The sequence below is a fragment of the Paraglaciecola sp. IT1134 genome, from assembly GCF_058068185.1.
Genome location: NZ_CM176486.1, coordinates 4,555,559 through 4,613,229 on the forward strand (window position 1 = coordinate 4,555,559; position 57,671 = coordinate 4,613,229).

The 57,671-nt window shown below is 45.8% G+C and carries 50 protein-coding genes and 1 pseudogene (2 of these 51 running past the window's edge); 27 read left to right on the plus strand and 24 right to left on the minus strand.

Annotation, left to right across the window (positions count from 1 at the left end; all coding sequences use genetic code 11):
* The 11 genes in view from nuoC to AC3RV5_RS19870 are tightly spaced (at most 3 nt apart) and all read left to right on the plus strand, a layout consistent with a single transcriptional unit that may run on beyond the window.
* Nucleotides 1-1,220, plus strand: partial view of an NADH-quinone oxidoreductase subunit C/D gene (nuoC, locus tag AC3RV5_RS19820; RefSeq protein WP_489729296.1) — the 3' portion only. It extends 535 nt beyond the left edge of the window; 1,220 of the gene's 1,755 nt are visible here — the last part of the coding sequence; its start codon lies beyond the left edge, outside the window; its stop codon occupies nucleotides 1,218-1,220.
* Entirely contained in the window at nucleotides 1,217-1,762 is a 546-nt protein-coding gene (gene nuoE / locus AC3RV5_RS19825; RefSeq protein ID WP_489729297.1) for an NADH-quinone oxidoreductase subunit NuoE, read from the plus strand. Before nuoC ends, nuoE begins: the two co-directional genes overlap by 4 nt.
* The gene (gene nuoF, locus AC3RV5_RS19830) at nucleotides 1,755-3,047 is read left to right on the plus strand and encodes an NADH-quinone oxidoreductase subunit NuoF (RefSeq protein WP_489729298.1); all 1,293 of its coding nucleotides are present in this window, start codon (nucleotides 1,755-1,757) and stop codon (nucleotides 3,045-3,047) included. Before nuoE ends, nuoF begins: the two co-directional genes overlap by 8 nt.
* A 3-nt stretch (nucleotides 3,048-3,050) precedes the next feature.
* The gene (gene nuoG, locus AC3RV5_RS19835; protein ID WP_489729299.1) at nucleotides 3,051-5,840 is read left to right on the plus strand and encodes an NADH-quinone oxidoreductase subunit NuoG; all 2,790 of its coding nucleotides are present in this window, start codon (nucleotides 3,051-3,053) and stop codon (nucleotides 5,838-5,840) included.
* The gene (nuoH, locus tag AC3RV5_RS19840) at nucleotides 5,840-6,793 is read left to right on the plus strand and encodes an NADH-quinone oxidoreductase subunit NuoH (protein ID WP_489729300.1); all 954 of its coding nucleotides are present in this window, start codon (nucleotides 5,840-5,842) and stop codon (nucleotides 6,791-6,793) included. Before nuoG ends, nuoH begins: the two co-directional genes overlap by 1 nt.
* 2 nt (nucleotides 6,794-6,795) lie before the next feature.
* The gene (gene nuoI / locus AC3RV5_RS19845) at nucleotides 6,796-7,311 is read left to right on the plus strand and encodes an NADH-quinone oxidoreductase subunit NuoI (RefSeq protein WP_489729301.1); all 516 of its coding nucleotides are present in this window, start codon (nucleotides 6,796-6,798) and stop codon (nucleotides 7,309-7,311) included.
* Nucleotides 7,308-7,850 (plus strand): NADH-quinone oxidoreductase subunit J, encoded by a 543-nt coding sequence (gene nuoJ / locus AC3RV5_RS19850; protein WP_489729302.1) that lies wholly within the window; start codon nucleotides 7,308-7,310, stop codon nucleotides 7,848-7,850. Before nuoI ends, nuoJ begins: the two co-directional genes overlap by 4 nt.
* The gene (gene nuoK, locus AC3RV5_RS19855; protein ID WP_489729303.1) at nucleotides 7,847-8,152 is read left to right on the plus strand and encodes an NADH-quinone oxidoreductase subunit NuoK; all 306 of its coding nucleotides are present in this window, start codon (nucleotides 7,847-7,849) and stop codon (nucleotides 8,150-8,152) included. The genes nuoJ and nuoK overlap by 4 nt, the downstream gene beginning before the upstream one ends.
* A gap of 2 nt (nucleotides 8,153-8,154) precedes the next feature.
* Nucleotides 8,155-10,035, plus strand: a complete 1,881-nt coding sequence (gene nuoL / locus AC3RV5_RS19860; protein WP_489729304.1) for an NADH-quinone oxidoreductase subunit L — start codon at nucleotides 8,155-8,157, stop codon at nucleotides 10,033-10,035.
* Nucleotides 10,023-11,474 carry a complex I subunit 4 family protein gene (locus tag AC3RV5_RS19865; protein ID WP_489729305.1) on the plus strand — a complete coding sequence of 484 codons (1,452 nt, stop codon included), beginning with the start codon at nucleotides 10,023-10,025 and terminating at the stop codon, nucleotides 11,472-11,474. Before nuoL ends, AC3RV5_RS19865 begins: the two co-directional genes overlap by 13 nt.
* Entirely contained in the window at nucleotides 11,471-12,904 is a 1,434-nt protein-coding gene (locus AC3RV5_RS19870) for an NADH-quinone oxidoreductase subunit N (protein WP_489729306.1), read from the plus strand. Before AC3RV5_RS19865 ends, AC3RV5_RS19870 begins: the two co-directional genes overlap by 4 nt.
* A gap of 116 nt (nucleotides 12,905-13,020) precedes the next feature.
* Here AC3RV5_RS19870 and AC3RV5_RS19875 read toward each other — a convergent pair whose 3' ends face one another.
* The 4 genes from AC3RV5_RS19875 to AC3RV5_RS19890 all read right to left on the minus strand — a co-directional run bounded on the left by AC3RV5_RS19875 (nucleotide 13,021) and on the right by AC3RV5_RS19890 (nucleotide 15,333).
* The gene (locus tag AC3RV5_RS19875; protein ID WP_489729307.1) at nucleotides 13,021-13,608 is read right to left on the minus strand and encodes a CBS domain-containing protein; all 588 of its coding nucleotides are present in this window, start codon (nucleotides 13,606-13,608) and stop codon (nucleotides 13,021-13,023) included.
* A 139-nt stretch (nucleotides 13,609-13,747) separates the two neighbouring features.
* Entirely contained in the window at nucleotides 13,748-14,056 is a 309-nt protein-coding gene (locus AC3RV5_RS19880) for a hypothetical protein (RefSeq protein ID WP_489729308.1), read from the minus strand.
* Nucleotides 14,057-14,610: 554 nt separating this feature from the next.
* A complete protein-coding gene (locus AC3RV5_RS19885) occupies nucleotides 14,611-14,820 on the minus strand; it encodes a helix-turn-helix domain-containing protein (protein WP_489729309.1) in 210 nt (69 codons plus the stop codon).
* Nucleotides 14,821-15,333: a hypothetical protein gene (locus tag AC3RV5_RS19890; protein ID WP_489729310.1), complete on the minus strand. Its 513-nt coding sequence runs from the start codon at nucleotides 15,331-15,333 to the stop codon at nucleotides 14,821-14,823.
* Nucleotides 15,334-15,479: 146 nt separating this feature from the next.
* On the opposite strand from AC3RV5_RS19890, the gene AC3RV5_RS19895 reads away from it, so the two are divergent.
* Nucleotides 15,480-16,751, plus strand: a complete 1,272-nt coding sequence (locus AC3RV5_RS19895; protein WP_489729311.1) for a retroviral-like aspartic protease family protein — start codon at nucleotides 15,480-15,482, stop codon at nucleotides 16,749-16,751.
* 130 nt (nucleotides 16,752-16,881) lie between these two features.
* On the opposite strand, the gene AC3RV5_RS19900 is transcribed toward AC3RV5_RS19895, so the two are convergent.
* Nucleotides 16,882-17,640 (minus strand): nitrate- and nitrite sensing domain-containing protein, encoded by a 759-nt coding sequence (locus AC3RV5_RS19900; protein WP_489729312.1) that lies wholly within the window; start codon nucleotides 17,638-17,640, stop codon nucleotides 16,882-16,884.
* A gap of 47 nt (nucleotides 17,641-17,687) precedes the next feature.
* Nucleotides 17,688-18,833 carry a methyl-accepting chemotaxis protein gene (locus tag AC3RV5_RS19905; protein WP_489729313.1) on the minus strand — a complete coding sequence of 382 codons (1,146 nt, stop codon included), beginning with the start codon at nucleotides 18,831-18,833 and terminating at the stop codon, nucleotides 17,688-17,690.
* A gap of 766 nt (nucleotides 18,834-19,599) precedes the next feature.
* Here AC3RV5_RS19905 and AC3RV5_RS19910 point away from each other — a divergent pair.
* Complete coding sequence (locus tag AC3RV5_RS19910) at nucleotides 19,600-19,962, plus strand: MerR family transcriptional regulator (protein WP_489729314.1); 363 nt, start codon at nucleotides 19,600-19,602, stop codon at nucleotides 19,960-19,962.
* 78 nt (nucleotides 19,963-20,040) lie between these two features.
* Nucleotides 20,041-21,021, plus strand: coding sequence for an NAD-dependent epimerase/dehydratase family protein (locus AC3RV5_RS19915; RefSeq protein ID WP_489729315.1), 981 nt, complete (start codon nucleotides 20,041-20,043; stop codon nucleotides 21,019-21,021).
* 190 nt (nucleotides 21,022-21,211) lie between these two features.
* Here the strand turns inward: AC3RV5_RS19915 and mazG are convergent, their stop codons facing one another.
* The 12 genes from mazG to AC3RV5_RS19975 form a co-directional block, all read right to left on the minus strand.
* A complete protein-coding gene (gene mazG, locus AC3RV5_RS19920; RefSeq protein WP_489729316.1) occupies nucleotides 21,212-21,973 on the minus strand; it encodes a nucleoside triphosphate pyrophosphohydrolase in 762 nt (253 codons plus the stop codon).
* Nucleotides 21,974-22,104: 131 nt separating this feature from the next.
* Entirely contained in the window at nucleotides 22,105-24,267 is a 2,163-nt protein-coding gene (relA, locus tag AC3RV5_RS19925) for a GTP diphosphokinase (protein ID WP_489729317.1), read from the minus strand.
* 222 nt (nucleotides 24,268-24,489) lie between these two features.
* Nucleotides 24,490-24,873 carry a holo-ACP synthase gene (gene acpS, locus AC3RV5_RS19930; protein WP_489729318.1) on the minus strand — a complete coding sequence of 128 codons (384 nt, stop codon included), beginning with the start codon at nucleotides 24,871-24,873 and terminating at the stop codon, nucleotides 24,490-24,492.
* Between the two features lie 39 nt (nucleotides 24,874-24,912).
* Nucleotides 24,913-25,653 (minus strand): pyridoxine 5'-phosphate synthase, encoded by a 741-nt coding sequence (pdxJ, locus tag AC3RV5_RS19935; RefSeq protein ID WP_489729319.1) that lies wholly within the window; start codon nucleotides 25,651-25,653, stop codon nucleotides 24,913-24,915.
* A gap of 2 nt (nucleotides 25,654-25,655) precedes the next feature.
* Nucleotides 25,656-26,375 (minus strand): DNA repair protein RecO, encoded by a 720-nt coding sequence (gene recO, locus AC3RV5_RS19940; RefSeq protein WP_489729320.1) that lies wholly within the window; start codon nucleotides 26,373-26,375, stop codon nucleotides 25,656-25,658.
* A 24-nt stretch (nucleotides 26,376-26,399) separates the two neighbouring features.
* A complete protein-coding gene (locus tag AC3RV5_RS19945) occupies nucleotides 26,400-26,681 on the minus strand; it encodes a hypothetical protein (RefSeq protein ID WP_489729321.1) in 282 nt (93 codons plus the stop codon).
* 147 nt (nucleotides 26,682-26,828) lie between these two features.
* Nucleotides 26,829-28,547, minus strand: a complete 1,719-nt coding sequence (gene recJ, locus AC3RV5_RS19950; protein ID WP_489729322.1) for a single-stranded-DNA-specific exonuclease RecJ — start codon at nucleotides 28,545-28,547, stop codon at nucleotides 26,829-26,831.
* A 99-nt stretch (nucleotides 28,548-28,646) separates the two neighbouring features.
* Nucleotides 28,647-29,372 (minus strand): bifunctional protein-disulfide isomerase/oxidoreductase DsbC, encoded by a 726-nt coding sequence (gene dsbC, locus AC3RV5_RS19955; protein WP_489729323.1) that lies wholly within the window; start codon nucleotides 29,370-29,372, stop codon nucleotides 28,647-28,649.
* A gap of 124 nt (nucleotides 29,373-29,496) precedes the next feature.
* Nucleotides 29,497-30,393: a site-specific tyrosine recombinase XerD gene (gene xerD / locus AC3RV5_RS19960; RefSeq protein WP_489729324.1), complete on the minus strand. Its 897-nt coding sequence runs from the start codon at nucleotides 30,391-30,393 to the stop codon at nucleotides 29,497-29,499.
* 39 nt (nucleotides 30,394-30,432) lie between these two features.
* The gene (locus AC3RV5_RS19965) at nucleotides 30,433-30,753 is read right to left on the minus strand and encodes a putative signal transducing protein (RefSeq protein WP_489729325.1); all 321 of its coding nucleotides are present in this window, start codon (nucleotides 30,751-30,753) and stop codon (nucleotides 30,433-30,435) included.
* Nucleotides 30,754-30,762: 9 nt separating this feature from the next.
* On the minus strand, nucleotides 30,763-31,875 hold the full coding sequence (locus tag AC3RV5_RS19970) for a PilT/PilU family type 4a pilus ATPase (RefSeq protein ID WP_489729326.1): 1,113 nt from the start codon (nucleotides 31,873-31,875) through the stop codon (nucleotides 30,763-30,765).
* 48 nt (nucleotides 31,876-31,923) lie between these two features.
* Nucleotides 31,924-32,967, minus strand: a complete 1,044-nt coding sequence (locus tag AC3RV5_RS19975) for a type IV pilus twitching motility protein PilT (RefSeq protein ID WP_489729327.1) — start codon at nucleotides 32,965-32,967, stop codon at nucleotides 31,924-31,926.
* A gap of 28 nt (nucleotides 32,968-32,995) precedes the next feature.
* Here AC3RV5_RS19975 and AC3RV5_RS19980 point away from each other — a divergent pair, with 28 nt between their 5' ends.
* The 6 genes from AC3RV5_RS19980 to AC3RV5_RS20005 all read left to right on the plus strand — a co-directional run bounded on the left by AC3RV5_RS19980 (nucleotide 32,996) and on the right by AC3RV5_RS20005 (nucleotide 39,690).
* Complete coding sequence (locus tag AC3RV5_RS19980) at nucleotides 32,996-33,691, plus strand: YggS family pyridoxal phosphate-dependent enzyme (RefSeq protein WP_489729328.1); 696 nt, start codon at nucleotides 32,996-32,998, stop codon at nucleotides 33,689-33,691.
* A gap of 28 nt (nucleotides 33,692-33,719) precedes the next feature.
* Nucleotides 33,720-34,541 (plus strand): pyrroline-5-carboxylate reductase, encoded by an 822-nt coding sequence (gene proC, locus AC3RV5_RS19985; protein WP_489729329.1) that lies wholly within the window; start codon nucleotides 33,720-33,722, stop codon nucleotides 34,539-34,541.
* Nucleotides 34,542-34,566: 25 nt separating this feature from the next.
* Nucleotides 34,567-35,109 (plus strand): YggT family protein, encoded by a 543-nt coding sequence (locus tag AC3RV5_RS19990; RefSeq protein WP_489729330.1) that lies wholly within the window; start codon nucleotides 34,567-34,569, stop codon nucleotides 35,107-35,109.
* Entirely contained in the window at nucleotides 35,090-35,539 is a 450-nt protein-coding gene (locus tag AC3RV5_RS19995) for a DUF4426 domain-containing protein (RefSeq protein ID WP_489732218.1), read from the plus strand. Before AC3RV5_RS19990 ends, AC3RV5_RS19995 begins: the two co-directional genes overlap by 20 nt.
* Nucleotides 35,540-35,623: 84 nt before the next feature.
* Nucleotides 35,624-36,931 (plus strand): ABC transporter substrate-binding protein, encoded by a 1,308-nt coding sequence (locus tag AC3RV5_RS20000; RefSeq protein WP_489729331.1) that lies wholly within the window; start codon nucleotides 35,624-35,626, stop codon nucleotides 36,929-36,931.
* Between the two features lie 23 nt (nucleotides 36,932-36,954).
* The gene (locus AC3RV5_RS20005) at nucleotides 36,955-39,690 is read left to right on the plus strand and encodes an ATP-binding protein (RefSeq protein WP_489729332.1); all 2,736 of its coding nucleotides are present in this window, start codon (nucleotides 36,955-36,957) and stop codon (nucleotides 39,688-39,690) included.
* A 156-nt stretch (nucleotides 39,691-39,846) separates the two neighbouring features.
* On the opposite strand, the gene AC3RV5_RS20010 is transcribed toward AC3RV5_RS20005, so the two are convergent.
* On the minus strand, nucleotides 39,847-41,019 hold the full coding sequence (locus tag AC3RV5_RS20010) for a XylR family transcriptional regulator (RefSeq protein WP_489729333.1): 1,173 nt from the start codon (nucleotides 41,017-41,019) through the stop codon (nucleotides 39,847-39,849).
* Nucleotides 41,020-41,214: 195 nt separating this feature from the next.
* Between AC3RV5_RS20010 and xylB the strand changes: the two genes are divergently transcribed.
* The 7 genes from xylB (at nucleotide 41,215) to AC3RV5_RS20045 (ending at nucleotide 51,429) form a co-directional block, all read left to right on the plus strand.
* Nucleotides 41,215-42,669, plus strand: coding sequence for a xylulokinase (gene xylB, locus AC3RV5_RS20015; protein ID WP_489729334.1), 1,455 nt, complete (start codon nucleotides 41,215-41,217; stop codon nucleotides 42,667-42,669).
* Between the two features lie 158 nt (nucleotides 42,670-42,827).
* Nucleotides 42,828-44,147 (plus strand): xylose isomerase, encoded by a 1,320-nt coding sequence (xylA, locus tag AC3RV5_RS20020; protein WP_489729335.1) that lies wholly within the window; start codon nucleotides 42,828-42,830, stop codon nucleotides 44,145-44,147.
* 342 nt (nucleotides 44,148-44,489) lie between these two features.
* Nucleotides 44,490-44,822: a DUF4158 domain-containing protein gene (locus tag AC3RV5_RS20025; RefSeq protein ID WP_489732219.1), complete on the plus strand. Its 333-nt coding sequence runs from the start codon at nucleotides 44,490-44,492 to the stop codon at nucleotides 44,820-44,822.
* 942 nt (nucleotides 44,823-45,764) lie between these two features.
* Complete coding sequence (locus tag AC3RV5_RS20030) at nucleotides 45,765-47,039, plus strand: sugar phosphate isomerase/epimerase family protein (RefSeq protein WP_489729336.1); 1,275 nt, start codon at nucleotides 45,765-45,767, stop codon at nucleotides 47,037-47,039.
* Nucleotides 47,040-47,557: 518 nt separating this feature from the next.
* On the plus strand, nucleotides 47,558-48,691 hold the full coding sequence (locus AC3RV5_RS20035) for a Gfo/Idh/MocA family protein (protein WP_489729337.1): 1,134 nt from the start codon (nucleotides 47,558-47,560) through the stop codon (nucleotides 48,689-48,691).
* A 214-nt stretch (nucleotides 48,692-48,905) separates the two neighbouring features.
* Nucleotides 48,906-49,916, plus strand: a complete 1,011-nt coding sequence (locus tag AC3RV5_RS20040) for an SMP-30/gluconolactonase/LRE family protein (RefSeq protein ID WP_489729338.1) — start codon at nucleotides 48,906-48,908, stop codon at nucleotides 49,914-49,916.
* A gap of 130 nt (nucleotides 49,917-50,046) precedes the next feature.
* The gene (locus AC3RV5_RS20045; RefSeq protein ID WP_489729339.1) at nucleotides 50,047-51,429 is read left to right on the plus strand and encodes an alkaline phosphatase; all 1,383 of its coding nucleotides are present in this window, start codon (nucleotides 50,047-50,049) and stop codon (nucleotides 51,427-51,429) included.
* Nucleotides 51,430-51,661: 232 nt separating this feature from the next.
* Here AC3RV5_RS20045 and AC3RV5_RS20050 read toward each other — a convergent pair whose 3' ends face one another.
* The 5 genes and pseudogenes from AC3RV5_RS20050 to AC3RV5_RS20070 form a co-directional block, all read right to left on the minus strand.
* Nucleotides 51,662-51,793, minus strand: a complete 132-nt coding sequence (locus tag AC3RV5_RS20050; RefSeq protein ID WP_489729340.1) for a phytanoyl-CoA dioxygenase family protein — start codon at nucleotides 51,791-51,793, stop codon at nucleotides 51,662-51,664.
* Between the two features lie 627 nt (nucleotides 51,794-52,420).
* Nucleotides 52,421-53,184: pseudogene (locus tag AC3RV5_RS20055) on the minus strand (Tn3 family transposase); the annotation flags it as partial.
* Nucleotides 53,185-53,213: 29 nt separating this feature from the next.
* Complete coding sequence (locus AC3RV5_RS20060) at nucleotides 53,214-54,239, minus strand: LacI family DNA-binding transcriptional regulator (protein ID WP_489729341.1); 1,026 nt, start codon at nucleotides 54,237-54,239, stop codon at nucleotides 53,214-53,216.
* 461 nt (nucleotides 54,240-54,700) lie between these two features.
* The gene (locus AC3RV5_RS20065; protein WP_489729342.1) at nucleotides 54,701-56,200 is read right to left on the minus strand and encodes a tryptophan halogenase family protein; all 1,500 of its coding nucleotides are present in this window, start codon (nucleotides 56,198-56,200) and stop codon (nucleotides 54,701-54,703) included.
* A gap of 37 nt (nucleotides 56,201-56,237) precedes the next feature.
* Nucleotides 56,238-57,671, minus strand: partial view of a tryptophan halogenase family protein gene (locus AC3RV5_RS20070; protein WP_489729343.1) — the 3' portion only. The gene runs 84 nt beyond the window's last position; the window shows 1,434 of its 1,518 coding nt (coding positions 85-1,518); the start codon falls outside the window, past its right edge; it ends in the stop codon at nucleotides 56,238-56,240.

Genomic DNA, 57,671 nt, shown 5'->3' on the forward strand with positions numbered 1-57,671 from the left:
AAGAAGCTCTGAAATTTAATCCTGCCGACTGGGGGCTCAAGGAAACGGGTGACCCTGAAGAATTTATGTGGCTCAACCTGGGGCCCAATCATCCCAGCGTGCATGGGGTGTTTAGGATCATGTTGCAACTGGACGGCGAAGAAATAGTTCAGGCCATCCCTGACATAGGTTATCACCACAGAGGTGCGGAGAAGATGGGGGAGCGTCAGAGCTGGCATTCCTATATCCCCTACACGGATCGCATTGATTACCTGGGCGGGGTGATGAACAACCTGCCCTATGTGATGGCCATAGAGAAACTGGCGGGCATAGAGGTTCCCGAGCGAGTCAAAGTGATACGGGTTATGTTGGCAGAAATATTCCGTATCCTGAGTCATCTGTTATTTTACGGCACCTTCGCCCAGGATATTGGCTCCCTGTCTCCCATATTTTATATGTTTGTCGACCGGGAGAAGCTGTTTGCCATAGTCGAGGCAATAACCGGGGCCCGAATGCATCCCGCCTGGTTCAGGATAGGCGGCGTGGCAGCTGACCTACCCCGGGGCTGGGATAAAATGATCACCGATTGGCTCGATTATATGCCAGCACGCATGGCCGATTACGACCAGATGGTGATGCAAAACAGCTTGATTAAAAAACGCGCAGTAGGCATAGGTGCCTATGACACTGCCACGGCTATAGATTGGGGCGTCACTGGCCCAGGGCTCAGAGCCACGGGTTTTGACTGGGATCTGCGTAAAAAACGCCCCTACAGCGGTTATGAAAATTTTGACTTCGACGTGCCTCTTGGCACCCGTGGGGACAGTTATGATCGCTGCGCGGTACGAGTAGAGGAAATTCGCCAGAGCATGAAAATCATTCGTCAATGTGTGCAAAACATGCCTTCTGGGCCTTATAAAGCTGAACATGTGCTGACCACGCCGCCGCCTAAAGATCGCACTATGCGTGATATAGACACCTTGATCCCACACTTTTTGGGTGTCAGTTGGGGCCCTGTCATCCCAGCAGGTGAGGCCATGGTGGAAGTCGAAGCGACCAAAGGCAGCAATGCCTATTACCTGACCAGCGATGGCGGCACCATGAGTTATCGCACCCGTATCCGTACCCCATCTTTCCCCCATTTGCAGATGATACCTGTGATGGCTAAGGGCCAGATGATTGCGGATTTGATTGCCACTATTGGCAGCATAGATTTTGTTATGGCGGATGTGGACCGATGAACAAGGTGATCCCAATCAAACAACTGGATGCCCAAGATACAGCGGGTGTCGACTATCGCCTAATACTCAGCAAAGTCGAAATAGACGCCATTGAACATGAATGTGCGCTGTATGAAAGTCGCCCGGCTGCCGCCATAGACGCCTTACAAATCGTGCAGCGCCACCGACGCTGGATAAACGATGACAGCCTGTACGCCATAGCCGACTTGCTCAATATGTCAGCGACCGAGCTGGAAGCCGTGGCCACGTTTTATAACCTGATTTATCGCCAGCCTGTAGGCGAGCACGTGATCCACCTGTGTAATAGCATCAGCTGCTGGTTGCTTGATTACGAGCGCCTGGCTGAGCATCTGCGCCACAGCCTTGGCATTGAATTTGGCCAAACCACCCGTGACGGCAACATCACCCTGCTACCCAATGTATGCCTGGGTTGCTGTGATAAAGCCCCGGCCATGATGTTAGATGGCGAGCTGGTTGAAAATCTGGATATTGCCAAGGTGGATAAACTCTTGTTGGGACTCAAAGGGGACAAAGATGAATAAATCTGTGGATATGGCCATGCAAAGTCCCTTGACTGCCTATCTGGATGTTGCCACCCCCCAAAACCTGGCCGCGTATCGCAGCACCGGTGGTTATGAAGGTTTTAACAACGCCCTAAATATGGAGCCCCAGGACGTGCAAAAGCAAGTGTCTGAGGCTAAATTGAAAGGCCGAGGCGGCGCCGGTTTCATGACGGGTATGAAATGGAGTTTTGTGCCCATGGGGGATGACGCGCCCAAACAAAAATATCTGGTATGCAATGCGGATGAAATGGAGCCCGGCACGTTTAAAGATCGCAGGCTGATGGAAGGTGCTCCTCACTTGCTGCTCGAAGGCATGTTGATTGCAGCCTACGCCATAGCGGCAAACGTAGCCTATATTTTCTTGCGGGGTGAATACCGTTTATGCGCCGACCGTCTGCAACTGGCAATAGAGGAAGCAAAAACTGCTGGCCTGCTGGGGGAAAACATTAACGGTAGTAACTACTCTCTTGACCTGCACCTTCATACTAGCGCGGGGCGCTACATTTGCGGAGAAGAAACCGCTTTAATCAATGCCCTGGAAGGTAAACGTGCCAATCCCCGGGCCAAGCCCCCATTTCCCCAGGTGGTCGGCCTGTTTGGACGCCCGACTATCGTCAATAACTGTGAAACCTTGTGCAACCTGCCGGGTATCTTAAAAAATGGCCACCAGTGGTATTGCCAACTGGCTAACGGGGCAGATACAGGCAGCAAGATATATGGCATCAGTGGCCGGGTGCAACAGCCCGGCCTATGGGAGCGCCCAATGGGTATAACAGCCCGGGAAATTCTGGAATTAGGCGGCGGTATGCAAAAAGGTTTGACCTTGCGCGGCTGGTTACCGGGAGGGGCGTCCACAGATTTCCTGCTACCGGAACATCTGGATACCCCCATGGAATATGACGCTATCGCCAAAGCCGGAAGCCGTTTAGGTACGGGCATGATGATCATGCTCGATGACCAACATTGCCCTGTGGGCATGATCCTTAATTTATTGCAGTTTTTTGCCCAGGAATCCTGCGGCTGGTGCACACCTTGCCGGGACGGATTGCCCTGGGCAGTGGAAATTCTGTGCCGCATCGAAAACGGTCAAGGTTGCCAGGATGACCTAGACACCTTACAAAAATTGTGCGGCTTTATGTGGATAGGCAAGACGTTCTGCGCCTTGGCTCCCGGTGCGGTGGAGCCACTGCGCAGTGGCATGACTTATTTCGCCGATGATTTTCAGCAACATATAGATCACAAGGGGTGTCGTCACAGACAGTAACTTATGGCTAAAATAATTGTCGATAACCAGCAATACAACGTTAACGAAGGGCAGAATCTGTTGCAGGCCTGTTTGTCACTAAAGATGGACCTGCCCTATTTCTGCTGGCACCCGGCAATGGGTGCTGTGGGGGCCTGCCGCCAATGTGCCATGACCCAATATCAAGATGAAAAAGACCAGCGGGGGCGTATGATCGTGGCCTGCATGACGCCGGTAACCGACGGCATGCGGGTCAGCATGCAACAACCGCCAGAAAAAGAATTTCGCGATCAGGTGATTGCCGCGCTCATGACCCATCACCCCCATGACTGTCCGGTGTGTGCCGAGGGGGGCGAATGTCACTTACAAGATATGACAGTGATGACAGGCCATTATGCCCGTAATTACAAAGGTAAAAAAACCACCTTTGAAAATCAGCATCTTGGCCCGTTGATTAAACATGAAATGAATCGCTGTATTACCTGTTACCGCTGTGAACGTTTCTACAAAGATTATGCAGGGGGCACAGATCTGGCCGCTCAGGCTTCCAAGAATCAGGTCTATTTTGGTCGCCAATGTGATGGCACCCTGGAAAGCGAATTTGCCGGAAATCTGGTAGAAGTCTGCCCCACCGGGGTATTTACCGACAAACCTTTTGGGGATCATTACAGTCGCAAGTGGGATATGCAATCGGCGCCGTCTGTTTGCCAGCACTGCGCTGTGGGGTGCAATACCAGTGTCTCCGCCCGCTACGATTCGGTGCGGCGCATCACCAACCGCTTTAACGACCATATAAATGGCTATTTTTTATGTGACAGAGGGCGGTTTGGTTTTGACTATGTCAACTGTGAACAGCGAAGTCGAGACATCTATTTACACGCTGAAAAAGCCTATTGGCAGGATCCCGGCCTCAGCAAAGCATTGCACGCCAAAGGCCCCTGGTTGGGCATCGGTAGCAGCCAGGCTAGCCTGGAAGATAACTTTGCCTTGCAACAACTGGTCGGCCCCGAAAATTTTTGCGTGGCCTTAGACCCAGTGGAAGAAAAATTAATGGCCACCCATATGGCGATTTTAGCCCAATGGTCTCAGGCCAGTTTGGCCGAAATGGAACAAGCCGATACCATAGTGATACTGGGGGAGGATGTGAACAACAACGCCCCTCGCATTGCCCTGGCACTGCGCCAAGCCTTGTTAAATAAAGCCAAAGAACAGGCTGAAAAACTCCGGGTACCAAGTTGGCAAGACGCTGCAGTTCGGGCCATCGCGCCTCACCATCCTGTGCCTCTGGTCTATTTGGGTTACGGCAACAGCGATTTGCAAAAACAAGCCACTATTTCTGTGTTATGCACACCTAAACAGGCCGCCGAACAAGGGTTCCTGCTGGCCAATTTACTCAGCGACCGCGCACCCATGCCCAATGCGCGCAAGATAGAAGCACAAACTCAGCAGTTGGTGGACATTTTAAAAGCGGCGAAGCGGCCGCTCATTGTCTGCGGTTGGTCAGCCAAACACCCGGCCCTGTTAGCTGCCGCTAGCAATATTCGCCAGGCACTGAGTCAAACAAACACCGACCCGGTAAACGATCAGGCCATGTTATGTATCATTGCGCCACAGGCCAATAGCATAGGTTTGGGTTTATTAATGCAAAGAGGTTATTTAGCCACCGAACAGTTAACCGCCAGGCTTAACCAGCAATCGGCTGACAAAGCTAATCTGCTTGTGCTGGATCACGCAGGCGCAGATGCACGGGCTCAATGGCCACGCTTGGCAAGTAAGGCCAACCTGGTGCGTTTAAGTCAGCTGGGTGATCCTGGCAAAGATGAATTGATGTTCCCGGTATCCAGCTTTAGTGAGTGCAGTGGCACACTGTTGAACTATCAGTCAGTGTTGCAATCCTACATGCCCCCGACTAAGCCCCCTGGCCAGTGTTTACCTGCCTGGCAATGGCTGGTGCATATCGCCAAATCACAGGGGCACGCCCTGGGCAAACTAACGGATTTAGGCCAATTAAGAGCGGCTATATCTCAGGCCTATCCTCACTTGGCGCCTCATTTTAGCACCCAACATACAGGCCAATTGGCCCTACAACCGCCCCGAGCCAGCGGCCGCACTGCCATGTTAGCCAACCAGACGGTACAAGAGCCCAAACCCTTTAGTGAAACAAATGCCCCCTACATTCAGAGTATGGAAGGCAGGGTTCCCGGACAAGATCCCCAGCAGCCTGCTGCTTATAGCTGGGCACCAGGCTGGAATTCCAATCAATCTATGCATAAATTTTGTGACGAATACACCTCCCAAGAACTGGGTCGTCAGCCTGGCGTGCGTGGGGTACCACCGGGTCAGCCTAACCAATGGTTTAAATGGCAAGGGGACTGGTCACGTGCACCTAAAGTCAAGTGGCAACTTTTGCCTGTGGAAAAAGTGTTTGGTAGTGACAGCCTGAGTCTGCATGCCCTACCCATAGCCCAACTTAAGGTACAGGCCCAATTGGTCATGCATGCCAGCCAGGCGCAAAAATTGGGGCTGCAACAGGGTGAATTGCTGAGCTGTGATAAGGATCCGACTTTGTTTCAGTTACACATTCATGCTCAGGTGCCCGCCAATAGTCTCTTAGTCTATGTACCCGCAGATCAGCACTTCACATTACACCAGTGTGATGAGTTACGCAGTGCTACCCCCGAGCAAAGCCGGGAATATGAAAAGCAATTGGCAGCGTTGGTCACCGAACAGTTGGCGCAAAAACAAATCCAGCACAGTCATTTGTTCGCCCAAGACCAAAGGATCCCCATTCATTTCATTGAAGGGGCAAGCTAATGCCAGAGTTACAACTATTGCTGCTAATTGCTGCCATGGTGGCCATTTTGGTGCCCACAGCTGCCATGCTGGTGTGGTTTGAACGGCGCTTGCTGGGCTTTTTTCAACAACGTTATGGCCCAAACCGAGTGGGTTACTTCGGCATTTTGCAATCGTTAGCCGACTTGATAAAAATTCTGTTTAAACACGACTGGATCCCGCCTTTTGCGGATCGCCCGGTATTTGTGCTGGCCCCCTTAATTGGGGCGTTGGCGATATTAATGAGTTTTGCGGTGATCCCCATGGCTCCGGATTTAATGGTATCAGACAGTAATATAGGTTTACTGTTTTTCCTGGGCATGACTTCAATGGCGGTTTATTCGGTGGTGCTGGCCGGCTGGTCGTCCAACAATAAATATGCAGCTTTGGGTGGCATGCGAGCCGCCGCCCAAACCATCAGTTATGAAGTCTTTATGGGGGTGTCTTTGCTTGGGGTGGTTATCCTGAGCGGCAGCTTTAGGCTCAGCGATATAGTGCTGGCACAGCAAGAGTTGTGGTACATCATTCCTCAGTTTATTGGTTTCGTGGTTTTTATGATCGCAGGGGTGGCCGAGAGTCATCGACTCCCCTTTGATTTGCCGGAAGCAGAAACCGAGCTAACGGCGGGGTTTCACACCGAATATTCCGGCATCAAATTCGCGTTGTTTTTCCTCGGTGAATATCTGGGCATGATGTTGATCTCCATGATGATAACCACCTTGTTTCTCGGGGGGTGGCTGGGCCCCTGGCTGCCCCCTTTTCTGTGGTTTTGCCTAAAAACCCTGTTATTAATTTGTTTTTTCATCTTGCTGCGGGCGGCGCTGCCCCGCCCCCGGTTTGACCAGTTATTGGCCTTTGGCTGGAAATGGATGCTGCCCCTGGCGCTACTTAATCTTATCGGCACCGCTACTGTCAAATTATGGGGAGACTTTTAATTATGCATACCCAAATCAGAACCATGTGGACTGTGTTCAAACACCTGTTTGACCGAACCGATACCGTTGAGTATCCGGAACAAAAGCCTTATTTGGCCCCGCGCTACCGGGGACGCATCATTCTCAGCCGGGATCCCGATGGCGAAGAAAGGTGTGTGGCCTGTAATTTGTGTGCTGTAGCTTGTCCGGTAGACTGTATTTCCCTGCAAAAGACCGAAGATGAATATGGTCGCTGGCGCGCCGACTTTTTCCGCATTAACTTCTCCCGCTGCATCCTGTGTGGTCTATGTGAAGAAGCTTGTCCCACTTATGCCATTCAACTGACCCCTGATGTCGAAATGGCTGAATACGATCGGCAAAACATGGTGTATGAAAAAGAGCACTTGTTGATCGACGGCGTAGGCAAATATCCCGGATACAACTTTTATCACCAGGCGGGGATCAGTATTAAAGACAAGGGCAAAGGACAGGCAGAGGGCGAAAAACCGCCCGTGGATATCCGGAGCCTACTGCCATGAACGCCCTGGGTTTGTTTTATACCAGCGCTGGAGTAGCCCTGCTCGCCAGCTTGCTGGTCATAACGAATAAAAATGCGGTGCATGCCCTGTTGTACCTGATCGTCAGTTTATTAGCCCTGGCCATGTGTTTTTATTTGCTCGGAGCCCCTTTTGCCGCCGCGTTGCAAATCATTGTCTACGCCGGCGCAATCATGGTGTTATTTGTATTTGCGGTAATGATATTTAATATCAACCAGAAGGACATCGAGCGGGAAAGCCGCTGGTTAGGCTGGCAAATTTGGTTAGGGCCTGCCTTGCTGGCAACGGTGCTCTTAGCGGAAATATTGCTGATGTTACAAGCTCAAACTAGCTGGTCAAACACCCCGTCAACACAGGTAACCTTGGTGGACGCCAGGGCGGTGGGCAGCCTATTATTTGGCCCCTATTTATTGGCGGTGGAAATTGCTTCTTTTTTGTTATTGGCCGGTTTAGTAGGCGGCTACCATTTGGCTAAGGCACTGCCACAAAAATCGGTAAACAAAGGGACAAGTCAATTATGATAATACCCATAGAGCACGGTTTTGTGCTGGTGGCCCTGCTGTGGATCATAGGCTTGATTGGTTTGCTCAGTCGTAAAAACACCTTGTTTATGCTGATGTCCCTGGAAATCATGCTCAATGCCGCCGCCCTGGCTTTTATTCTGGCGGGCAGTTTATGGCACCAGGCAGACGGACAGCTCATCTACATACTGATTTTAAGCGTCGCAGCTGCCGAGGTGGGCCTCGGCCTGGCTTTACTGATCCGCTTGCGTAGCCATATCAGTGATCTGGATATCGACAAACTCAATGAATTAAGGGGCTAAACATGCAAAATTTGCTGTTTCTCGTGCCATTGCTGCCCTTAGCATCATCCCTTATATTACTGTTAAGCGCCGGGCGTTTGTCGCCTCGGATGATAGCGATATTGGGGGTCGGTTCCATTGGTTTCGCGGCTCTGCTGACCCTGGGTATAGGCCTGGAATTTTTTGCCACAGGGCAAGCCGTCTTTGCACAAGTGTTATTTAACTGGCTGCCTTTGGCCGGGGCACCGGTTAACTTTGCTGTGCATCTGGATCAGCTCTCCCTGGTGATGATGGGCGTGGTAACCGGGGTGGGCTGGATGATCCACTGGTACGCCGCAGCTTATATGTATGATGATAAGGATGTGCAGCGCTTTTTTGTGTACATGAATTTATTTGTATCCGCCATGTTGTTCCTCGTCTTGGCGGATAATTTAGTATTGCTTTATCTGGGCTGGGAAGGGGTGGGTCTGTGCAGTTTTTTGCTGATTGGTTTTTGGCAACAGGAGCCTGGCAATGTAAAAGCGGCAAAAAAAGCCTTTATTGTCACCCGAGTGGGCGATACGGCAATGATGATAGGACTCGTGATCCTCTTTAGTGAGTTTGGCACCTTACAGATAGACGCCATTAATGACGCCAGTGCATCTGGCTCACCAAACACTTTATGGTTAGCCTGTTTGTTATTGGTAGGCGGCGCAGTGGGTAAATCTGCCCAGCTACCTCTGCAAACCTGGTTGCCAGACGCCATGGCCGGCCCAACGCCAGTTAGCGCCCTGATCCACGCCGCCACTATGGTCACCGCCGGGGTGTACCTGATCGCCAGAATGCATCCGCTGTTTTTACAGGTAACAGAAATATTGACCCTGGTTGCCTGGATTGGTGCATTAACCTTAGTCTTGGCCGGGCTGGCTGCTCTGGCACAACGGGACATAAAGCGTATTTTGGCCTATTCCACCATGAGCCAAATTGGTTATATGTTTCTTGGCCTCGGTGCGTTGGCATTCGACGGGGCCATTTTTCACCTTATGACCCATGCCTTTTTTAAAGCCCTGTTGTTTTTAACCGCTGGCAGCATTATTGTCAAAATGCATCACCAGCAGGATATATTCAAGATGGGCGGGTTGTTTCGCCGCCTGCCTCTGACCTCAACATTTCTATTGATTGGTCTGTTAGCCCTAGTAGCCTTTCCCGGCACCTCGGGTTTTTTCAGTAAGGAAGCCATTTTGGCGGCGACTTGGCAAAGCCATACCGCAGGACCGAACTTGTGGTGGCTGGGTGTACTGGGTGCGTTTCTGACCAGCTTATACAGCTTCCGCCTACTGTTTATTGTATGCTTTGGTCCGGCCTGGAGAGGTCCGGCCTGGAGAGGCCCGGCCCGGCAAGGTGCCCTTGAACTTGGATCTGCTGGGCATGAGCATCCAATATCAGATTTTCGCCCCTCAAGCCAATACGTATTACCCTTGCTGCCCCTGGCAATTCTGGCGGTACTAGGTGGCTTGATCAGCTTAGACTTCAACCTGGTATTTGGCGTAAACACCCACCCACATCTACCTCTGTGGATAGAATGGATGCCGGTGCTGGCTTCGACCTTAGGTTTCGCCCTGGCCTGGGGATTGTTCTTTCCCCGGGAGGTTAACCAGCCCAGTCACAGCAAATTAGCGCTTTTCTGTCGTAATGGCCTGGGATTTGACTGGCTGTATGCCTGGCTCTTTACAGCGCCTCTACAGTGGTTTGCCAGGGTCAACAAAACCGATGTCATCGATCACTTTTACCACTTTGTGGGCTGGTTTAATTTCAGCCTCAATGAAGTGCTGCTCATCAGCCAAAACGGCAAGGTGCGTTGGTATCTATATGGCACACTTGCGGGCTGCGCTTTAATGTTAGGAGGCCTGGTATGGTGGCGTTAAGTTTACTCATTTGGCTGCCACTGCTATGTGGCGCCCTCGCCTGGTTGGCCGAAAAACATTTTCGCGGTGCGGGCAATTGGATCACCCTTATCAGCTTAACTGGCTTGTTGTTATTGAGTTTATTCATTGGCAGTGACGCTGACGCCAGTCTGAGCTGGAGCTGGTTCGCCCGTTTTAACATTCATTTTGCCTTGTTATACGACGATCTTGCTCTGCTGATGGTGGTGTTGACCCTCGCCCTGGGCATACTTGCCGTGGCCGTGTCCTGGCAAGAAATTGAGCAACAGCAAGGCTTCTTTCATTTTAATCTGATGTTCAGCATCGCAGGCATAATAGGGGTGTTTTTGGCCGCCGATCTCTTTCTGTTTTTCTTGTTCTGGGAAGTCATGTTGTTACCCATGACTGCCTTGATCCTGATCTGGGGCCATGAGAACCGGCGTTATGCGGCTATTAAATTTTTTATCTTCACCCAGGCGAGCAGTTTACTGATGTTGGTGGCCATCATTGCCCTGGCACTGGAACATCAAAACCAAACTGGACAGTTAAGTTTCAACCTTACTGAGTTACAAGGCTTAATCTTGGACAGCCAAACTGCATGGTGGATGATGCTCGGTTTTTTCATTGCTTTCGCCGTCAAATTACCTATGGTGCCTTTGCATAGCTGGTTGCCCGATGCCCATACCCAGGCCCCTACCGCTGGCAGTGTCTTGCTGGCAGGGATTTTACTCAAAACCGGGGCTTACGGCTTGATACGTATAGTTTTGCCGCTTTTTCCTGCAGCCAGCATGGAGTTTGCGCCTGTAGCGGTGACACTTGGGGTAGTAAGTATTATTTACGGTGCGTTGATGGCCTACAGCCAGACGGATTTTAAACGTTTAGTGGCTTATTCCAGTATCAGCCATATGGGTTTTGTGTTATTGGCACTCTTTAGCTGGCGTGAAGTAGCGCTCCAGGGGGCCATACTGACTATTGTTGCCCATGGCTTAAGCAGTGCCGCCTTATTCAGTATGGCAGGGATGATCCAACACAGGTTACACAGCCGTGAACTAGGCAGTATGGGGGGGCTGTGGGCCAGTGCGCCCAAAATGGCCACTGTCACTTTGATCTTTGTGATGGCAGGCATAGGTCTGCCGGGCATGGCTAATTTTAACGGTGAACTCTATACCTTGCTGGGCAGCTATCAGGCCTTCCCCACTCATACCGTAGTCGCCGCCTTGGTCATTGTCGGCTCAGCAATCTACGGTTTGCACCTTTTTCAGCGCACATTCCAGGGCCCGGCAGACGTGCAAATCAGCGACTTGCACACACGGGAGCTGGTTTACACCAGCCTATTGGTATCAGCCTTAATTTATTTTGGTTTACAGCCTCAGATCATCCTGGAACTCAGCGCCGATACCCTTAGCAGTTTACTCGACGTCGCCAAGGAGACCCGGCCATGAGCCTTACTGAATTAGCCTTATTATGGCCAGTATTGATCGTCAGCGCCGGGATCTTGGTCTTGATGATCCAAGCCGCCTGGCAACGTAATGAAGTGTTGGCCCAAAGCCTGGCTGTGATCACCTTAATTTTGGCCCTGGGCGCATTAATTAAGCAATACCCCACAGATATGTCTCCCATCACTTTACTGTTTGAATACGAACCCATAGGGGCGTTTTTTAGCTTACTGCTGTTGATGGTAGGTATTTCGGTAGCTTTGTTACAGGGCCCCTATATGGGCAAAAACAGTCAAGAAGTGGCGGAAGAATTTTATATGCTGCTGTTATTATCCTGCTTGGGTGCCCTGTTACTGGTCATGTCCAGGCATGTCGCCAGCGTGATCTTAAGTATCGAGTTGATGAGTTTATCGATGCTCGCCATGTTGGCCTATAACCGTCAGCGCAAACTAGCCCTGGAAGGGGCGATGAAATATTTACTGCTCTCTGGAGCCGCCACCAGTGTGTTGTTGTTAGGTTTTGCCTTGTTATATGCCACCAGTGGTCAATTAATGTTAGTGGATATGCTGCCATCACCCATGGGACTGCTGGCCAAAAGTGGATTTGTATTAGTGTTGGCCGGGCTGGCATTTAAATTGTCACTGGTCCCCTTGCACTTCTGGACACCAGATGTCTACCAAGGCGCCCCAGTAAACTCTACCCTGCTACTGACCAGTTTATCCAAGGCGGCGGTGTTTGCCCTTTTTATTAAACTGGTATTGTTGGTCCCCCCTGAATTTGAAGCCGATATGATACGCATGCTTAGTTGGATGGCCATTGCCAGTATGCTGCTGGGTAACTGGTTAGCACTGCAGCAACGTAGCCTGAAACGATTAATGGCCTATTCTGCCATCGCCCATATGGGTTATGTGCTGGTAGCTGGTATTATCGCCATGGGTATAGATCATAGCCTGGTGCTAGAGGGGGCCAGTTACTATTTGCTGGCTTATATAGTGGCATCTATTCTGATATTTGCGGTATTAACCCTGGTATCCAAACTGGATGATCAGCAAGATTTGGACGACCTTCCCCAGTTACAAGGTTTGTTCTGGCAACACCCCTGGCTTGCCAGCATTATGACTCTGGCGTTTTTATCACTAGCCGGTATGCCCATCACCATAGGTTTTATCGGTAAATTCTACTTGCTGACGCTGGCGGTCAAGCTATCGGCCTGGTGGTTAGTGGCGGCCATGTTAATCGGCAGTGCTGTGGGTTTGTATTATTACCTGCGGGTGATTTTCACCCTTTTTGCCCCTACACAACAGAAAATCCACAAGGCTTCCGGGGCTTATTTAAGCAAAATTTGGATCGGAGTTATTGCTGCTGGGCTAATAATCCTAGGCATATTACCTGGTTTGTTGGGAGATGAATTACGCAGCATATTGGCCATAGGTTAATGCAGGTAAAAATAATTCAAGCTAATGTTTTCTTTCAGTACTTAGCAAATGTTAATAACCGGGCAGCTATTCACTGCTGACCGGTTATTATGAGCAAGACGGCCTAAACTAAAGGTCTAGCCTTGCGCTTTAAACAACGGCGCTTCGCTGTACATCTCGTTGAAAATATCAAAGAAAGTCGGACTTACGCTAAGGTTCATCGCTATACCGAGGCCTCTGGCCAGATCACTGGCAGACACTATGCCTCGGATCTGATGGGCGCTGTCGTCGACCACCAGACAATGTTGCAGGCCATTGGTTTTAAGCATTTCCACCACATCTCCCACAGTGGCATTTTCAAGCTCGCTAAGCAAAATGACCTTAAGCTGCTCTTTGCTGCGCATAAAATGGGAAACCGACAACTCCGAACGTTCAAAGCCCGAAGCAATTCGTTTAATCACTTCCTGACCGTTCAAATCATCCAGGCTTATCACCCCGACAAATTTATTGGTTTTATCGATCACTATTTTCAAACGCACTCGTTCTTCGAGCATACGTTTTTCTACGTCCGAGGCGGGTGCATCGGCTTTTATCACTAGGGGTTTAGATTTCTTAAAATCCGTAAATACCGCCATTGCAGGAGAAGCAAGGGTAATACCCTGATAGGTTTCAGGCCAGGCTAACTGATCAAGCTGGTCGACATCGTGAAGTGCTAAGTTTTTCATAACAATATCCCAAAGAGGATGTAACGGCCTCGCCATATGGCTAAGCGTTAAAATCGTCTGTACTAATTAATTTGGTTCACCATCTGCATCGCTACTCACTTTGTGGGGCGGCAACGCAATAACTGTTTAAAGGTTCAAATTAACTTAGCTGGGGGGGAGCGCGAATGCTCGAATGACTGAAGGTTTGTTTGCTAACAAAAAAAGATCTGCTTAAAGGGGCGATGTATGAAAAAGCTGGGATTAAGAGTCGACGCTCATAATCCACAAAGTCGAGTTGCTGATCCTCTTTTAACTCAGAAGACGGTTCGCTCAATTCCAGATCAAATGCGTCTAGTAGAGCAGTATGGCGCTCCAGATAAACGCTCGCCACGTCTTGCGTGCGCCCTTCATAACTGAAAAGCGAAAATAACAGCGGAACAAGAACTAAAAACATTTTATGCATATTCAACTATCACACCTAAACTACTCGTTACTGATAATGCAGCCTAGACCTTGCCTCAAGCGCATAACGTTGTCAGTATATTTTTACTACGTTAAGTATAAAAATGTGTAACAAACAACGTTGGCCTTCATACATTAGGTTAGTCCTTAACTAATAAGTTCGCTTTATATTTATTTACGAAAATAAAGAACCTAACGCTGATTGTAAAAACACGATCCAAATCAACAGGTTCTCCGTGACAAGCTAATGTCTGAACACGGGATCCCTATCATTTCTATTGCCCAGCAATATTACCTTTATCTCCATTTAGTTCGACAACTGTGCTGTATCTCACCCAACGTATCGCAATCATTTCCATTACTCATAACGAGTTCGCAAACAAAATCAGGTCGACTATGGGCCGCACCACTTTAAGCAACCCTGTTTGCACATTCGGTAATCCGATAATTTACCAGGATAATTTTATACTCACCATAGAGATGGCTGGGCGCCAAGGATAAGATAAAAGCAACGGCTCGGTCTCTAAATTTATGACCTCGCTGCTCCATCTCAATTGGCATTTACTCGTCTTCTTCATAAGCCAGAAGATCTCCGGGCTGACACTGAAGATAACGGCAGATTGCTGCCATGGTAGCAAAGCGTACGCCTTTTACTTTTCCTCGTTTGAGTAGAGACAAGTTTGCTTCGGTAATGCCTATGGTCTGAGCCAGGTCTTTTGAACTGACTTTGCGTTTGGCCATCATTACATCAAGGTTCACAATTACGGGCATTCAAACAATCTCTTTATTTTCTTGATCCAGTTCCCGTGCGGCACTGAACAGGTGCACCAATACAGGAAGGCAAAGAATTGCTAATAGGGACAGCGGACGAATATTCAGTTCGATATTATATTGTGTTTCAATCAGCGACGATGCAAGTAACGGCCAGAACATATTGTATAGCGCACCGAATAAAGAAAGCCACGCCAACCACTTCAGACACAGCATACATTTACGCGAAAAAAACAAACCGCGACTAAGTTCCAGTAAAAGACGTTGCAACCAGTAAATACCCGTCAAGGGTATTAAAACAAAAGGGACGATGATCAATGCCAAGCCATATCGTGCTTGTGGAAATGTTTCCCATAGCCCATCGAAATGGCCGTCCCCCAGTGTCACCCACCATATACCTTCGGTAAAATAACCATACATGGCTATGGCCAATACTATGGCCAAAATGGCAAATACCATCATTCGTACCCGATAACTGGTCTGTTTGAGTTTTTCTAAAGAGGTCATATGCATTCTCTGAATTTCCTTGAGTTGATTGTAATTCAGTGCAAGCTTCGATTCAAACAATAATTAATTATTACAATTCAACTCAATATTATCGTTTAATAATAATTATTTGTTGTTACATTAGAGATTAAAGATAAAAAGGAAAGCAACTTATGCGTAAATTACAGATTCAATATTTTTGGCAAAATAGTTTAAAAGTTAAAGTGGTGGGCTTGTTACTTTTAAGTTTGTCTGGCTGTCAGTTATGGGAAATGGCCAGTTATCAATGGCACAATGCCAATGCTGAAACAGGCTGGCAACATGGTAAATCTTATGCAACTTTGCCTTTTAAAAAGGTGAATGACCATGTTCTGGTAAAGGTCAGGGTAAACGGTGGTGCGCCCATGACCTTTGTACTTGACTCAGGGGCGGCAGCCACAGTGATCACGGAAACGGTCGCAACAAATGGGCTTAAGCTGCCAAAAAATAATCCTCTGACGATTTCGGGTTCAGGTGACGACGGCGATCCAACCGCCTATGTAGTACATGACGTACGTATTGATATAGGTGATTTTTTTATCAAACATATGTCGGTGATCTATGCTCCCACTAAAGCTATGCCCTTTGAGTCTTACGACGAAACTTACTTTGATGGCGTGTTGGGGGCAGACTTTTTCAACTGTTGTCTGGTAGAGATCAATCATGATCAGCAAACCCTTTACTTGTCAAAGCCGGGGACTGAAAAAGAACGTCAGTATAACAAGCATAAATGGCAAAAATTGGCGATAGATGTAGAGGGGGATACACCATACCTGACAACCCAGATTGATAATGGTGGCAGTATCAAACAAGTTAAAGTGATATTAGATACCGGCTCAACCGGTTCATTGAGTTTATTCGCGGGTCAGGATGATTTTACGGTACCCGGAAAAACTTTTGTGACACGATCGACAGGCATAAGTGGAGACAGCACAAATCATCTGGGAATATTAACAGAAATGGCCTTTGGCAAACATAGGTTTACGGATTTTCCAACCTCCTTTAGAATACAAGGAAGCAATCCCCAAAGTGGCAGTCACGGGGTGTTGGGTAATCAAATAATGCAACGATTTAATCTGGTATTTGATTTCTCCAATCAGGTCATCTGGGTGCAACCTAATATGAATTACTCTAGCCCTATTGGGGTTGATAGATCAGGATTGCGTGTTTTACCTCACACTCAAGGTGGCATAGCCAAAGACATCGCCCGCGGCACAGGAGCCGAGGCTCTTAACATGCCCAAAAACAGCATCATCACCCACATTAATAATCAGCGGCTAACGACGGACAATTTTGATCATTTAACGGCATTATTCAGAACACCTGAGCTTTCGCAAGTTCCTCTATGCTGGCGAGAAGAAAAATCTGAGCGTTGTGAGATGCTCTCATTAAAAGCTCGGCTGTAATCGTAAAATAATGGGCCTGGATTTGCCGTTTTCCTCCCTAGCAACTTAGCTTTACGTGACTATACCCCTTTTATTAGTTTTCAAGGGGGTTGATGAATTCATCTCTGTCGTTCTGTGTGTAATTCAGAAGTCAGCGTAATCGTTCTACAATGGCGTCGTACTGAAGATACAAACTATCAAGAGCTTGAGTCGCCACTGCAAAATACTCTGACACACTAATACTCGGCTTGTCTTGCATAATATCCTTGCTAATGCAGGTCAATAATTTTTGCACGGTACTGGTTTGCAAGTCACCGGGAGGCATATGTCGCCATGAACTTGCGGTGGTGTCGCAAATTTTCTGACAAAGGTACTGAAAGCGTATTTTTGTCACGCTGTCACATTGGGCCTTAGCTAGGGTGGCGATACCCAAGGCCCGAGCCTGGCCAATACATTCGCCAGCGACCAGCAATTCGCGCCAACTTAAGTGTAACGATTCATTTTGCTGTTGCATCAGCAATAGTTCATGGGCCTGCGCCATGTCGTCAAAGAGATAGAGGATACTCTGAATCAACTGATTGTGTTGCATCAGATTGTTGGCAGGCGTGGTGGTGGTGAGATACTGTGGTAATCGCTCCCAATGTTGTTGAATGTTCACCCAGCGTTCGTTGCCAAGCATCCAGGAGTCTACGGCTACAATGGTGCTGATGTCGTGTTTAATGGTTTGTTGCAGGCTGCGGATTTGGCTGAGCAGCTCAGTATGGCCATTCACATAGCCCATGCTTAAACCGCGATGTTGCTGGACGTGAGCCAACAATGCTCGCAGCTGGGTTAGCCATAAAACGCCTATTTTCTGTCGTGCGCGGCGCTGCTTATTGCGTTGGCGAAACGCCCACAACAGTGTTGTCACTATTGCTAGCGCCGCGGCAGCTAATAGGCAGCCGAGTGCGAGCGAGCTCAACACAATTGCCCTCGCGATTGTTCACATAAATCACGCAAGTGATTTGAAATGGAGGCCGATTGCGCCGAGATGCTGCTATTTTCATCGGCAACCACGGCGACATGTTCTATGTTCGAGGATATTTCACGCACTGCGTCCATCTGCTGTTCCGTAGCGGATGATATACCGTAGAGCAGATCAGAGACAGCGCTGGCATTGAGTACGATCTGAGCAAGCATCTCTTGTGCCTGTTGGGCCTTTAATACAGAGTTTTCGGTACAGGTTACTACATTGTCCATACTGTCTCTGACAGCGCTCATTTGATCTTTCACTTGCAAAATATTGCTCGATATTTCATCGGCTGATTCTTGGCTGCGGATCGCTAACGCGCGCACTTCTTCTGCGACCACCGCAAAGCCGCGCCCATGCTCGCCAGCTCTAGCCGCTTCAATCGCCGCGTTTAGCGCCAGCAAATTTGTCTGTTTGGCTATGTCGCCGATAATTGTCGAAATAGAGGCGACGTTTTTGGTATGGTCATCAAGACTCTCCAGCAGTTGGTAGGTAGTACCGACATAGTTGGCCGTCACTTCTGTATTGGTGCGCACTTCGCAAATATTGCTGCTACTGGATTGGCTTAGCTGATTGGCACTGTTGGCTGATTGATAAGCTTCCTTCATACGCGCGGCAATATCATCCACGCTGTGGCTAATCTGTGTAACGGCGGTGGCGATGGTAGTGGTTGCCAACGATTGGTGCTTGATGTTGTCGGCCAATTGCTCAGCAGAACTATGCAGTTCTTGCGCCGAATGGCCAATTTCTGAATTTACATCGGTGGTGATTTGCAGTGAGCGATATTCGTTACTTTCCCAGCGCAGCAGTTGTGGGCCAATATTTAACAGCAGCCCTGTAAACCCCTGCTCTATTTGACTGTGTAGCACGGGTTTCGCTTTGCACAAATAGGCGCTTAACAGTCGAATGTCGCTGGCGCTTGTAAATACCAAGCCGAGTAAGAAATAGGAACTCAACAGAAAAACAAGCAGCGACCCATACACAGCACCAAGCCAGCTACCGGCACCCAATGCCAACGCATTGACGGCAACACAAAGCCAAATCCCCTTGAACAGGCCGAGTGATTTGAGGACGAGCGTTATCGGATAAAACATTGCATCGAGCTCCACGGGCAGTAACCGCAAATAAATCACGGCTTACTTTTGTTAATATATCTGTAACAGCAAATCCTGTGCCCAATTCGAATTTCTTCTCGAATTTAGCTAATTAACGACCTAAGTGCCGGTTGTACCGCCTCAAGGCCGCAAATTTGTGGCGGGTGAGCGAGCAGCAACTTTGAGCAAAAAGCACCTTTGCATACACAGGCATTACTTGCAGGCGCTAGGGCAGCGCAAATTAGGGCACGCGCACCATTGTGGAGCATATAATCTGAGGATCGCGGCACTGGGATCGGTATATAGGGTGCCGGAATTAAAATTGGTTATCGTGAATGTCTTAAATTTGCTGTTAATTTATCAAAAGAAGCTGGTCGAATGTTTCAAATTATCGAGGGAATTTTTAATCGCAATTTTGCTGCTGGATTGCCGACTACGATTAACAAATATTACCCCATGTTGGCCTTCAACCTAGGCTACGTGAACAAACTCTTTGGATGTATCAAGGCCAATGAAAAGTATGTTATGTTTGCTCATGCTGCTCTACTTTTTTGTTTTTTAACAAAACTATTATGCTTATGAATGGTGCACCCAGCCTTAATATCCCCCAAGAATATTTGGCGTTCAGCATCTTTGGGTGTAGTTCGTGGAAGCCACCCAGTGGACGCCACCCAGTGGATGCCACCCAGTGGAGGCCACCCCATGAGGACTCATTATGTCTAGGCGCCCAGGGCGAAATAGAAACGTGGAAATAGGTCGGTATTATATGTACATAGGACAGGTATCTGAGCGAACTGGCGCATCCAGAAAGGCTATTCGTCTTTACGAGGAGCTTGGTCTTTTACAAGATATTGTTCGTTCTGGAAATTACAGAATCTATAATGAGCACCACATTGTGATTATCTCTTTGATAAAAAAAGCGCAAACTTTAGGGTTTAAATTGGCTGATATTGCACCTTTAGTTTTGGCCAAACATGCCGAAAACCGTTTTCCTCTCGAACTTGCCAATACCGCAATTGAGGAAAAGAGAGCCCAAGTAAAACTGGAAATTCAAAAAGCGAAAGAAGTAGACTTAGGGCTTGTCGCTTTGAAAAAAGAGCTGCAAGTGCTGTTTTCAGATACACAGTAGCCGACTAAAAAGAGCTTGACTCTTCCCCTAGGGGCAAGGTTTATCTTACTACTTTAAATCTTATATAAGTCGAGCAATATGAGTAATGTATGTTTGGTAACGGGTGCAAATGGGCACTTGGGAAACAATCTTGTTAGAGAACTTATTAAGGCCGGCGAAAAAGTACGCGCGGGGGTTAAGGATATAAGTAACACTGAAATGTTTGATGGTTTGGATTGTGAAATTTTCTATACGCAGATGCAGGACAAGGATGCAATGTTCAAAGCGATGAAAGGTGTAGATGTTTTATATCACGTTGCAGCGATTTTTAAACATTGGGCTAAAGATCCAGAGACAGAGATAGTTAAGCCAAATGTAGGTGGCACAGAAATTGTTCTTCAAGCCGCCGCTAAAGCAAAGGTGAAAAAGATAGTCTATGTCAGTTCTGTTGCAGCAGTGGGGCATAATGGTGAGTCATTAAATGAACGTTTTTGGAACGATGATATGTCGAATGCTTATTATCGTTCCAAAATACAATCTGAAAAAAAAGCCTGGGAACTGGCAAAAAAATATAACCTTTGCATGGTGACCGTACTTCCGTCCGCCATAATTGGTCCTAATACAAATCGCCTAACAGATACGATGCAATTTCTGGATAAAATTAGAAAAAATGAGCTTTTAGTGAACCCCAATTTCTTCTTTAATTTCGTAGATGTTCGAGATGTAGCTAAAGGAATATATGCCTCGGCCATTAAAGGAAAGTCAGGTAATCGTTACATATTGGCCAACAATACGTCTTCATCTCTGCCTGAAATATTCGATGTCGTAAAAACAAAAAAATCTAACGTTAACATACCCCCAACTGTGCCAAAGTGGTTACTGTATTGTGTAGCTTGGTGTTTAGAGTGGGGGGCTACCGTTACCGGCAAACCTGCAGAACTAATTCGTAGCCAGGTGAGATTATTTTACGGCGTAAGACAGGAGTACGATATCTCAAAAGCGCAAACAGAGTTGGGCTACGAGCCACGTAGTCCTTTGATAGCAATTGCTGATGCATTTGATTATCTAGAAAAGCGTTAAATTACTACCTAGGCAAAATCTGCAGGTCAAAGACGTTGATAATTAATTGGCTTATTTTAGCCAGCTCAATTTTCGTGTTTTTTTGTTCCAACTGCTGGAAAAAAATTCACTGAGGTGGCACGGACGCCATATCGTATCCGTCAGGATGAGGGTAAGCGTAGCGCATGCCTTACCTGCGATCCTGACAAACTCAAGTATGCTTAATCTCCTGCCATACCTGTTCCATCTCATCTAAGGTTGCATCTGCCAATTTAACTGTTCTTTGGGCAAACACTGCTTCAACTTTGGCAAAGCGCTTTTCAAACTTGCTGTTGGCTTTTCTAAGGGCCGTTTCTGCATCGACATGCAAATGACGAGACAAATTTACCACGGCAAATAACAGATCGCCGATTTCTTCTTCTATGGCTTGTTGATCAGGTTCAGACGTTTGTACCTCATCCATCACCTCTTGTATTTCTTCGTGAATTTTGTCCACCACAGGAGCCACATCTGGCCAATCAAAACCTGCACTGGCACATTTTTTTTGCAGTTTAAGGGCACGGGTTAAAGGTGGCATGCCAACGGCAATGTTGGCCAGAATACTTGGATTTGGTGTTTGGCCGTTGGCCAAACGTTCTTCGGCCTTGATTTGCTCCCACTGGGCGCTTAATTGTGCTGCTGAAAGTCCTTTAGCGCCCTGGGCGAAAACATGGGGATGTCGGCGAATGAGTTTTTCGCACATAGTCTGGGCAATGGCTTCAAAGTCAAACTCCCCCTGCTCTTTACCTAACTGAGCGTAAAATACCACCTGAAACAACAAGTCCCCCAATTCATCCTTGATCTTTGCCATATCACCCTGTTCTATAGCATCGGCCACTTCATAGGCTTCCTCTATGGTATGGGGCACTATGCTAGCAAAACTTTGCTGTTGATCCCAAGGGCAGCCGTGCTCAGGGTCTCGTAACTGTTCCATTACCCACAGCAGTTTTGTCAGCTTGGGCAAAGTAGCCGGGGATACCCCATCCGTTACTCCAGACTGTTTATCGGCCTGTTGCTTAATGGGCGTTTTATTGCTGTTTTGAAAAAAAATCAGGCGACTCCTTTTTAATGATCCAGGCGCAGTACATCAGATACGCCTTTTAACAATTGCAGGCGCTCTATGGTGCGCGACAGGCTACGCAAGTCTTTGACCTCTAAAGTCAACTTGATCCGTGCCGTACCCTTATTAACGTCACTGGAGCTGATGACCGCCAATAAACCTATTTTTTCATTGGCAAGTACTGTTGTTATATCCCGTAATATGCCATCGCGATCCGTGCAAAACACTTCGATATAAGTCTGGAATTCTGCACTGATCTTACCTGCCCAGTTAACGTCGATTTGCCGCTCAGGATGCTGATCAAGCAAATGCCCGAGCTGTTCACAATCTTCCCGGTGCACGCTTATCCCCCGCCCTTGGGTGATATAACCCTGAATGGCTTCACCTGGCAAAGGTTGACAACAACCGGCGATCTGGCTCAATAAGTTACCCACGCCTTCGACCACCACAGTGTCTTTTTTATGTTTACTGGCCTGAGGTTTCTTGGGCCTGATCCGCGGGTCAATTAGGGGTGGCGGCGCGTGCAACTGCTGCAAATAATTCACAACTTGCATCAGACGTATATCCCCCGCACCAACAGCAGCGTATAAATCATCGGCCGCGTTAACATTAAAACGCGAACAAGCTTGATTGATTTCTTTTAACTCTATGCCAGCCTTATGTAATTCACGTTCCAGTATTTCCTTACCGGCTACCAGATTTTTGTCTCTGTCCTGTTTCTTAAAATAGGTATGAATTTTCGCCCGAGCTCTAGACGAGTGCACATACCCCAAGCCAGGATGCATCCAGTCACGACTTGGGTTGGAGCGTTTACCGGTAAGGATATCAACTTGATCGCCTGTGTGTAGTTGGTAAGTAAAAGGTACAATGCGCCCGGCGACTTTAGCCCCTATACAGCGATGGCCCACGTTACTGTGGATATAATAAGCAAAATCCAAAGGGGTAGAGCCCAAAGGCAAATCCACTACATCCCCTTTAGGCGTAAAGACATACACTCGATCATCAAATACCTGGCTACGTAACTCTTCAACCAGGTCGCCAGACTCAGCCACTTCTTCTTGCCATAACAAGATTTTACGCAACCAGTTGATGCGCTCTTCATAGCCAGAACGGCTATTGGTGGTGCCTTCCTTATAACGCCAGTGCGCAGCCACGCCCAATTCCGCGTCTTGATGCATTTGAGCGGTACGAATTTGGATTTCGATAGGTTTGTCCTGTTTGCCCACAGTGACGGTATGAATCGACTGGTAACCATTGGGTTTAGGGGTGGCAATGTAATCGTCGAATTCCCGGGGAATATGTTTCCAGTTAGAATGCACCACACCCAGAGCGCCGTAACAGTCTTGCAGACGCTCGGCAATAATACGGACTGCTCGAATATCGTATAGCTGGTCGAATCCCAGATGTTTCTTCTGCATCTTCTTCCAGATGCTGTAGATATGTTTGGGTCGGCCATAAACCTTGGCTTTAATATTCTGCTCGTCCAGCGCAACTTGTAATTCACTGACAAATTCTTCAATGTATTGCTCTCGGTCGCTGCGTTTTTCATCGAGCAGCTGGGCAATCTGCATATAGGTTTCAGGATGTAAATAGCGAAAGGACCTATCTTCCAGTTCCCATTTAAGCTGGCCGATCCCTAAACGATTGGCCAGGGGAGCGTATATATTGGCGCACTCCCTAGCGACCAGAACCCGAGTTTCTTCATCGGCGTCTTTGACTTGTTGCAAGGCACAAATACGCTCGGCCAGTTTAATGACCACCGCACGCACATCCTCGACCATGGCTAGCAACATGCGCCGCACATTATCGATTTGCACTTCGTCGTTCTTTTTATTGCTATTGGCACGGGTATGCAGTGACTTTATGGCGTCCATGCGCCTGACACCGGTGATTAATTTCTGGATCCCTTCACCGAACTGGGCGGCGATTTGCTCGTCATTCAGATCATGAATTTGGCAATAAGGGTAAACCAGTGATGCTTGCAGGGTTTCATCATCCATGTGTAACTCATGGAGAATTTCCACCATTTCCTGACCCACCAGCAGTATTTCCGGGGTGTCGGACATCTCACGTAATTTGCTTTTACTGTGCTCAGACAGGGATAATGAATTGAGCCACTCATCAAATGGTGGGCGTTTAGGTTCATGCACCTTGCGAATAGCAACCATTAGACTTCCTTTGATTTAGTTTGTGCGCGTTAACGCAGTGGCGTAAATCGCTAAATAGCACTGATATACAGTTTACGCGCCAGATAGTAACACTTCACTTATATCCTAGATTAAACACTCATTTGTGTCGCAACACTGACCTCAAAATATTATTTCCAACTGACCACTGGACCTATTTTGGTGCAGTAACGCCCGATGTTGCATCAACAATTTGTTTGGCTCTTAACCCACGGATTCGAGGATCACCGTGGCCACGGCATATCGTTGCTCATCGGAAATCGAGATAAAACTGCTGGTAATTTTAAGCTGCTCGCACAGGTCGGCAAATTTTCCGTAAAAATGCAGCTCAGGTTGCCCGGAAGGCAAGTTGCGCACCTCAACATCCTGAAAGCCAATGCCATTGCCTATGCCAATACCTATGGCTTTTACTGCCGCTTCTTTGGCGGCAAAACGTTTAGCCAAAAAACGGGCGGGGAATTTATGTTCGCTAAACACACTGAATTCCCTGGCAGTAAGCACCCTTTGCGCCAAGCGCTGGGAACGTGCCAGTTGTTTCTCGATGCGCACAATCTCTACAATATCTGTGCCCAGCCCTACTATCGGCATATTAGCTCTACCTATTGTTACACTATGCTAAAAAAGTCATCAAATACCTAAGCCACGTGCCTCGGTCATCAAGCGTTTCATCTCGGTTACCGCGGTGTGCAACCCCTCAAAGGCTGCCCGGGCGATAATGGCATGGCCAATATTCAACTCAATGATCTGGGGGATGGCTGCAATAGGTTTAACGTTATGATAATGCAGACCGTGGCCGGCGTTCACTTTTAGACCGTTAGTCGCAGCGTATTCTACGCCAGTCAGTAACTTTTGCAGCTCAAGCCGTTGCTCGGCCTCGGTTTTTGCCTCGGCATATTGACCGGTGTGAATTTCGATATAGGGTGCACCTGCAGCAAGGGCGGCGTCTATTTGTGATAAATCAGCATCTATAAAGAGCGAAACCTGAATACCTAACGCAGCCAATCGACTGCAAGCCTGGGTTATATTATTTTGATTACCGGCCACATCCAAACCACCTTCAGTGGTCAGTTCGGCACGCTTTTCTGGCACCAGACAACAAAATTCGGGCATAGTCTGTTCGGCAATTTGTAACATCTCATCTGTGACCGCCATCTCCAGATTTAAACGGGTATTGATGGTCTGGCGTAACAAGCTCACATCACGGTCGTTAATATGCCGACGGTCTTCACGCAAGTGCACCGTGATGCCGTCGGCCCCGGCGCGTTCTGCAATATCGGCAGCATGCACAGGATCTGGATATCGGGTACCCCGAGCATTGCGCAGAGTTGCAATATGATCGATGTTCACCCCTAACAAAAGTTCTTTCAATATTATCTCCCTTTGGATCCAAAATGGGTTTGTTTAAATAATTCCCGACTGGTTAGCGGTTTGCTACCCAGCAGTTGGGCCAATGCGCTGCGAGTGATACGTTTGGCACAATGTAAACTGTTGCTATCCCACTGTTCGCTGGCCACCTGTTGCAACACTTGACCGCTGAAGCAATAGGGTGAGGAAAGAGTAGTCGTTACCGCGCGCAAGCCCTGTTCTGGGATCAGCTGATAATAACTGTCGCATAGGAGTAACTCCCCTGTGTCACTGTCGTGGGCGAGATCCAGGCCATAACCCAGTTCATCTAACAGGCCCAGTTCAAATTGTCTCAGTATTGGCTCAATTTCGCCACCTGCTGTCAAGGCATGCAGGCTATGCTGGTACAAGTCGAAAATTTCAGGTTGGGGAATTTCCACTGCCAGTAGGCGATTAAGCACCTCGTTAAGATACATGGCCGAAAAAAGTGCCTTGGCCGCCAAACCTAATCTGGGTCCGGAAGACTCGACCTGCTGGAGATTTTTTAATTCGTGTTTGCCACTAACATTGATAAGCAGGGCCTGAAAGGGTTGCAACAGACTTTTTTTGTCACTCTTGGTGCCACGTACTCCCCTGACGACAGCGGAAACTTTGCCGCGTTCCTGGGTGAAGATACTGACTAAATAGCTGGTCTCACGATAGGCACGGCGATGTAACAAAAATCCATTTAACTGCTCTATGGCCACGGCTTTATCATCAAATGTTAGGCGTTAGGAAGTTTTGATTCTAACCACTTTCATAGCTTCGAATTGCATACCTGCCACTTCTTCGGTTATCGGGTAATAGGTCAGGTTAACCCGGGCACCCTCGAGGTTTTTGTAATTTTTCTTGCGGCGAAATTTAAAGGGTACATCATAACCTTGCACCAGTAATGTATTGACAAACCACTGGTCTTCTTTACGTTGTACATGAGACTCGACAACGAGTTCCTCGGAATGGGTAAGCACTTCATGTTTATCGAGTAACTTATCGATTTCTGATTTTTTTGCCATTGTTCAGCTCTGTAAATTGCCAAAGGATATAATAGCATTGCCCGCCACACAAAACGATAAATACCCAAGCCAAGCTAAACATATTCAGCCTACACGGCCCTAAATTTACCCCACAGCCGCCTAGCGGCTGAGGGAGTAAATGGCACCCTACACAAGCAGCAAGCCTTCAACTAATAATTGCAAACTGGTTCTATTGCGAAACTCATTGATATCCAGCTTGTAGGCAATAGACACCTGATGGCAAGCAGGGTTGGGCCAGATATTGGTATCGACGTTAAAGGCAATGGCATCAATTAACAGACCACTGGGATGTTTCACCATCATTTTGAGGTGTTTGTGGCCCACTATACGCTGGTCGAGTAAGGTAAATTCGCCGTCAAACAAAGGTTCAACAAATCCCTGTCCCCATGGCCCTGCATCTTTTAACTGTTGTGCAAAGGTAATGCTCAATTCACTGGTGGCCAGTTCGCCGTCAGAGACCCACTCCCCTGCCAGGGGTTTGCCAGCTAAATAGGCTTTGGCCAACTCATCAAAATATTGGCGAAATTCTGCCAACTTGTCCGCGGGCAAGGTCAAACCTGCTGCCATGGCATGCCCCCCAAACTTGGTGATCACCCCTGGATAACGGCTACTTAACTCTTCCAACAGATCACGAATATGCAAACCCGGGATGGAGCGAGCCGATCCTTTGAGGGTATGTTCATCGTGGTGGGCGAAGGCAACGGTTGGACGGAAGTACTTTTCTTTTATTCTACCGGCCAAAATCCCTATTACCCCTTGATGAAAGTCACTTTGGTACAACACCAGGCCATGGGGCAAATCGTCTTCTGCTAACTGCAAATTCTCCAGCGCGTGAATGGCTTCCTGTTGCATGGAACTTTCAATTTCACGACGTTCAGTATTTAAGCTATCTAGTTCAACCGCTATTTGCCTGGCCTTGGCTTCACTACTGGTTAACAGACACTCAATGCCCAACGACATATCCCCCAATCGCCCTGCAGCATTTAACCTGGGGCCCAATATGAAACCTAAATCAGAGGCTACCATTTTGCGTTTATCCCGCCCTGCCACATCTATCAAAGCCTGGATGCCGGGACGGCATTTGTCACTACGTATTCGCAACAGCCCTTGATGCACCAGAATTCGGTTATTTTCATCCAATGGCACCACGTCGGCCACAGTACCGAGCGCCACGATATCTAATAATTCTGCCAAATTAGGCACAGCCAGCTGTTGTTGTTCGAACCAACGCGTTTCACGCAAATGCGCACGCAGGGCTAACATTACATAAAATGCGACCCCTACACCGGCCAGGTTTTTTGAGGTAAAACTACAATTAGGTTGGTTGGGGTTCACAATCGCATCGGCCTTAGGCAAGGTTTCACCTGCCAAATGGTGATCTGTGATCAACACGGTAATACCCAGCTCCTTGGCCTTGTCGACACCGGCCAAACAGGCAATGCCGCTATCGACCGTCATGATTATCTCGGCCCCCTGTTCCTTAGCCACCTCAACTATTTCGGGGCTCAGGCCATACCCAAAATCAAAACGGTTAGGCACCAGGTATGAGTGGTTTTTCGAGCCCATCATGCCCAGGGCCAACATACTCACAGCGGTGCTGGTAGCGCCATCGGCGTCGAAATCGCCCACAATGATAATGCGCTTTTTGTCCGCCAATGCCCCTGCCAATATCTCAACCGCCTGCTGGATGCCGGATAGCTGACGATAATGCAACAGAGATTTAACGCCACGTTCCAGTTGACTGGCCGCAGTTACGCCACGAGAGGCGTATATTTGTTTAATGACAGGATGCAGATCGGCGGGTAAATAGCTGTCGGTTTGTGGGGAGCGGCGATTTATTTGCACTGAGAGGATTCTTCGCTAGTTAAATAAAATGAAAAGGGAGCAACGCTCCCCCTGTTAAATACCCGTACTGCTAAGTGGTTTATCCTTACCCCACTGCCCCTAAGATGCCGCTTTTAATGCTTGCAACAACTGTATAGGTGGCTGATAACCCGGGATCATAGAGCCGTCAGGTAAAATTATATTAGGGGTACCACTTACCCCAACACTTTGGCCGAAGTTATATTGCTCAGCCACTTTAGAGCTGCAGGCGTGGCTGGACACACCACCACCGTTTTTCGCATCGGTAAGGGCTTTTTGCGGATCATCGGCACACCACACAGACACCATATCCTGATAAGATTGTCCGTCTAAACCGCTGCGCGGAAACGCCAAATAACGAATAGTAATGCCCAGGTCATTGTATTCGTCCATTTGGTTGTGTAATTTTCGGCAATAGCCACAGGTAATGTCGGTAAATACATTTACCACGTACTTTTCTTTTTTGGCTTTGTATTCAATTGTCGAATCTTTAAAATCTACCAGACCTGCCAAACGCATTTCGGTTAATGCCGATTCCGTTTCATTACGCATACCTTCGTCCAGGTTAAACACCCTGGCCTGAAGAAAATACTTGGCATCTTGACTGGTGTAGAACAAGCCTTTATCGGTTTCCACTTGTAACAATCCAGGTACGGGAGAGTCGCCAATCGCGATAACTTTCATGCCCAGAGTAGACTGGAGCTTCTGCTTCACTGCATCAAACCCATTGCTTTGGACTTGGGCAAACGCACTGAGTTGCAAAGTAAAGCTCGCAACTATCGTTAAAATTATCATCCGGTATTTCATACTGCTTCCAATTTGAGTTGATGGCGACTGGGCGGCAAAAAAATTCACAACCCAGACAGGCATTTTAACCCTTTACGTGCTGGATACCAACCTGATAAGACGAATAATCATTATTGTACAGGTGTTATCCCCGAGGATGGTGGCGGGCAACCAGGTCCTGCAAGCGTTGAGTGGCCACATGAGTATAAATCTGGGTAGTCGATAAATCGCTGTGCCCCAGCAACATTTGCACTACTCGCAGGTCGGCGCCATGATTAAGTAAATGCGTAGCAAAAGCATGTCGTAACGTATGGGGTGACAAGTCCACTTGGATGGCGGCGATGCCAGCATATATTTTGATCCTGTGCCAGAATGTCTGCCGGGTCATCACGCAGCCCCTATTACTTGGGAACAACACGTCGGTTTCGGTCTTTAATAATAAACTACGCCCTTGTCTAAGGTAAATTCCCAGCCAGTCCAACGCTTCTTCACCTAAGGGTACCAGGCGTTCTTTGTTGCCCTTGCCGGTTACCCGCACCACGCCTTGTGTAAGGCTAAGTTGATCTATGCGCAAACTGATAAGCTCGGTCACCCTCAGACCGGTGGCATATAACACCTCTAACATGGCTTTATCCCTTAGCCCGATAGGATCATCGATTTGAGGGGCGTTGAGCAAATCGTCCACTTGTTGCTCCGACAAGGTTTTGGGCAAACTTTGTTTTAATTTGGGATTTTGTAAGACACTCACCGGATCATCTTGCCTGATGCCTTGGCCCAACAGATAAGCACTGAACCTGCGCAAGCTGCTTAAAAAACGCGCCGTGCTGCGGGCAGACAATCCGAGGTCGTAGCGGTGAGCCAGATAAAACTCTATTTCTTCACTGCTAACGCTGGCGAGTGACAGCCCCGGATTGTGTTTGTGGGTAAACCGCATAAATTGGGTCAGATCGCTACGATAGGCGCTGAGGGTGTTTTCACTTAAGCCTTTTCCCAACCAAATTGAGTCGATGAACTGCTCGATGTGGTGTTGGCTACTGCTCACTTTTCACCTCTTCCCAAGCGTAAAAAAAAAAGTGCTGCGTCACTGGGATCGCTCAGGATCACAACCACATTGCCAACATACTTCAAAGCTAGTGGCGTTGGGCTCGTGGCATTGGGGACAAAACCACTCAAGGTCTGCATCAGCGGTGGTGAACGCTAATTGAGCTATCAAATCTTGTGCCCTACTTTGCCAGCTGTTGTCAGCCAGCCATACTTCTGGCTGGCAATCCCCAGGAGCCAGTTCGCCCATTGCCCCGGCGGCAAATTCATTTTTTATAAAACACGGCACACTGTTTTCATCCAACCACTGTTTGACCTGCCAGACCATAAAGCGGTCGTCATGACTGTATATCTTTAACATGCTGCGTCCTTAGTCCATATCAATGGAAACATCAGCCAAGGACCCCAAACTATTACCTTGATCCGAGTCTAGCTTGATCATCAAACGCAAGTCATTGGGAGAGTCGGCATGGTGAATCGCTTGCTCAAGGCTGATCTTGCCCTGTTGAAATAACGCGTACAAAGCCATGTCGAAGCTCTGCATACCTAACTCTTTGCCCTTGCGCATGGCTTCTTTCAAACCGCCGGTTTCATTGCGCTGGATCAAATCCGTGACCAAGGGTGAGTTAAGTAGGATTTCAATCGCTGCCATACGTCCTTTGCCATCTATGGTTGGCACCAACTGCTGGGCAATAATAGCGCGCATGTTAAGGCTCAAATCAAAACGTAACTTGGCATGTTGCTCAGGGGGAGCCAAGTGCATAATGCGTTCAATCGCCTGGTTAGCATTATTGGCATGCAAAGTCGCCACACATAAGTGACCCGTGTCGGCAAACGACATGGCATATTCCATGGTTTCCATGGAACGGATTTCACCGATAAGAATGACATCTGGTGCCTGGCGTAATGAGCTTTTTAAGGCGTCATCGAAAGACCTGGTATCAATACCCACTTCCCTTTGGGTCACTACGCAACTCTCATGTTGGTGTACAAATTCTATGGGATCCTCAATAGTCAGAATATGTCCCTTGGAATGCCGATTGCGGTGGCCGATGAGCGCAGCGAGTGAGGTGGACTTACCCGTGCCCGTGGCACCCACAAATAACACTAAACCACGTTTGGCCATGATTATGTCTTTAAGTACCTCGGGAAGCCCCAAATCACTGGCTTGAGGAATTTCAGTGATGATCCGCCGGATCACCATGCCAGGCATATCCCGCTGCCAAAAGGCACTGCAACGAAAACGGCCAATACCTTCCCGTGCGATGGCAAAGTTACATTCTTTGCTTTCGTCAAATTCGATTTTTTGTTTGTCCGTCATGGCACTGTGCACCAGGGCCAAAGCTGATTCCTGAGCCAGTTTTTGCGCACCTATTGGGTTTAATTGGCCGTTTATTTTGGCACTGACCGGCATGCCCACTGTGATAAACAAATCAGATGCACCGGCATCCGCCATTTCTTGTAAATAAAGGGTTAGATCCATGATACATCCCATGATAAAAGGTAAACGCGACAAATTAGCCTGCCCACCCTAGTAGTTAATACTCGGTTTTTTATCTATCGACTGTCCGGCAGCGTCCTGGGCACTGATCACACCTTGCGCGACCAGGCGCTGTAAACATTGATCCATGGTTTGCATACCATGGGCCTGACTGGTTTGCATCACAGAATACATTTGCGGCACCTTATCTTCACGAATAAGGTTACGAATAGCCGGGATCCCCAGCATGATTTCGTGCGCCGCGACCCTGCCCCCGCCGACCTTTTTAAGCAAAGTCTGGGAGATCACTGCACGTAAAGATTCGGATAACATGGACCGCACCATGGACTTTTCCGCTGCGGGGAAGACGTCTATCAGTCTGTCGATGGTTTTGGGGGCCGAGTTGGTATGCAAGGTGCCAAAAACAAGGTGCCCGGTTTCCGCCGCCGAGATCGCCAGTCGAATGGTTTCCAGATCCCTAAGTTCCCCCACTAATATCACATCCGGATCTTCCCGCAGTGCAGAGCGCAACGCATTACTAAAACTGTGGGTATCCCGATGCACTTCCCGCTGGTTCACCACACAAAGCTTGTTTTCATGCACAAATTCGATGGGATCTTCAATGGTTAAAATATGTTCACGTTTGTGGCGATTGATATGGTCGACCATGGCCGCCAGGGTGGTACTTTTACCCGAACCTGTGGCTCCCGTAACCAGCACTATGCCCGTGGGTTGATTAATGATTTCCTTGAATATTTGTGGCGCACCTAAATCATCCAAGCTTAATATTTCACTCGGAATAGTCCGCAAAACCGCTGCAGCCCCGCGATTTTGCACAAAGGCATTGACCCTAAAACGGGACAAATCTTTGACTTCAAATGAAAAATCCGTTTCCAGATTTTCTTCATATTCCTTACGCTGGTTATCGTTCATGATCTCATAGATCAGGGCGTGCACCTGTTTATGATCCAGTTCCGGAATATTCAGGCGACGCATTTCACCATCGACACGAATGATAGGGGGTAACCCCGCCGACAGGTGTAAATCAGACGCGTTATTCTTAACACTAAAGGCTAAAAGTTCGGTAATATCCAAAACATATTCTCCGTAAACAAGTTGCAATATGGGCACAATAGCAGAACGACTTCAAATCGCACTTGAAACAATCACGCAAACTGTTTCAGTGGCTAATCGTCCAGTAAATTCGGTAAAATTACTAGCGGTAAGTAAAACCAAACCCGTATCGGATATCAGGCAAGCGTATGGGGCGGGACACCGATTGTTCGGTGAGAATTATGTACAAGAGGGAATAGAAAAAATTCAGCAACTGGCTGATCTAACTGATATCGAGTGGCACTTTATCGGCCCGCTGCAATCCAATAAAACGCGCTTGGTGGCTGAACACTTTACCTGGGTACAATCCATAGACCGCTTGAAAATTGCCCAGAGACTCAATCAACAACGCAGTCCATATAAAAAATTGAACATCTGTATTCAGGTCAATATAGACCAGGAACTGAGTAAGACCGGGGTGCTGGCCACAGAGGTGCTGCCCCTCGCCGAGGCACTGTCAGGATTGCAAAACCTGACGTTACGGGGCTTAATGGCCATACCTGCAGCCAAAGGTTCCCCAGGCAAACAACAGCAAAGTTTTCAGCAAATGCAGCAACTTTTTGCACAATTGCAGACAAAATACCCGCAAGTTGATACGCTTTCCATGGGCATGTCTAATGATATGCAACTTGCTATTGGAGCAGGTTCGACTATGGTGCGTGTCGGCACCGCTATCTTCGGTGCCCGCAATCAAGCCAAGACTTAACTAGTAGACAGACCAACACAGGATAATTATGCAACACAGAGATATCGCCTTTATCGGTGCAGGCAACATGAGCAGAAGTATTATCAGCGGCATGCGTGCCAGTGACTACCCAGGACAAAAAATTACCGCCAGCAATCCTTCCCTGCCCAAACTTGACTCCCTGAAAAACGACTTTTCGATCCGCATCTGCCAGCAAAATGACCAGGCTGTTGCTCAGGCGCAAGTCGTGGTACTGGCGGTAAAGCCACAGTTGATGGAACAGATGTGCAGCGAGCTCATCAAAAATTGTGATATCCAGGGTAAACTGTTTATTTCTATTGCTGCTGGCATCAGCACTGAACGTTTAAGCGAAATGCTCGGCGGCCATAACAATATCATTCGTACTATGCCCAATACCCCCAGTTCCTTGGGCAAAGGTATGACAGGTTTATATGCATCAAATCATGTGACCGAAACCGATAAAGAATATGCCGGACAACTGATGTCACAGGTAGGTGAGATCACCTGGGTCGGAACCGAAAACCTGATCAATGGGGTGATTGCTGCTGCAGGTAGCAGCCCAGCTTATTTTTATACCTTCTTAGAAGCCATGCAAAAAGAAGCGCAGCACCAAGGTTTTGATCACCAAACCGCGCGCTTACTGGTGCAACAAGCCATGTTGGGTGCGGCAGAAATGGTTTGTCACAATCCCCAACTTGAAATCAGCGAGTTGCGTGCCCAAGTTACCTCTAAAGGTGGTACTACGGCTAAAGCGGTAGAGCACTTGCAAAATCACGGCATAGATAACCTGGTCTCTGACGCAATGCGCGCAGCGGTGGCACGGGCAGAAGAAATGGCCAATTTATTTTAACTACTTTGTTGGAAAGTTATCCCTTATGAGTTCTATGCAGTTTTTGATCGGTACCCTGTTCGAGTTGTATTTAATGGTAGTGCTGTTGCGCTTCTGGTTACAGCTTGCCCGAGCAGATTTTTATAACCCTTTTAGTCAGTTTGTGGTTAAAGCCACCCATCCTTTTGTTGCGCCTATGCGTCGGGTATTGCCCTCTATTGGCCGCATAGATACCGCTACTTTAGTGCTGGCCTTGTTAGTGGCCGGCCTAAAAATTGTCGCCCTCAATTTACTGATTGGCAATACCAACCTCAATGCTCTGGCAGTGTTGCTGGGATCCTGCTTTTTAGTCATCAAAGAAGGCTTGTCGCTGATGATGTGGGTTTTGATTATCCGAGCTATACTAAGTTGGGTCAGCCAGGGGCATAATCCGATGGATATGGTGATGGGCCAGTTAACCGAACCTATGCTGGCCCCCATAAGACGTCTTTTACCTAACATGGGTGGGTTAGATTTATCAGTTATGGTGGTAATATTGGGGATTATTTTTGTGCAGAAGTTATTAGGAGATCTTATTGGTTTCTTTTAGATACTCAATTATGGCGAGTATCCTGATCATGCTCGCCAGCCTGTGTTTAAGCCCCAAGGCCCTAGCAGAACAGAAACAACTGCTAGGTAATTGGGAAGTGCATTATATGGCGTTAAATAGCACCTTCATTTCCCCCGCCGTGGCCAAGGAATACAGCATAATACGCAGTAAGTACAATGGCCTTATCAATATATCAGTGCTTGAAAAACACTCCAAAGAAGCTCAAGCGGTGGTTATCAAGGGCTCTGCCCGGAATTTGTTGGGCGTGACAAAAGAACTGGGGTTTACCCAGGTAACTGAAGGCCAGGCAATCTACTACCTGGCCGTATTGCCCTTTAGTGACCAAGAAAACTATCGCTTTGAAATCAGCATAAGTGATGGTCTTGAGCAGCACACCCTAAAATTCCAGCATAAATTCTACGCCGAGTGATCTGCGCTTCGGTGTCTAATACAATAGTTTAATTGCACCTAAGGACGTTCTCATTTACTGTGTTTACACAAATGGGAGGTCAAGATGACAATGCATATATCCGGGAAGAAAATTACCAATTCAGATCCCACTGAACCCACCAAAAGACAGAGTATCAAAACCCTGTCCAAAGTCGCATTAGGTGCGGTCTTAACCTGCAGCGCTCCTTATGTATATGCAAAACAACGCACTGTTTTGCGAGTCTTGGGAACCCACGTCACCCTACAAGAGACATTACGTCAACAGGCCATGCAAGACTTGGATATCGACCTGATATTCGATCCTAAAGGCAGCCCTGCGGTACTGCAAAAAGGTATGTTATCCCCTGCTTCTTTTGATATTTACGAACAATGGTCAAACAGTATTCGGCCTTTGTGGCGCAGTGGCTCTATTCAGGCACTGGAGAAAAAGCGCATCGTTTACTGGGACGAGATCAACTCTTTGTGTAAAACCGGTAAAATTAGCGCCCAGGCGAAATTGGGTGCAGGGGATGCCCCTTACAAAATTATTCATGTCCAAGACAATGACAGTTTAGGCTCAGCCCACAGCGAACGACTCAGCTTTTTGCCCTATGTGCACAACGTGGATTCGTTTGGCTACAACACCAATTTAATTAAACCGGGGATCCCTTATAAAACCGAAAGCTGGGGATGGTTACTCGATCCTAAACATAAATCCAAAGTGGGGATCATTAATGATCCAACCATTGGTCTATTTGATTTGGCACTGGCGGCAAAAGCTAATGGATTGATGGCATTTGCCGATATAGGTAATATCACCCGGGTCGAACTTGATCAACTGTTCCGTATATTGATCGATTTAAAACAACAGCAGCACTTCGGTGGCTTCTGGAATTCGGTTCCTGAGTCCATTGAATTTATGCGCTCCGGTAGGGTGAATATCGAAAGCATGTTTTCACCCGCGGTATCAGCCCTCAATGGACAAGGTCTTCCGGTAACCTTTGCTTCGCCTAAAGAAGGGTATCGTGGCTGGCATGGCGCTATGTGTTTATCCGCCAGGACCCAGGGACGAGTGAAGGATGCAGCCTATGATTATATGAACTGGTGGCTGTCTGGCTGGCCAGGGGCCTTTATTGCCAGGCAAGGCTATTACATAGCCAACCCGCAACGATCTGCTAAGTACTTGGCCCCTAACGAGTGGGACTACTGGTACAATGGCAAAGCCGCCACCCAAGCTCTAAAGGGCACAGATGGTAAGGTTTCAGTTAAACAAGACCAAGTTCGTGCTGGAGGGAGCTACATCGATCGCTTCAGCAATGTCGCCGTTTGGAACACCGCTATGCCAAGCTACGATTATAGTTTGCAAAAGTGGTATGAATTTATCAGCTCTTAAACTTTAGTAAGTGACTTATAGCCGTGTTTAAAACCATCAAATCGCAAATACTGATCGTTTCCTTGATACTGGTTTTGCTGTTGGTATCGCAAGTTTTTATTTCCCGTAGCAACCAGGCCAGCTTTGTCAACAGTCTGGATTTGACCCAGCAAGCGGTGATCAAAGTCAGTCTAGTTAGAGAACTGGAGCGTGACGTTCTGGATTTACAGCGCAATGTATTGATTTATAAAGATTCGGCTAGCCAATCCGCTATTGCCCGCTTTAATTCACTGATCGACAGTATTCAAAACAACTTGAATAAAGTTGAACAGTTAACACTCAATGATCCTCAAGCTGAAGTCTATGAAAGTTATATTTCCAGAATGCGCTCACACATAGCCGATTATCAGGAAAATTTTGCCAGCGTTGTGGCGGGCCGTAATAAACGCCAATCAATGTTTGACGGTGGATTGATAGTCGATTTAGATAACATTCTCGAACAAATTTCCAAACAACAAGCGGTTTATGATGCAGCGTCGTTACTGGATGTCAATCGCGCAAAATATCATATTACCCGGGCGGAAAACGTTTCGTTACAATACTTGCTGGGTCCGGATTATCAATTTGTCGATCAATTTCGCGATGCAATAGCCGTCGCCAAATCAGTTTTGACCAAGGGTGACGTTCAACAAGACACATTCCTAGGGGTCATCGATAAACTGAATTCTGTTGAAGCGGAATTCATTCAGCTAACCAATATTACCAGCGGCTATCTATTTTTAGTTAACGTAGTGATGGCGGGGTCCGCCAATGAGTTTCTATTTATGGCCAGGGAACTCAATCGGCTAGTGACCTACAAGCTAAGTGATACCAATCAGCAAGTAAAAGAAAATATCAGGAATAATCAGATAAGTAGCGATGTCTTTTCGGTTTTCGGGATATTGTTAGCTTTGATCACAGCCCTATTTTTGACGTACCGCATCATGCTGCCAATCAACGTGATCACCGAGGTGTTCAGAAAATTAGCCAAAGGTGAAGATGTGGATGCCATTCCAGGCATTACCCGGCAAAATGAAATTGGCCAACTGGCCAAAGCTGCAGATATTTTCCACGCAAACAATACCCAAACCACCAGCTTACTCGCCGAATCTAGAATGTTAAATGCTCGCCAGGAAGCACTTAATGCTGAATTGGTGGATGCTAAACATAAGGCAGAGCAAGCGACCATTTCGAAAAGTATGTTTTTGGCTAATATGAGCCATGAGATACGTACCCCCATGAATGGCATTATCGGCATGTTGGATGTCGTGATGAAAAGCGATCTAACTGCCAAGCAGCGTCAGCATCTGACCAAGGTTGTTTATTCGAGTCAGATTTTGATGAGTCTGATCAACGATATTTTGGATTTCTCCAAGGTCGAAGCCGGCAAACTAGATATCGAGCAGGTCGAATTTTCCCTAAATTCGGTATTTGCTAATTTATTAACCAATATTTCGGCCCGGGCTCAGGAGAAAAATCTGAATGTTCGATTTAATTGTGAGCCTAATATTCCAGCAACCCTGATCGGCGATCCGCTGCGTATAAGCCAGGTGTTGCTCAACCTCAGTAGTAATGCTATCAAATTTACCCGTAACGGCTCTGTCACCATTAATATCAGTCATCAAGTGCAACCCGGGAGCAACGAACTGACACTCAACGCAGAAGTCATTGACACCGGTATTGGCATGACAAAAGAGCAATTAAACAAGGTGTTTGACTCTTTCACTCAGGCAGATGGCACCACTAGCCGTGATTTTGGTGGTACCGGTCTAGGCCTATCCATAGTCAAACAACTGGTTCACTTGATGGGCGGAGAAGTAGAGGCACAATCTGAAGTGCATAAAGGCAGCAACTTTAAGGTCTCATTCAAATTACTTACCCAAGCTGACAAGGTTAATATTTTTATGATCCCCCCCATGGCGGAACACAAGCTGTATTATTTTAGCAAAGGTCCCAGGGGGCTGGTTTCACCTGAGTATTTGGCCAATATTGAATTGGATTATCACCACTTTCCGCTGTCCCAGCTTGAGGTTATCCTACCGGAGATCACCATTAACGATGCGGTCATATTCGATATACACGACCAAGCTGCCCATAAAACACTGCGCCCACAACTTAGACGTTTGCACGATGCACGCATCACAGTCGGATTTGTAACTGATACTCAACCGAGCAACTTACCTGAGCTGTTGTTAAAAGAATGGTCGTTTTCGTGTTTGACTCACCCATACACACCAGGACAGTTAACCTCATTTATACGTATGTTATACACAGCATTCACGGGCGAGGCGCATATTCAAGCTGATAAGGAGCACCAGCATACTGAATATGACGGGCACATCCTGCTGGTAGAGGATAACAGTATCAATCAGATCGTGGCCGGTGAGATGTTAAGAGTACTGGGTTTGACTTTTGATATAGCCGACGATGGTCAACAAGCTGTCACTAAGGTGGTTAATTCAGCCCATTACGACCTGGTACTGATGGACGTACAGATGCCGGTTTTAGATGGCTATGAGGCAACGATAGAAATTCGCAAGCAAGGCTTAACAAATTTGATCATCTGTGGTTTATCGGCCAACGCCATGAAAGAAGATTTCAATAAAGCCAAAGCGGCTGGAATGGATGAATATTTAACTAAGCCGTTGAAATTGGTATCTTTGGAAAAAATGCTGAGTAAATATTTGCCGGCTAGAGCCGTCATCCAAAATAATCTCGCTGAAGAGCCAGATTTACTCTGAACAAAACTTGCCTACCATCTTGTTTGTTATCCCTAACACCCGTTTAAAAGGAATATTTGCGAGGCTTACAAGGGATCTTAATCAGTTTACTCGCTGTCTATGCTGCTTTTGTGACACACAAGCACACCCCTGTCCTCCTGTGAAACTCTACTGCACTTAAGAAGACAGGTGTTTGTCTCGATACTCCCGTGGCGTTTGGGAAAAATGCTTTTTAAAAACCGCATACATATATTGCAGTGATGGATAGCCGCAAATACTGGCAATTTCAGTGGTGGACATACTGCCATCGCTTAACATAAAACAGGCTTTGTCGAGCTTTTCGTTGTGAATTTCGGTATGAATACTGTGGCCTCGCTCCTCTTTGAAACGCTGCTCGAGATTTGAACGTGAGATTGCCACATAATCCAGTACTTGCTCAACCTTGATACCCCGGGAAGCGTTCTGGCGAATAAAATGCATTGCCTGGATGACATAGGGATCTTTAAGCGCCTTAAAGTCTGTTGATTGACGCTCACACACCCCTGCTGGTGGTACCATTACCCGTTTGTTTTTCAGACTGCTATTTTCCAGCCGCCGGTGCAGCAACTTCGCTGCCTGAAAGCCCATATCGAAGCAGCCCTGGGTGACAGAGCTCAAACTGATGCGACTCAAATAGCGGGCAATATCGTCATCGTCTATGCCCACTATGGATATATTATCTGGCACCAGCTTCCCTATGTGTTCACAGGCCTGCAGCAAATGCCGGGCTCTAGCATCAGTCACTGACACTATACCTATGGGATTAGGCAAACCCTGTAGCCAGTCCGTCAGACGATTCATGGTGTACTGCCAGGTCTCTGGCCGAGTAGGATGACCGCGATAAATCAAACACTCGTAGCCATCTATCTTGCATAACTTGGTGATCGCCCGTTCCCGCTCTACCGCCCAGCGGTGATTGTTATCCGCCGGAAAACCATAAAACGCAAAGCTTTCCAGTCCCTTCTTCTTTAAATGCTCGTATGCCGCTTGCACCACGGCATAGTTGTCGGTGGCCACGTAAGGGACATCAGGATAATCCGCTTCATTTGCATAAGATCCTCCCACACCGATCACCGGTACCTTGCTATTAATCAAGGCCTGCTGGATGGCCGGATCGTCGAAATCGGCAATAATGCCGTCGCCTCCCCATTGTTCGATGTGTTCAAGTCGGGTCAAAAAATCCTCTTCCAAGTAGACGTCCCAGTCCGCTTTAGAGGATTGCAGGTAGTGCCCTATACCTTCAATCACTTGGCGGTCGTACACCTTATTGGCATTAAAGAGCAGACTGATACTGTGCTTAGCTTGATACATTTCTATCTCCGAAAGCTTCTGTGCAAATATGACATTATCTACCAGACATTTTGCAACATTTTGATTACAAATGGCCATAATGGAACTATGCAGACCAATTATGAAATTTGATTATTTAATTTCGTAATTAACTCTACAAGTCTTTAAACATAAAAGCTCTGATACTATGCAAAAAAAGTTAAACGAGGCAATATTATGTTTTTAGGTGTGGACCTGGGAACCTCAGGCATTAAAGTTATCTTAACAAATGACAATGGCGAGATTGTCGATAGTGCATCTAGCACTTATGCAGTCAGTCGCCCCCATCCCCTTTGGTCTGAGCAAGATCCACAACATTGGTGGGAGGGTTTTGTTGCAGCCATGGATGTGCTGCATAAACGCAACGACCTCTCCCAAGTGCAGGCGCTAGGTTTATCTGGGCAGATGCACGGTGCCACCCTGCTCGATAGCCAGCATAATATTATTCGTCCCGCCATATTATGGAACGACGGACGTTGTGCAGCTCAATGTAAGGAGCTTGAGCAAATGGTTCCTGAGGCCCGGGAAATCACCGGCAATATCATCATGCCGGGTTTTACCGCACCCAAAATACTGTGGGTCAAACAACACGAAACGGAAAATTTTGCAAAATTACACAAAGTGCTGCTGCCAAAAGACTACTTACGTTACTTACTAACCGCAGACTTCGCTTCTGATATGTCCGATGCCGCAGGCACCATGTGGCTGGATGTGGGTAAACGCAGATGGTGCGACAAAATGTTAGCCGCTTGTGGTTTGACTGAACAACATATGCCTAAGTTGTATGAAGGCAGTGAGATCACCGGTACCTTACTACCAGAAATTGCCCAACGCTGGGGCATGTCTGCCATACCTGTGGTCGCCGGGGCTGGTGACAACTCAGCCGGAGCAATAGGTGTTGGCATAGTCAAACCCGGGCAAGCCATGTTGTCTCTGGGCACGTCCGGGGTTTATTTCGCTGTGAGTGAGGGCTTTAAAAGTAACCCTGGCTCCGCGGTACACAGTTTTTGCCATGCACTGCCCCACACTTGGCATTTGATGTCAGTGACCTTAAGTGCCGCAAGTTGCCTGCACTGGTACGCTGAGAAAATCGCAAAACGTCCTATTACTGAATTGTTGATGGAATTGCAGGGGGCGAAAATTGATTTGCACCAGGCTCCGCTCTTTTTGCCCTATTTAAGTGGGGAGCGCACCCCCCACAACAATCCTGCGGCCAGCGGCAGCTTCTTTGGTCTTACTCACGAAACGAGTCAAGCGTCTCTCACCCACAGTATTTTGGAAGGGGTCAGTTATGCCTTTGCAGACTGTGTTGATAGCCTACATACATCCGGGGTTGCCCCTAGCGAAATCACCCTGATCGGCGGCGGGGCGAAGAGCCTATATTGGCGGCAACTATTGGCGGATGTACTTAAACACCCCGTCAACTACCGCCTGGGCGGTGATATCGGGCCAGCGCTGGGGGCGGCCAGATTGGCACAATTAGCCGTACAAACAGGCAAAACGCTGGAACAGATATGCCCTCAACCCGAACTTGATTCGGTTTTTACCCCTGATATGAAGCGTGTAAAAATTTATGCCAATAGACGATTGAAATTTCAACAGTTGTACCGACAGTTAACACCGTTATTTTAATCTTATGGCGACAAAGTCGCCTATTAAGACGCCGGTAACAAAAAACCAACAAAACACAAAAGTTAATCCAGAAAACATAATTGAGAGCTGAGCTTAGAGCAGGGATTATATGCTTAAGCAATTAATTACCGTTAACCTACTTTAGCAGGAGAAGCCTGATGGCTGAATATTTTAAAGACATAGCGAAAATCGAATTTAAAGGCAGTGAGTCTGACGATCCTCTGGCGTTTAGTCATTACGACGCACAAGAAATGGTGCTGGGCAAAACGATGCAAGAACATCTGCGCATGGCAGCCTGTTATTGGCACAACTTCTGTTGGGATGGCGCAGATGTGTTCGGTCAGGGCACATTTAATCGACCTTGGCTTAAACCCGGTGATGCCATGCAACGGGCTAAGGAAAAGGCTGATGTGGCCTTTGAATTTTATGCAAAGTTGACCATTCCTTACTATTGTTTTCACGATGTTGATGTTTCACCAGAAGGAAACTCGATTAAAGAATACATCGAAAATTTTGCTCAAATGACCGATGTACTGGAAGCCAAACAAGCCGAAACGGGCGTTAAGTTATTGTGGGGTACCGCCAATTTATTCAGTAACCCACGTTATGCCAGTGGTGCAGCCACCAGCCCCAACCCCGAAATATTCACTTATGGTGCAACGCAAGTATTCCACGCCATGAATGCCACTAAACGTCTTGGGGGCGAAAACTATGTGTTATGGGGTGGCCGTGAAGGCTATGAAACCTTATTAAATACAGACTTGCGTCAGGAGCGGGAGCAACTTGGCCGTTTCATGAATATGGTGGTTGAACACAAACATAAAATCGGTTTCAAAGGTTTGTTACTTATCGAGCCTAAACCCCAAGAGCCCACCAAACATCAGTATGATTATGACACTGCCACCGTGTATGGCTTCTTGAAACAATATGGTTTGGAAGACGAGTTTAAAGTCAATATTGAAGCAAATCATGCCACTTTGGCTGGACACTCATTTCATCATGAAATCGCCACCGCTATTTCGCTGGGGATATTTGGCAGCATAGATGCCAACCGTGGCGATGCACAACTGGGTTGGGATACAGATCAGTTTCCAAATAGTGTCGAAGAGCTTTCATTGATCATTTATGAGATCCTCAAAATAGGAGGATTTACCTCTGGTGGTTTCAACTTTGACACTAAACTGCGCCGTCAAAGCTCCGACCCTCAAGACATGTTTATGGCCCATATTGGCGGCATGGATCACCTGGCCATGGGTTTGAAAAAAGCGGCGCAAATGATTGAAAACGACTTTTTATCCGCGGCAGTCAGTCACAGATACAAGGGCTGGAGCGGCGAACTGGGTAAAGGTATTCAAAGTGGTAATTATAACCTTGGATCCCTGGCGACGCTTTGCGCCAAACAAAACTTGCAGCCCAAACATGTTAGCGGTCAACAAGAAATGTTGGAAAACAAAGTTAATCGGGTATTGTTCCGCTAAGAGACAAAGCGTTCCCGGGCCCTGACCCTGAGGGCTCACACATCCAACTTTCAGCACAACGGCCTTCTTAAGGCCGTTTTTTCTCATCTGCAATTTACGCTATGCCTAAAGGTATTTCTGCGCCACCTTGGGGTTCTGGGGACATTCCGTCCGCTAAAGACATAATCGCTGAAAGCCCTTGCCCTTCAAGCTCTGCCGAAGGGTATCAAATTTCTTAATAGCAGAATGTTGTTTATTACAATATCATAAACCTTTTGAAGTTTATCTATAGCATTCAAAGAACGAATCAGAATCCTTGTCGATTCTGAAATCAACGATCTCTACGGCCCTCCCAAATACTCTATCGAAGTACAGCGATTATATTTTGCTCTGAATGACGATGAGGAACCGGCCGTTTCTTCTAACCGAAATCGCTCCCATAAGTGCTTTTTTATCGTTCTACTTGGCTATTTCAAGAGTAAGCCGGTTGTCCTTAGCCCAAGTTTTGGTGAAGTAGAAAGTGACTTAAAGTTTATCGCCAAAGAGCTTTATCCTGGTATTCGCCGATTTTCGCTCACGCAGAAGCAAAAAGATCGATCCTATCAAAATATTTTTGAATTGGTAGGCCATAAAAAATGGGATGTAAGCCAGTTTAGCAACTGGCTGATATGTCAACTGCAACAAGTCGCTCGGTGATTAGACTGACAAAATCCTTTGGTATTCACACTAGTACAATTTTTTATACTGGATTTCGTTGTAGGATGTGTGTTTTATAAACATGCCTTATCGATAAGCAAGATCTTATGCCGATGTAGCGTTCCATCGCGCTCAAATTCAACCACGCGCAATCTGGTCAGCGATACTCTTTTGAGCATCTTACGCTGTTGCTCTTTTTGATGCCTGCGATTAACTGTAGTTAAGTCCCTGCAATAAATCCCCTTCACCCGACTGACTTGCTCTGAATGTATCAAGCCTTTCCACTGGTTTTAGTCAGTAGTTTCCATCACTTTTTACTCCCTTATACTGCAAGCGCTTAATACAAGCCTCGATAAGTTTTAAGTTAGTTATCTGAGGCACAACCAATCCTTTGTTACCAGCATATTCCGCGTCATTGATAGGTGTGTGAGTTTGCAGGGACAGCACACCGAAAAGCTTCGCAATGGGGTGCCAACCCCAAGGTTTATTCAGTTCATGGTGGTAAATAAAACCATTATGAGTAACTTAAACCTCGCGCCATGGATGAGTTTCCACCAAAGTCAAGAAGTAGATCTGCGGTGCAACAAAGATACATGTATCCGGGCAGGTATCAAACAACACCGAGACCTTACGCGGGCAACAGCTATACATGTTCAGGGTTTGGTGCATTTTCCTTGCAAGGTGAGTTCATTTAGATATGCTTGATACAACTGATTAAAATGGGCTTTATGGTTAATGTTCATTACAACACTGCTTAATTCACCTGCCACATTACCGGGGTTAAAAAGTACAGACGCTCTCCCATTAGCCACATGGCTGGTTCGTTCAACAAGTCAATAAAGCAGGACAAAAACAGCTAAATTTTGCTCCTGCGTCGCTTAATTTAGTCAATGATTTTAACCTCTTAGCAAAGCGATACAAAATCGACAATAGGTCAGAAACATGAAATTTATAACTTCAATAGTATTAATTTTTCTTTTTAACCAAAACCTCTTGGCGCAAGATTCGATTGAATCCCAAGCTGACCGCTTGCATCAATATGCAGGACATTGGGTAAGTAGCGATCATGCGGACACCGAAAGTTTCGGTAAATTTCCAGCGATTAAAATGACTAATATTTCAACAATGGATAATCAATCTATGCAAGTTGAAGTGCTTCAATATCAAAATGGAAAATACCAAACTTTGCTTACGGAGCTTATTGGTTATGATTCTAGAAGTGACAAGATTATTGCGTTAGGGCAAAACCAAGAAGGGGTTATTTTCAAAGGAACCGGACGTTTTTCATCAGAGAAAATATGGAAAATGCAAGATGCAGATATGCTAGATAATTTTTATTTGAGCGTCGAATTTGACTTTCAAAGTACTACAAACGTTTTAGTTGAAGGGTTTGATGAATCGGGTAAGAGTCTTTGGAAAACTCGTTATATAAAATCTAATCCGAAGGATAAAAACATAGGTATTCAATTAATTTCCGTTCATCAAGAAATGCTGAAAGACCCAGTAGGCACCCTGCGTGAATTAGGCCGAATGGGTTATAGCTATGTAGAAACGTTTGTTTATGATAATGGTGCTTTTTATGGGATGTCGCCAACGGAGTTTCGTAACGTAGTTGAAGCCAACGGAATGCAATTTTTAGGGTCCATGACATTTCATGAGCTTCCTGACGCTGATGATTGGGAAAAAACCTTAAAATGGTGGTCGAAGACGGTCGATGATCATGAGGAAGCAGGCGTAAAATATCTAACAATATCTAATAATCAACTCAAATCCGTAAAAACCAAAGCAGAACTGAAACGCTATAGTGACTATTATAATGCGATAGGTAAACTATGCCGCGAGAAGGGTATTACATTCGCTTTTCATAATCACGCCGATGAATTTAGGCTGGTGGAAGGCACGCGTATTTATGATTATTTTTTAGAAAATACTCAACCTAAATACGTTTACTTTCAAGCAGATATTTATTGGATGGAAGTTGAAGGAGTGAAACCCGTAGAGTATTTAAAAAACCATCCAAACCGATTTTTAAGTTGGCACATCAAGGATTACAAGGAATTAGGAGCGAGCGGAAAGATTGATTGGATGACGTTATTTCATCACTCCGAATTTAAAGTTCCTAAATATACGGTCGTAGAGGTGGAAGATTACTCCTACCCGCCAATGTACAGCGTACAGTTGGCATGGGAATATTTATATAATAGGGTTTTAGATTAGACTTATTTCTAATGAGCTTGCCAGAAAATAATAAACCTAAACCGAAGCATCCTTAACAAATTCAGTATACGTTTCGTACTATCGAAATGTCCGAGCATTTCTCACATTGTAAGCGGCTTCTTTTCTCTTTGATGATTTCTGGCGAAATCGATTTTCCAATTTTCTATGAGTTAATACACTAGACCCCCTCGAAAAGTGTCCGTTCAATAGATGCTCATTTCATTTGCGAATAATATTTAGACGTCCACTTTAATTATATAGATACCATTGAGTTTCATATTTGATAAGAAATAATCTCATTACCGTTAGCATGACACAATAAAATAATCGGAATATAGGACCCTGAAATCCTTTGATTTATTTTTGAGAGATTCGATAGTTACAGTTTTTTTTGATTTCTCTATGACGAAATATCGTAAAAGAGATGTATCCGTTTGTTTTAAAGTCAAAAACTGGAGTATGTTGAGCTGATTAAACTAAGGTTTCGATCCGTAATATGAAACAGTGAGAATGGTACTATGAAAAAAAAACTGACTTTCTTAACAAGACGTACTTTTATTAAAACTAGCAGCATATTGCTCACAGCGGCAAGTTTACCCAGTACACTGTTTGCCAGAACTGGTGATAAAAAACTTGGCGTGGCACTGGTTGGCCTTGGAAACTATGCCAGTGAACAGCTGGCGCCAGCCCTACTTGAAACACAAAATTGTTATCTTGCAGGCATAGTTACCGGAACAAAATCAAAAGAAAAAACCTGGCAGAAAAAATATAATATTCCTGACGAAAATGTCTATAACTATGTCAATTTTGACGACATTGTTAACAATGACAATATTGATATTGTTTATATTGTTTTGCCAAATTCGATGCATGCAGAATATTCGATTCGAGCAGCCAAAGCTGGAAAACATGTTATATCTGAAAAGCCCATGGCGATCTCTACTGCTGAATGTCAGCAGGTTATCGATACCTGCAAAGCTCAGCAAGTTAAATTGGGGATTGGCTACCGCCTACATTACGAACCGTTTAATAAAGAAATGATGCGCCTTGGTCAGAAACGAATTTACGGCGCGGTCAACAGTATAGACGCCGACTTTAGTTTTAATATGAATGATCGCACTCAATGGCGCGCCAACAAGAAATATGCCGGCGGTGGCCCGCTTATGGATTTAGGGATCTATTGTTTACAGGGCGCGATTTATAGTTTGGGTGAACTGCCTATTAGTGTGAGTGCCCGCGATACCACTTTGAATAAAGCCAATTGGCAAAGTGTTGAAGGTTCGCTGGAGTGGACGATGAAGTTCAAATCTGGGGCCGTGGCAAACTGCAGAAGCAGCTATGAAAAAGAGCTAGTAAATCATCTGCTAGTAAAAACAGAAAAACACTCATACGGACTAAACCAAGCTTATTTATTTAGTCAACTGGCAGGCTATACTCCGGCCGGAGATATGAATTTTCCGACAGTTAATCAACAAGCATTACAAATGGATGATTTCGCCAATAGTGTGCATTACGACCTACCTGTGTTGCCTTGCGGTGAAATGGGCTTACGTGACATGTTTATTGTTGAAAAAATATATGAGTCTATTGCTGCGGGTGGAAAGGACATGTCGTTGGAAGGAATGCCACAGGTATTAGACAAAGTGCCGTAAATCTCATTTAGGTTACGGCTGAATTCAGTGCAGGTAAAACATAGGTGTACTTTCTATTATTTTTAAACAAATTAAGCCCAACAAAATAAACATTGTCGCCGTCTTATGTATCAGCTTTTGCTTCGCTTCGTGCACTAGTAATACAACTAATAACGATGTTTTAAACAAAATCGATAACGCCAACTCGTTATATTGCTTACCAGGCTCAGAGAATGTGCAACTGAACTTAACCAATATTAAGCTTACTCGAGAACAAGATATTCCATTAATGTACCAAGGTTTTAATAATATTGAAGGTCCGGTTTGGTACGATGGAGCATTGTACTATTCGAATATGGGCTCACATCAACCGGATGAAAATGGATTTGAGCTAAGTAACCAAACTACTATTTGGCGCTGGGTTCCAGGTAACAAACCACAAGTATGGATGAAGGATACCAAAGCAGGTACCAATGGGTTAGCAATTGACAGTAAAGGAAAGTTAATAGTAACGCGTCAGCTAGATGGCTCTCTTTCCTATATAAATTGGCAAAGTCAACAAATAACCCCTATTGCAAGCACTTTCCAAAACAAACGCTTTAATTCACCGAATGACTTAACCATTGGCCACGACGATACCGTTTATTTCACTGATCCAAACTGGAATACACCCTCTAATATTAATTTGGCAGATATTCAAGGCGGTGGCAAACCCGGCTCGATTGAGCCCGGGCAACGAATTTATCGCGTTACGGCTAATGGTGCTGTAACGGCAACCAAGGTTACTGAGTTGGTACCAGCACTGCGTGACAAACCAAATGGCATTATATTGTCACTTAATCAACAACAACTTATTGTCGGTGGTTTGCAGGGCTTATGGAGTTTTGATTTGGATTCAGGCAAGGTTTCCAACCCACAAAAATTGCTAAGCACACAAATTGACGGATTAGGAAAAGACTGCAGCGGCAACATTTACGTGACGACAACGCGTGAAATGCCAGAAAGAAAAGATGGTCAAGTTGTTGTGATATTAGACGAACAGTTCAGAGAAATTGGCGTATTAAACGTACCAAATATTCATATTGTCACTAATATTGCTTTTGGTGGAGACGACGGAAAAACCTTATTTGTTACAGGACTAACCGCGCCAATGGACGGCAATAATCTTCGCCAGTGTGGTAGCGCTCCCTGCTTTAAAGCGAGCATTTACACAACCAAACTAAACGTTCAAGGTTTCCCATTTTGAATAGGTTGAAACTTATTGAAATGGGGGGATTACAAGCTGAGAAAACGTACCCTGCAATTTTTTAAAAAAAAGATAGATAGTTAATTATTTTCAAGCGAGTTTATCAAACTCGAATCGAATAGGGCACAACATGAGACACCCGTTAATTTTTACGACTTTAATGATTTATTTTATTTGTGGGTTTGCACTGGCCAACCAAAGTGAACAAAGTGACAAGTTGCCACTGAATATAATATTTGTAATTGGCGACGGTATGGGGCCAGCGTATACCAGTGCCTACCGATATTTTAATGATGACCCACAGACGGTGGAAGTAGAGAAAACGGTATTTGATCGACACGTTGTGGGTCTTAGTAGTACCTATCCGGCTCTGATCTCAGGTAATGTCACAGATTCCGCAGCTGGCGCTACCGCGCTTTCGTCAGGTATAAAAACCTACAACAATGCTATTGGGGTTGATGTTGATAAAAATCCTGTATTAACCGTTTTGGAATTTGCCAAGCAAAAAGGAAAAAAGACCGGTGTCGTAGTAACGAGCACAATTAATCATGCAACTCCGGCTAGCTTTATCGCACACAATGAGAGTCGCCATAATGGCAATGAAATTGCCGATAGTCTGATTGATGACCATGACAATAATCAATTTCCTTTTGATTTACTTCTCGGTGGTGGGTTGAAGTATTTTAAACGGTCAGATAGAGATCTCATAAGTGAATTTAAACAGGCTGGTTTTCAGTATATTGACAAATACGACAGCCTAAATTCTCTGGATCCAGCACGTTCGACATTGGGTATTTTTAGCAATGGTGGATTACCCTGGGCTCTGGATGATGCAATTCCATTTCGTCTTCGCACCATGACGCAGGCAGCAATAACGCAATTGGAAAATAAAAATGGTTTTTTCATGCTTATCGAAGCGAGTCAAATAGACTGGGGAGGACATAATAACGATATAGCTGCAGCGATGGGCGAAATGGACGATCTTGCCAAAACGATGGAATATCTAGAATTCTATTTGATTGAGCATCCTAACACCTTAGTGATTGTAACCGCTGATCACAGCACAGGCGGCTTGTCGCTCGCATCTAATACAGTCTATAAATGGGAGCCTGAGGTGTTACGTAAAATGATACATTCATCAAATTACATTGCACAACAACTGACTGATAAAGATGTCACGAAAGCAAGGGTAGACGAACTATTTAATTTCCAGCTAACAGAGAGTGAGCTAGCCAGTCTGAATGATATAAAGACTGCGCCGATAGCTCTCTTAGCCAGTCAAAACGCGTCTAAATCACTATACAGTGACCCATCAGATAGTGAGGTAAAGAAAGCGCTTTATTCTCAAATTAAAGAGATTATAGATGCTAGAACGCAGACAGGTTGGACTACAGCTGGGCATACTGCTGATGACGTTCCCGTATTTGCATTTGGATCAAACAGTATCCAGTTTGTAGGACACAACGATAATATCGATATTGCCACTAAGATTTTTTCATTATTGGGTAAATAACCGTTTAAGTTGAAACTAACGAAATTGACCTATCCAAAATGAGCTAAGCACAAACTAGACTAGTATCTAGTTTGTGTCTTAAATTAGTCTTCGATTCCTACGCCGTGGACTTTGACGCCTGATCTTGCCATTGCAATATCGCATCATCTTCTAATTTGTGCATTGGATATAACTTTAATTCATTTTCCTTAAAAGTAATCGCACTTTCGGCACAATATGCTCCGATCATTGCTCAACAGGGTTCGGAGGATTTGTTCTGATTCGATTTATGCAATAAGTTGCAATGGAAGAACAAGGTATCACCTGGGTCTAGTTCAACTTTGACTTGCTCAAGATGTTTTAAGGCTTCTTCTACGAATACCATGTCTGCACCTTTTTGATCGCCAGTTTTAGTATGGTTAATTCGACCAATATAATGGGACTATTCAAGAACTTCTAAGCAACCATTTTTTTCGTTGCTTTATTAATAGCGATGACCGGCCTTGGGTATAGGTGATAGTTATCATTCGCCCAGTAGCCGTAGTCTTCATGCCATTCCCAAGTACCTCCAACAAAAAGTTCTTTCATCACTGGTATGCACTACGGGTTCGTTTAGCAACTGTTCAGCAGAATCCACCAATTGACGCCCACGAGAGAACATGTTGTAAAGATCGCCACCAAGTTCCTGCCATAAACTTACTTTACTTACGGTGCCAGAGGGGTCTTTTCTATCCCATACTTTCTTGTACAGATTTTCATCGTTGAACGCTTTGTCTTATAAACGCGAGATTTATCCTGCGTTATACAACCCTTTAATGATTACGTATCCATATCGGTGATAGTCGACTATTTGTTGTTCGGTGAATGCAAATTGAGTCATTTAAATGTCCGGTTATGTAAATTGTCAACAATGATTGATCAATTAATTAGGAGTACCGGGGACATTCCGTCCACTAAAGACATAATCCTCGAAATCCCTTTCTCAGCAGGCCCGGCAAAGAGACGTCAATTTCTAATTGATATCTCTTTCTGTTAGTGGACGCATTATTTCCTCGATTTCAGGTGCTTTTTCCTCAAAACTAAAGCTGTATGTGCCATTTAGATTTATGTTGTGCCAGGCAACCGGTGATACTTTTTAGTTAGTGCCAGCTTCCCTTCATCGCCAATTGATTCAAAGTAAGTCAGCAATCGCTTTAGGATCAGCGAGTTGAAGTAGATAATAGCATTGGTCAACAACCGTACACACTCACTGCATAGGGTGATTTAATAGTCTGATAAACCTCTGCATCTATTGCCATTCACTGAGGCAATTGCTCGGCGTAACTGGTGATAAGCTTCTCCTCGATTCAAGGCTCTTTAGACGTAGCCTCTTAAGCTGGCATCATCGATATAATCCAGTAGGTACATGGCTTTGATCATTAGGTTGTATTCAGTTAGTGCTTGCAGCAAAGGGTGGTTCTTACTGTAGCCAGATAACTTTCTAATCAGCGTAGCTTGAGTCACTGTATTCTGCTGCAATGAGATTACAATACGTTGTAAAGTGTCCCATTACGACATGATTAATTGAGTTTTGATCAGTGTTTTAAGTGATAATTTAGTCTTGCCCTCTTTGTTGTCTGCAACATCAAACAACCTTTCGATCACGTCACCGAACTGAGCATAGCGTGGTGCAAAGGTATAGCTAAACAGGTCGAGAAGTGCGAAGTGAACATGATTTACACCATGGGTATCAGTCGATAATACACTGGGCTTAATATCTGAGCTTTTACTGTATAGTTAACCGACTGTTAATATTTAAATAGCAATTAATCTACAAGTCGTCTGCTGGATTCTCGCAAACAAAGTTGGTAGGGCAATACATGTCGTTTTACCGCTGAAGTCTTATCCCGTGGAATATTTACAGGCTCTGTCAGTAGACTAATTGCCAGACTAGCCATATCACTGATCGGCTGTTTGATTGTGGTTATACGTGGCCAAACCGTAGAAGCAAGCTCAGTATCATCGAAGCCTACTACTGAGATTTGCCCTGGAACATCGAGTCGATTTTTGTGAGCAACAGACATAACGGCAGCAGCCATTTCGTCATTGCTCGCAAAAATCGCATCAGGTAACTCTTTAAGTGACAATAATTTTTTGGATGCAATAAGTCCCGATTTATAAGTAAAATCACCTTGTTCGATATACTCTGGCGGCATCATCAAACAGTGTGAACGTAATGCATCTAAGTACCCCTGATATCGCAGTCTACTGACCCCTTGGTTCACGTTGCCGATAATATGTGCAATACGCTTGTGGCCGGAGTTAATAAGATGTTCAGTGATGTCATATGCGGCTTGATAATCATCCATACAAAGATAAGGACTAGCGAGCAAATCAATATCTGGTGCTATACGTACAAAAGGAGTATTGGAGTCTTTTAGCAAGTTTAGGACTTCTGGAATATCCGCCAAAGGCGGCAATAAGATCAAACCATCCACCCGGGTTACATGAATAAAATCATTAACGATAGATAGCGCTTTTTCGGTTTCTCCAGACGTTTCATCTATCACAATATGAAAGCCATTAGTACGGCATTTTTTTAATGCGCCTACCAAAAACTTACTGACGTAGTTGGCATTTGCATACTCACATACAATACCGATAAAAAAGGATTTAGAGCTGGATAAACGGCGTGCTGCAATATTTGGACTGTAATTTAGCTCCTGAGCAATCGCGGCTATTTTGTCTCTGGTCTTGGCTCCGACTTTAGGGTCGTTGTTCATAACACGAGACACGGTCATCAAGGAGACGCCAGCTTTTTCCGCAATATCTTTTAGTTTAACTCTGGACATAATTCTGCTTTACATCATTATAAAATGGAAAAATGTTACGTTAACATTCTATCTTTGAAATTCAAAAGAGTTCAGGCATCAAATAGTCGACCTTAGACTTACAATGTTGATCAATAAAAACATGATATTCTGGCATTCTGTCTACAGATTTTTTGGTACCTACTCTTATATATTTTAAGCTTTTCACAGAAAGTACTTTCGGTGTACCTATGCTAGTTATTGGTAAAAACTAGGTGGCGGTAATTAGTGGAATGTAGCTGGGCTAGCTTGGTAGGTTTATACCCATATCAATGTGAAATGTTGATAACGATATTAAGGCTGCTTGTTCCTTCTAAAGGAATGAGTCGTGTTGAATAAATTATCAATCAACACTGGGTTCAATGACTAGAGATAAAAACGAGCCTTCATCAGGTTCTCCATTCTGTTTATTCCAAGCCTTAGTTCTATTTTTATAAATAAAACTAAGGCAGTTTCTCCAAAAATCCCTCATGTGACGGCATGATGCTTAAGCATTTTTGTGTCACAGTATGAATTTCTGTCATACGCCTTTCCATCTCTTTTTCCTCTAGAAAATTGGCGATAGGATGATAACGTTGTGGGTGAATACCTTGACCATTAAATACTGCAAACCAACTGCTGTGATTAAATAACACTTTGTCTTCGCTATATAAGCGCGCGTTTTCCTTATAAATAGCGATGCGCTTCTCTAACGAGACTGGAATATCCATTTCGCGTACGTAGGTCCAAAAAGGGCTATCGTCCCGTGTAGTCGCTTTATAATGCAGAATTAAGAAATCTCTAATTTGCATATACTCAGTCTTGGTACGCTCATTATAGTAATCAATATCCGGTTGATTAAATGACATATCTGGGAAGTTAGTCATTAGTCTTGCAATAGCGGTTTGTACTAAGTGAATCGATGTTGATTCAAGAGGCTCTAAAAATCCCGAAGAAAGACCAATCGAAACCACATTTTTGTTCCACGGCTGCTTTCTAAAACCCGTTTTAAACTTCAACTGACGGGGTTCAGAGATTGGCGGAGTATCAAGGTCTTTATTTAGGCTTTCGATTGCATCAAAGTCGCTTAAAAATTGACTAGAGTACACATAGCCATTTCCCGTTCTCGATTGCAGTGGAATACGCCACTGCCAACCTGCCGTTTTAGCAGTCGCTCGTGTATATGGAGGAAGCTCGACCATTCGCTCGCTCAGGCGCGTGACAGCACTATCACAGGGCAAGTAATGTGACCAGTCATCATATCCAGTCTTTAACGTTTCTTCGATCAATAAGCCCTTAAAGCCCGAACAATCAATAAACAAGTCACCTTTAATACATTCGCCATCATCCAATGTGACTGATTCAATGTGACCGGTATTGGCTGCTTGTGTGACGTTAACAATTTTACCCTCGGTTCTAGTGACCCCATTCTTTTCGGAAAAATCCCGTAAAAAGGCCGCATATAACGCCGCGTCAAATTGAAACGCATACGAAAGCGCACTCAGTGGACTACCCTGCAACTCAGGACGTGCACGCATGAATTTGCCTGCCTTGGCTGCTTGAATCTGTAGGTTAAAATCGTCGATTGGTTTGGCAGTACCCGCTTTGTGTTGGCGTAACCACATATGATGAAAATGAATACCTTCCATATCCAAACCATAAGGGCCAAATGAATGAAAATAAGACTCACCAAGTTTATGCCAGTCAACAAACTCGATACCGAGTTTGAAGGTCGCATTTGTTTTTTTAATAAAGCTGTTTTCATCAATACCTAACAGCCGATTAAAATACTGAATATGCGGAACGGTGGCTTCACCCACGCCTATTGTGCCTATCGATTCAGATTCAATTACTCGTATATTTATTTTTTTACTACCCAGTAGTTTCGACATTCCTGCTGCCGACATCCACCCTGCAGTTCCACCACCGACTATGACGACATCTTTAACGTCCATACCTTGCATAAAATTACCTATTTAATTACCAGCTTAAAATTAGAATTTAAATCGAAGAGCCAGCATAGTTTTTTATAAACTCGGCATGTGTTGGCATTTTCAAGGTTGTTTGTTGCATTGCACTTTGCATACTTTGTAAGCTCTGTTCAATGTTTTGTATAGGCACACCAAGCAACATTGGGTCTGCTGTTTCAGGATAAATATTTTGACCCAACATCACGGCTACCCAGCTAGAAGTTGAAAATAACTCGTGATCATCTCTGAATACTCGTCCAGCGCACTGAAATAACTCCATTTTGTGTTGCAAAGAGTCAGGTATCGACATGTTTTTACAATAGCGCCAAAACTCGCTATCTGTGCGTTGTGTGGCTTTGTAATGCAATATAATAAAATCTCTGACTTGATGAAATTCGCGGGTCATTAAACGGTTGTATTCTTCTACTACCTTAGCGGCCGGCGTTAAAGACGGATATAACGCAATAAAGCGGCTGATCCCCTGCTGTATTAAGAAAATAGAAGTCGACTCTAAAGGTTCTAAAAAACCGCTAGCAAGACCAATTGACACACAGTTTTTATGCCAGAATTTATCTCTACACCCAGTCGTAAATCTTAGGGTACGTGGATCAGAAAGTGCGGGGGCATCAAGTCCTTGCATAAGTAAATCTGTAGCTTGCTGATCATCCATAAAATCAGTGCTATAAATATGGCCGTTTCCAGTCCTATGCTGAGTCGGAATACGCCATTGCCAACCAGCGGTTTTGGCCATCGACTTAGTGTAAGGTAGTAATTCACCTTGACGTTTACTTGCAACTGCTTGAGCACTGTTGCATGGCAGCCACTTTGTCCAATCGTGAAAAGGTACGCCAAGTGTTTGGCCTAACAACTTAGACTTAAAACCCGTGCAATCAAAAAAGAAATCCCCCTCAACCCGCTCAGTGTTTTGCATGACAAGTGCAGAAATATTTTCAGTTTGCTCATTAAGCAAAACTTGATCGATACGCCCTTCGATTCGTATTACGCCGCGCTTTTGGGCGTAGTTTCTTAGAAACAAAGCGTATGCAGTGGCATCAAAATGGTAGGCATAACCAATTTGCGATAAAAGCGACCGAGGATTATCGTTAGGTAGCGCAAACTTCATACTTTTAGCCGCTACCGCACACATGCTATATTCTTCCAAACTATTGGTGTTACCCGCTTGCCTTGTATGCAGCCAATATTGATGGAAATCAATACCGTTCATGTCTGCGCCATGGTTACCAAATGGATGAAAAAATTTATCTCCAAGTTTACCCCAATCACTAAACTCTATTCCCAACTTAAAAGTACCGTTGGTTGCCTTTAAAAATTCCGCTTCATCAATGCCCAACATGCGATTGAAGCTTATAATATCCGGAATGGTCGCTTCACCTACTCCAACCGTGCCAATTTCTTCAGATTCTACTAGTACAATTTGTACGTCATCAGGTCTTAGCATACTTGC

Bases quoted from the DNA above. Each gene is read 5' to 3' on its own strand.
- AC3RV5_RS19875 (WP_489729307.1), bottom strand. From the start codon at position 13,608: ATGAAAAACTTAGCACTTCACGATGTCGACCAGCTTGATCAGTTAGCC.
- proC (WP_489729329.1), top strand. From the start codon at position 33,720: ATGCAACACAGAGATATCGCCTTTATCGGTGCAGGCAACATGAGCAGA.
- AC3RV5_RS19890 (WP_489729310.1), bottom strand. From the start codon at position 15,333: ATGCATATGACCTCTTTAGAAAAACTCAAACAGACCAGTTATCGGGTA.
- AC3RV5_RS19945 (WP_489729321.1), bottom strand. From the start codon at position 26,681: ATGGCAAAAAAATCAGAAATCGATAAGTTACTCGATAAACATGAAGTG.
- AC3RV5_RS19905 (WP_489729313.1), bottom strand. From the start codon at position 18,833: ATGTTTTATCCGATAACGCTCGTCCTCAAATCACTCGGCCTGTTCAAG.
- AC3RV5_RS19910 (WP_489729314.1), top strand. From the start codon at position 19,600: ATGTACATAGGACAGGTATCTGAGCGAACTGGCGCATCCAGAAAGGCT.
- mazG (WP_489729316.1), bottom strand. From the start codon at position 21,973: ATGGAACAGTTACGAGACCCTGAGCACGGCTGCCCTTGGGATCAACAG.
- xylA (WP_489729335.1), top strand. From the start codon at position 42,828: ATGGCTGAATATTTTAAAGACATAGCGAAAATCGAATTTAAAGGCAGT.
- relA (WP_489729317.1), bottom strand. From the start codon at position 24,267: ATGGTTGCTATTCGCAAGGTGCATGAACCTAAACGCCCACCATTTGAT.
- nuoG (WP_489729299.1), top strand. From the start codon at position 3,051: ATGGCTAAAATAATTGTCGATAACCAGCAATACAACGTTAACGAAGGG.
- nuoF (WP_489729298.1), top strand. From the start codon at position 1,755: ATGAATAAATCTGTGGATATGGCCATGCAAAGTCCCTTGACTGCCTAT.
- nuoH (WP_489729300.1), top strand. From the start codon at position 5,840: ATGCCAGAGTTACAACTATTGCTGCTAATTGCTGCCATGGTGGCCATT.
- AC3RV5_RS20000 (WP_489729331.1), top strand. From the start codon at position 35,624: ATGACAATGCATATATCCGGGAAGAAAATTACCAATTCAGATCCCACT.
- acpS (WP_489729318.1), bottom strand. From the start codon at position 24,873: ATGCCGATAGTAGGGCTGGGCACAGATATTGTAGAGATTGTGCGCATC.
- AC3RV5_RS19865 (WP_489729305.1), top strand. From the start codon at position 10,023: ATGGTGGCGTTAAGTTTACTCATTTGGCTGCCACTGCTATGTGGCGCC.
- nuoJ (WP_489729302.1), top strand. From the start codon at position 7,308: ATGAACGCCCTGGGTTTGTTTTATACCAGCGCTGGAGTAGCCCTGCTC.
- dsbC (WP_489729323.1), bottom strand. From the start codon at position 29,372: ATGAAATACCGGATGATAATTTTAACGATAGTTGCGAGCTTTACTTTG.
- nuoK (WP_489729303.1), top strand. From the start codon at position 7,847: ATGATAATACCCATAGAGCACGGTTTTGTGCTGGTGGCCCTGCTGTGG.
- xylB (WP_489729334.1), top strand. From the start codon at position 41,215: ATGTTTTTAGGTGTGGACCTGGGAACCTCAGGCATTAAAGTTATCTTA.
- AC3RV5_RS20030 (WP_489729336.1), top strand. From the start codon at position 45,765: ATGAAATTTATAACTTCAATAGTATTAATTTTTCTTTTTAACCAAAAC.
- AC3RV5_RS20035 (WP_489729337.1), top strand. From the start codon at position 47,558: ATGAAAAAAAAACTGACTTTCTTAACAAGACGTACTTTTATTAAAACT.
- AC3RV5_RS19980 (WP_489729328.1), top strand. From the start codon at position 32,996: ATGGGCACAATAGCAGAACGACTTCAAATCGCACTTGAAACAATCACG.
- nuoI (WP_489729301.1), top strand. From the start codon at position 6,796: ATGCATACCCAAATCAGAACCATGTGGACTGTGTTCAAACACCTGTTT.
- AC3RV5_RS19990 (WP_489729330.1), top strand. From the start codon at position 34,567: ATGAGTTCTATGCAGTTTTTGATCGGTACCCTGTTCGAGTTGTATTTA.
- AC3RV5_RS19895 (WP_489729311.1), top strand. From the start codon at position 15,480: ATGCGTAAATTACAGATTCAATATTTTTGGCAAAATAGTTTAAAAGTT.
- AC3RV5_RS19965 (WP_489729325.1), bottom strand. From the start codon at position 30,753: ATGTTAAAGATATACAGTCATGACGACCGCTTTATGGTCTGGCAGGTC.
- AC3RV5_RS19970 (WP_489729326.1), bottom strand. From the start codon at position 31,875: ATGGATCTAACCCTTTATTTACAAGAAATGGCGGATGCCGGTGCATCT.
- AC3RV5_RS20050 (WP_489729340.1), bottom strand. From the start codon at position 51,793: ATGGTATTCGTAGAAGAAGCCTTAAAACATCTTGAGCAAGTCAAAGTT.
- nuoE (WP_489729297.1), top strand. From the start codon at position 1,217: ATGAACAAGGTGATCCCAATCAAACAACTGGATGCCCAAGATACAGCG.
- AC3RV5_RS19915 (WP_489729315.1), top strand. From the start codon at position 20,041: ATGAGTAATGTATGTTTGGTAACGGGTGCAAATGGGCACTTGGGAAAC.
- AC3RV5_RS20060 (WP_489729341.1), bottom strand. From the start codon at position 54,239: ATGTCCAGAGTTAAACTAAAAGATATTGCGGAAAAAGCTGGCGTCTCC.
- nuoL (WP_489729304.1), top strand. From the start codon at position 8,155: ATGCAAAATTTGCTGTTTCTCGTGCCATTGCTGCCCTTAGCATCATCC.
- AC3RV5_RS19870 (WP_489729306.1), top strand. From the start codon at position 11,471: ATGAGCCTTACTGAATTAGCCTTATTATGGCCAGTATTGATCGTCAGC.
- AC3RV5_RS20045 (WP_489729339.1), top strand. From the start codon at position 50,047: ATGAGACACCCGTTAATTTTTACGACTTTAATGATTTATTTTATTTGT.
- AC3RV5_RS20010 (WP_489729333.1), bottom strand. From the start codon at position 41,019: ATGTATCAAGCTAAGCACAGTATCAGTCTGCTCTTTAATGCCAATAAG.
- AC3RV5_RS19885 (WP_489729309.1), bottom strand. From the start codon at position 14,820: ATGCCCGTAATTGTGAACCTTGATGTAATGATGGCCAAACGCAAAGTC.
- AC3RV5_RS20065 (WP_489729342.1), bottom strand. From the start codon at position 56,200: ATGCAAGGTATGGACGTTAAAGATGTCGTCATAGTCGGTGGTGGAACT.